This window comes from Bacteroides sp. CAG:189 (assembly GCF_000432295.1).
In the GTDB taxonomy this organism is placed as follows: Bacteria; Bacteroidota; Bacteroidia; order Bacteroidales; family Bacteroidaceae; genus Bacteroides; species Bacteroides salyersiae.
Map to the genome: position 1 here is coordinate 55,327 of NZ_HF991053.1, position 43,477 is coordinate 98,803.

A 43,477-nucleotide genomic window follows, 5' to 3' on the forward strand; every position below is an offset into this window, starting at 1 on the left:
GAACGGTTTCTCTTTATTGAAACTAACGGTTTCCACTGTATGGAACCAATCGTTTCATCCGTATGAAACGAATGGTTCCTCCGAAAGAAACTTTTCGTTTCAATAGGTGAAACTGTAGGTCACTTTACTTGTCATGGGTGTTAGGTGAATATATGTGAATGTGAAAAAGGCGTCCGAACAATCAATGATCGGGCGCCTTTTCTTTCATAATACCTTTAGACGGTGTTTTTATCCTACATTTTTTTCTTTAATCAGATATTCTGCAATCTGTACGGCATTCAGTGCGGCGCCTTTCTTTATTTGGTCGCCCACAATCCAGAAAGTCAGTCCGCAATCATTTGTCAAGTCTTTGCGGATGCGGCCTACGTATACAGGATCCTTACCGGCAAGGAACAGCGGCATCGGGTAATCTTTTTCGGCGGGATTGTCCTGAAGAACGAGACCGTCGCCTTTGGCAAAGGCTTCGCGGGCTTCTTCCACCGAGATAGGACGTTCGGTTTCCACCCAGATGCTTTCGGAGTGTGCTCTCAATGCCGGGACACGTACACAGGTAGCACTGACTTTGATGTCCGAGTGCATGATTTTACGGGTTTCATTGTACATTTTCATCTCTTCCTTGGTATATCCGTTTTCGGTGAATACATCAATTTGAGGAATCAGATTGAAAGCCAATTGATATGCAAACTTTTCTACCGTGACGGGTTCGTTTGCGAGTACCTGGCGGTATTGCTCGTAAAGTTCGTCCATTGCTGCTGCACCTGCCCCGCTGGCTGCCTGATAAGTAGATACATGCACGGTTTTTATATGTGAAAGTTGTTCGATGGCTTTCAATGCAACTACCATTTGGATAGTTGTACAGTTGGGGTTAGCGATGATACCGCGCGGGCGGTCCTTGGCATCGGCTGCATTCACTTCGGGCACCACCAAAGGTACGTCGTTGTCCATACGGAAAGCGCTGGAATTATCAATCATCACAGCACCATATTTGGTGATGGTTTCTGCAAATTCCTTAGATGTACCTGCACCAGCGGATGTGAAAGCAATATCTACCCCTTTAAAGTCATCGTTGTGTTGTAAGAGTTTGACCTCGATCTGTTTACCGCGGAAGGTATATTGGCTTCCGGCACTGCGTTTAGAGCCGAACAAAACTAACTCGTCCAACGGAAAATTTCTCTCATCGAGCACGCGCAGGAACTCTTGTCCTACGGCTCCGCTTACGCCAACAATAGCTACTTTCATCTTTTTCTTTTGTTTTAATTGAATATTGATTTTCTTTTCTATTCTTCCGAATAGTAAATAATTGGCTGCAAAATTATAACATTCTGGCATATAATTGATAACTTTTTTGTTATTTTGCAGAGAAAACGTAAAAACTTGGATATATGGAGTGGCTTGATTTTGATTTTAACCTACCTATAACAGATCCTACATGGATATTTCTCCTTGTACTTCTTATTATCTTGTTTGCTCCTATGGTGTTGGGACGGCTCCGCATTCCTCATATTATCGGTATGATTCTGGCTGGAGTGGTGATTGGAGAGCATGGGTTCAATATTTTGGCACGTGACAGTAGTTTTGAACTGTTTGGTAAAGTCGGACTCTACTATATCATGTTTCTTGCCGGGCTGGAAATGAACATGGGCGACTTCAAGAAAAACCGGGGGAAAGCTGTGGTGTTGGGATTATTGGCTTTTGTCATTCCTATGGCATTGGGGTTCATTACCAATATGACCGTATTGAAATATGGTTTTATCACGTCGGTTCTGCTGGCCAGTATGTACGCTTCTCATACGCTGGTTGCTTATCCCATCGTGATCCGGTATGGAGTGTCACGCCATCGCAGTGTCAGCATTGCAGTGGGAGGTACGGCGGTAACGGATACCCTGACCCTGCTGGTACTGGCTGTAATCGGCGGCCTGTTTAAGGGAGAGTCTTCGGAGATGTTCTGGCTGTGGCTGGTGGTGAAAGTCATTTTCTTAGGTTTCCTGATCATTTTCTTCTTTCCGCGTATTGGTCGTTGGTTCTTCCGTAAATATGACGACAACGTGATGCAGTTTATTTTCGTTCTTGCCATGGTATTTCTTGGAGCAGGATTGATGGAATTTGTCGGGATGGAAGGCATTTTGGGAGCGTTCCTTGCCGGATTGGTCTTGAACCGTCTCATACCGCATGTCTCACCGTTGATGAATCACCTTGAGTTTGTAGGGAATGCTTTGTTTATTCCTTATTTCTTGATCGGGGTGGGAATGTTGATCGATATTAAGATACTTTTCGGACACGGAGATGCGTTAAAGGTGGCTGTGGTGATGACTACGGTAGCTTTGGCCAGCAAGTGGATCGCTTCGTGGCTTACCCAAAAAATATACAAGATGAAAGCGATCGAACGTGAACTGATGTTCGGTCTAAGTAATGCCCAGGCGGCCGCAACTTTGGCAGCCGTATTGGTGGGGTATAATATTATTCTTCCCAGTGGAGAGCGATTGTTGAATGAAGATGTGCTGAACGGTACGATAGTCCTGATCTTGTTCACTTGTATCATCAGTTCGTTTGCAACGGAAAGAGCGGCGCGTAAATTGGCAATGAATGAAGCACAACTGGATGCGGAGGATAAGAAAAATATTCCGGAGAAGATTTTGATACCGGTGGCAAATCCGGAAACAATCGAAGAATTGATAAATCTGTCTCTGGTCATTCGTGATTCTAAACAAAGGAACAACCTGATGGCACTGAATGTTATCAATGATAACAGTAGTTCCGAGCAGTCGGAGTCGAGAGGGAAGAGGAATCTGGAACGCGCGGCCATGATAGCGGCGTCGGCAGATGTTTCTTTGACGCAGATTAGCAGGTATGATTTGAATATTGCTTCCGGTATTATTCATACTGCCAAGGAATATGAGGTGACAGATGTGATTATCGGATTGCACCGTAAGGTTAACATTGTAGATTCTTTTTTTGGAAATCTGGCAGACAGCTTATTGAAAGGTTTGCATCGGGAGGTAATGATAGCGAAATTCCTCATGCCGGTAAATACTTTGCGACGTATTATCATAGCTGTTCCCCCTAAAGCGGAGTATGAGGCCGGCTTTCAGAAATGGGTCGGTCACTTCTGCCGTATGGCAAGTATTTTAGGGTGCCGGGCACATTTTTTTGCGAACGAACAGACCTTGGGATATTTACAGCAGTTGGTAAAGAATAAATATGGGTTGACGATGACCGACTTTTCTCATTTGGATGATTGGGACGATTTGTTATTGCTCACAGGACAAGTGAACTACGATCATCTGCTGGTTATAATCAGCGCACGGCGTGGTTCAATCTCTTATGATACGGCTTTTGAGAAACTGCCGGCACAACTTGGAAAATATTTCTCCAATAATAGTCTTATTATTTTATACCCGGATCAGTTGGGTGAACCTCAGGAGGCACTCTCTTTTTCCAATCCGCGTGGAAGCAATGAGTCGCAGCATTATGAGAAAGTGGGTAAATGGTTCTATAAATGGTTAAAGAAGAGTTAATGATAAATTGGAAACAAAGAACGGAGCTTTTGTTGGGTGAAGATAAAATGGCTCGTTTACAATCTGCTCATGTACTTGTGGTCGGTTTGGGCGGAGTCGGCGCCTATGCTGCCGAAATGATTTGCCGTGCCGGTGTGGGACGGATGACCATTGTCGATGCAGATACGGTGCAAATTACCAATTTAAACCGGCAGTTGCCTGCGATGTATTCTACCTTGGGAATGTTTAAGGCTGATGTTTTGGAAGCGAGATTTAAGGATATCAATCCGGATCTGGAGTTGAAGGTATTACCTGTCTTTTTGAAGGATGAGAATATTCCGGATTTGCTGGACGCTGATGAATATGATTTTATTGTTGATGCAATAGATACTTTAAGTCCGAAATGTTATCTTATCTATCATGCTTTGCAAAGACGTATTAAAATAGTGTCGAGCATGGGAGCCGGTGCGAAGAGCGATATAACCCAAGTTCGTTTCGCCGATCTTTGGGATACATACCATTGCGGATTGAGTAAGGCCGTGCGCAAGCGTTTACAGAAGATGGGGGTAAAACGGAAAGTACCGGTAGTATTCAGTACGGAACAAGCCGATCCGAAAGCTGTATTATTGACTGATGATGAAATGAATAAGAAGTCTACTTGTGGTACAGTGAGCTATATGCCTGCTGTATTTGGCTGTTATTTAGCAGAATATGTTATAAAACGATTGTAGAATAATGTGCCAATGAATAATGTGCCAATGTGCCAATATGCCAATGTGCCAATTGGCTGCGCAATGGCAAACATGCCGCATGGTAATTGGCACATTGGCACATTATTCATTGGCACATTATTATTAATTACATTATTCTTATGATAAGATTAGAGGGAATCACAAAGAATTTCGGATCATTGCAAGTCTTGAAAGGTATTGATTTGGAAATAAATAAAGGGGAGGTTGTCAGCATTGTCGGGCCGAGTGGAGCTGGTAAAACTACCTTGTTGCAAATTATGGGTACGCTCGATGAACCGGATAACGGTAATGTCTATATAGATGGAACCAAAGTCAGTAAAATGAAAGAAAAAGAACTTTCTGCCTTTAGAAACAAGCACGTCGGTTTCGTTTTTCAATTTCATCAATTACTTCCGGAGTTTACTGCGTTGGAAAATGTAATGATTCCAGCTTTGATTGCCGGCACTTCATCCAAGGAAGCTACTGCTCGTGCATTGGAGATATTGAGCTTTATGGGACTTGCAGAGCGGGCTTCACATAAACCGAATGAACTCTCCGGTGGAGAAAAACAACGGGTGGCCGTGTCCCGTGCCCTTATCAATAATCCGGCAGTGATATTGGCGGATGAACCTTCCGGTAGTTTGGATACACATAATAAAGAGGAGTTGCACCAATTGTTTTTTAAACTTCGTGACCAGTTAGGGCAGACATTTGTTATTGTGACACACGATGAGAGTTTGGCTCGGATAACCGATCGGACAGTCCATATAATAGATGGAATAATTAATAACTGTTAATAAGTTGAACGAAATTCTGAAAAAAAGATACCAAACGGCTAATGTATAGTTCATTATTAACTAATTAGCCGTATCTTTATATCGCTTCTCTACAGAAGTCTGTGAAGATGGTACGTAGAGTGTTTGTTTTGTTTGTGTGTGATGCATTCTTATCTAGTGTGATAAGGATGCATCTTTTTTTATTCAAAACAGACATAAGGCGATATTCGTTCCAGATCTTTTTCGGAGAATTCTTCATAGAGCTTCAGCTGATCCAGATTTTGTATTTTTCCTTTCTTCCTGCGATACTCGACGATGGCTTTTGCCTGGTAAAAGTTGATATAAGGGTGGGCTTTCAGACGTTCTATCCCGGTTTTGTTGAGGTTCATCCGGAGAGTGCCTCCTTCCTCTACAGAGAACCAAGTGCATAGCTTGTCCACGGGCAAATGTATATCCTGTAACTGTTCTACTTTATAGAAGCCTCCCAACTGTTTTCTGTATCCTACGATCATACGGGCGATAGCACTGCCTATACCGGGTATCTTTTTAAATTCGATGGTATCGGATTGATTTAAATCGATTACGGTTCCTGTCGGGTATTTGTAATATTGCAGAGAATCCTGTGCTTTTTTGTGGGTTAATAACCGGATGGTATCCTTGACTCTATGTTTTTCTGCTGTGGATATAGAAATATAAGGTAAAAGAGTCTTATACTGTTTTTCTGTCAGTCCGTATATTTTGCGAAGATCTTCCGGCTTACGGAAATTCCCTCCTTTTGCCCGGTAACGGAGGATATTGCCGGCCATCCATGAAGGGAGTCCGAGACTTAGAAATGTACTGGAATCGGCAGTGTTGGGATCGAAAGAAGCCAATACGATTTTATGCTTTTGGGAAAAGTGATCAGCATTGTCACTTTTGGGGGAGTGCTCCCGTTTTTTTATGGATGTAATGAACGTTTCATATTCTTTTTCGGATTCCGGATTGTCTTTTATTTCGGTGTCCCTCGCCGGCATGAACCACGAGATGGTACAAACTAAAGTGATCAGTATGGTAAGTATTAAAATACCTTGCCGTTCGGTACGAGAAAAATAAAAGAAATCTTTCCACATGTTATTTAAGCAATCCCAGTTCGTTGATAAAGATACAGGAAATTGCTATAGGTGCAATATATTTCAATATAAAAATGATAAGTTTATAAACCGGTATTTTGAGCGAACCGTTATTGGTTATCTCGCTCCATACGATTTTCTTGTCGAGATACCATCCGGTGAATATGGAAACGCATAACCCGCCGAGAGGCAACATGATTTTGGCAGTGACAAAGTCGAATAAGTCGAACATACCCAATCCGAATACGGTGATGTTTTTAGTCACTCCGAGTGAGAGCGAGCAAAATATACCTAAGAAAATACATCCGCCTGTAACCAGTTGTGCTGCACGTTTTCTCGTGAATTTAAACTCTTCATGCAAATAAGCGGTAACTACCTCGTGCATGGAAATGGTCGATGTAAGTGCTGCTACGGCGAGCAATACATAAAACATCACTGAAAAGATATATGCTAATATCGGGATGCCGCTAAATGCCTGTTGGAACACATTGGGCAGAGTAATAAAGATGAGACTTGGCCCGGCATCAGGCTGTATGCCTACAGAAAAAGCTGCTGGGAAAATAATAAAGCCGGCCAGGATTGCCACCAGCGTATCGATGATTCCTACACTGAAAGCTGTTTTTGTCAGATTGGTCTCTTTGCTGAAATAGGAAGCATAAGTACAGAGACACCCCATGCCCAGACTAAGGGAGAAGAAAGCTTGCCCCATGGCGCTTAGGAATACATTCCCGTTTACTTTGCTGAAATCCGGTTTTAGCAGAAACTCGATCCCTTTGTTTGCACCCGGCAAAGAAACCGAACATACTACCAGAATAAGAATAATGATAAATAGTAGGGGCATCATTATTTTAGATGATTTTTCAATTCCTTTCTCGACGCCTTTCACTATGATGAAATGAGTTCCTAATAGAAATAGGGTCAACCACAGTATCGGTCGCCAAGGGCTACTTGAAAAAGCTTGGAAAGAAGAAATGAACTCATCGGGCGTTTTTCCTGCAAAACGATTGGTTACCGCTTCGATAATGTATTCAAGTGTCCAGCCGGCTACTACCGAATAGTAACTGAGAATAAGAAATCCCGCCAGTACACCCATCCGGCCCACCCAACGCCAATGAGTGCCCGGAGCTAACTTCTGATAAGCTCTTGCCGTATTGGCACGTGAATGCCGGCCGATAAGGAATTCGGATACCATGATAGGCATACCCAATAAAAGGATACATCCCAGATAAATAATGATAAAGGCGGCGCCGCCATGATTGCCGGTTTCATATGGAAATCTCCAGATGTTACCTAATCCTACGGCTGAGCCTGCAGAGGCAAGTATTACACCTAACTTACTACCAAAATTCGCCCTGTCATTTTTCGTCATAAAAGCTTTTTTATCTTACAATTCGATATGTTTTTTATCTAAAACATGCAAATATAGAAAATGTTCCTTATATTTGCCACTCATCTGTAATTTATTTAGATATGCTTTACTATATTAAGAAATATCCTGTTTCTATAATAATTATTCTGACGGTTATCTATTTATCGTTTTTTAAACCGCCTTCAACTGAACTGAGCAAGATACCGAACATTGATAAGATTGTTCATCTTTGTATGTATTTTGGAATGTCCGGTATGCTATGGCTCGAGTTTTTACGTACTCATAGAAAAGTACCGGCTCCGATGTGGCATGCATGGATAGGGGCGTTTTTCTGTCCGGTGCTGTTTAGCGGATGTGTAGAGCTATTGCAGGAGTATTGTACCACTTATCGTGGTGGAGATTGGCTGGATTTTGCTGCGAATGCTACAGGGGCGGTCTTGGCAAGTCTGGTGGCTTATTATGTAGTGCGCCCCCGTATACTGAAGCGGTAATCGATAAAGATTCAATAGTAGATTACAGATAATCTACTATTGAACTCAGTCTTATTCCATTGGAACCTTTTATCAGGATAGTATGGTCTTTGGGTGTGTTATTCTGTAGTGCTTGTATAAGTTCTTGGGTATTGGCATATGTTTGATAAGAATGGCGGGCTGCCGTAAACTGATTGCCGACCAATATTACTTTTTCAAATTCGCATTCTTTGATGAAATCTACTATTTTTTGATGTTCTGCTGCGCTTTCTGCACCTAACTCACGCATGTCTCCTAATATGAGCATTTTGTGTTTGACTTTCATCCGGTTGAAGTTCTCCAATGCGGCCATCATGCTTGTTGGATTTGCATTATAGGCATCGATAATCAGCGTATTATCGGCTGTCTTCTTAAGTTGCGAACGATTGTTTTGAGGGGTATAATTAGAAAGTGCTTCATTGATTTTATCCGCTTCTACTCCAAAGAATGTCCCGATGGTAATGGCGGCTAATGCATTGGGAAAGTTGTATTCTCCGATAAGCTGTGTTTGCACTTCATGTTTCTCACCGTCTTTTCCTGCTTTCCATTCAAAAGTGAGATAAGGAGAGTTTCCGGTCACACGGCCATTAATATAGAGGTTTTCTTCGCTTCCATAAAAAATCTTGTTAAGCCCGGAAGCTATATTCATGAGATAGGGATTATCGTGATGAATGAAGATAGTGGAATTTTCTTTTTTACGCAAGAAGTCATAAAGTTCTCCTTTCGTTTTTATAACCCCCTCAAATGAGCCGAATCCTTCCAGATGGGCTTTACCTACATTGGTAATGATACCGTAATCCGGTTCCGCAATATTAGATAAGAATTTAATTTCTCCCGGGTGGTTGGCACCCATTTCGATGACCGCCAGATCGTGTTCTGCCTTTAAGCGTAGCAAAGTGGTGGGAACCCCGATGTGGTTATTCAGGTTTCCCAAGGTATAAAGTACATGATAGGATTGTGACAATACTGCGGATATTAATTCTTTGGTGGTTGTTTTACCATTCGTTCCGGTAATTCCTATGATGCGTGTGCCCAATTGGCGACGGTGATAATTAGCAAGCTGTTGTAACGTTTCCAAACAGTTGTCCACCAGAATATAACGTTCGTCATCTTTTGGATTATGGCCTGTTTCGTCAATGACTGCATATGCACAGCCATCATTTAAGGCTTGTGCAGCGAAAGCATTGCCATTAAATGAGTCACCTTTGAGCGCAATGAATAAAGAACCTTTCGGACAGTTTCTACTGTCGGTGGTTACTGTACCACAGTTTAGAAATATTTGATAAAGGGTAGAAATTTCCATGTTTTTATAATTGAAAGACGCGGGCAAACTTACACAAATTCTGTGGAATAACCTCGTAAAAGGCGCAAATTAGCGCAGTAGAATTTGAATATTAAGAAGTTAGAGGCAAATTGCGGAAACTGGGCAAGATGCATGAAACCGCCTTAAAGCGGATTGCAGCGAAAGAATGGTTTTCAAATCATTACCCGATGGAAATGCGGATTTAACACTCTCCGTTCTGTTTGCGTCGTTCTGCGCAGGTTTACTTATCAAGGGGTAACTCGTTGATTTATAGTTTTGCAACCAAAAAGAAACGAGTATGGCAAGAAGCACATTCAAAGTGTTGTTCTATGTGAACGGCAGCAAGGAGAAGAACGGTATTGTCCCTATTATGGGATGAGTAACGATTAACGGGACGGTGGCGCAGTTCAGTTGCAAGCGGACTATCCGCAAAGAGCTATGGGACGCCAAAGGCAACAAGGCGAAAGGCAAGAGCGTGGAAGCGAGGGACACCAACCTTGCGCTCTACAACATCAAGGCTCAAATCATCAAGTACTACCAGCGCATATCCGACCGTGAGGCTTATGTCACGGCTGAAATGGTACGCAATGCCTATCAAGGCTTGGGTGGTGAGTATGAAACGCTACTCGGTGCTTTCGACAAGGAAAACGAGGTGTTCAAGAAACGTGTCGGGAAAGACAGGGTAAGGGCTACCTATATGGCAAGGGTACGGGCAAGAAACCATGTGGCGGCATTCATCAAGTCGCGCTATAAGCGGAACGATATGTCCATGCAGGAGCTGACCCCCGACTTCATCAAGGAGTTCGCTATCTTTCTTTCCAATGAAGCAGGATTACACAACGGTTCGATATGGGAAAACTGCATGTGGCTGAAAGGTGTGGTGATGCGGGCGCACTTCAACGGACACATACCGAGAAATCCGTTTGCCCAGTTCCACATAAGCCCTAACACAAAGGAACGTGAATACCTGACAGAAGATGAGTTGAAAACACTGATGGAATTTCAGTTCAAAGACCCCAAGAACTCCTACCTCCGTGATATTTTTGTTTTTGCCAGCTTTACTGCCTTGTCGTTCGTGGACATCAAGGAACTGAGCAACGACCAAATTGTGGAGGTAAACGGAGAGAAATGGATTATCTCCAAGCGACACAAGACGGGTGTGCCGTTCCAAGTAAAGCTGTTGAACATTCCCTTGCAGATAATCGAACGCTACAAGCCTTTCCAAGAAAACAACCTTATATTTCCTAACCTCAATTATTGGTCTGTCTGTAAACGGATGGGCAAGATGATAAAGGAATGTGGCATAACGAAGAAAATCAGTTTCCATTGCGCAAGACACGGGTTTGCAACTCTGGCTCTCTGCAAGGGTATGCCGATTGAAAGCGTGAGCCGCATTTTGGGGCATACGAACATAGAAACCACCCAAATCTATGCGAAGATAACCGTTCAGAAACTTGACAACGACCTTACAATGCTGGGCGACAAACTGAGCAAGTCTTTCGGAAACGTAAAAATGGCAGGACTATGAAGCGTGAAACGATTATAATGGATGAATACGGTAAAGTAACCGTACCGTCCGATACCGCCAACCTATGGATGAGCGAAGCGGAACTGTTGGAGTTGTTCGGGGTAATCGCCCCGACACTCCGTACCACTGTCAAAGCCGTATATAAAAGCGGAGTGTTGCAATCTTGCGAGGTGGAAAGATGTATTAAGCAGCCCAACGGTTACGGCGTGGACGTGTACGCTCTGCCAATGGTCGTGGCACTCGCTTTCCGTATCGGCACGCCTAATGCCGAAAGAGTACGCAATGCCCTGCTGGAGAGGTTGTGCTTACGAAAAGAAAAGCAACTCCTATGGACATTCATACGTGGTAGTGCTTATGAATGTTAGTGCGTATTGATGTATAGACTAACTGATGCACTTACGTCAGCCCGAAAACGGGAAAACCTTTTTCGGGCTGGCTATAGAATACCTTTGTATTCCATCTTATACATATCCAAGCCGTCCGCCCAATAATCTTTTTTAACCTCAAGCAGAACAAACCCCTGTTTTTCGTAAAACTTATAAACCAATTGCGATGTGCGTACTATTATTTTCTTTATGCTACTGATATTTCTAAGTTTTTCTATCCTATGGTTGAGCAATTTTGTCCCCAACGATTTTCCTTGATAAGCAGGATGAACAATATCCCAACTTATTTTTCCTGTCGTCATGTTATCCGCAAAATTTATTCCTCCACAACCTACAATCATTCCAGCAAATAGCAGGACATAGTAAAGCTCTACTTCTTCATCTAAATACCTGCCTAAATCTGCTTCTTCTTTCACGGCGAAATACTTCGGAATGTTTAATCTTATCAAATTCATTACGTCATTCCTGTCAGTCGGACAATATTCCCGAATTATAATATGGCTATCCATGTATGACTTTTTTGGGTTTATATGGAAGCAAAGGTATTTATTTTTCTCGGCAACAAAAACATAAGAACCTACATAATCTGCATTTTCTTATCCCTCCGTTTCGATTGCTTCGTTCTGCATAGATTTGCGTATCAGTGTTTTAATCTTTATGCCGTAGCTTTGCCCCGATGTTAAACCTGTTGCCGAGATTGTTTGTCGGCGGCATAAAACCCAGCAAAGCCTATGGCAGAAAAAGAAGAATTCATCCGTGTGGGGACTACCCTCTACAAGATTGTGAACCAGCCCCGAATGGACGGCGGTTGTGTGAAGAAACGTATTGCATGGAATGCCGAAACCTTGCGGCAGGACTACGGCAAGGACTACATGGCGACCGTGCCGAAGTATGACGGTTTCTGCACCGTACCTGCCCATGTGGACTATAAGCCCGTAATCGGCAAGTTCCTTAACCTGTACGAGCCGATAAGCCATGTTCCCGTGCAGGGTGATTTCCCCTGCATCCGTTCATTGGTGGAACATATCTTCGGCGAGCAATACGAGTTGGGAATGGACTACTTGCAGTTGCTCTACCTTTACCCTGTTCAGAAGTTACCCATCCTGCTTCTCGTGTCGGAAGAACGCAACACGGGCAAAAGCACGTTCCTGAACTTCCTGAAATCCATCTTCCAAAACAATGTGACATTCAACACCAACGAGGACTTCCGAAGCCAGTTCAATTCCGACTGGGCTGGCAAGCTGCTCATCATGGTGGACGAGGTGCTGCTCAACCGCCGTGAGGACAGCGAGCGGTTGAAGAACCTGAGCACCACGCTTTCCTACAAGGTGGAAGCCAAAGGCAAAGACCGTGACGAGATAGGCTTCTTCGCCAAGTTCGTGCTGTGCTCCAACAACGAACACCTGCCCGTTATCATCGATGCAGGCGAGACACGCTATTGGGTGCGGAAGATTGTGCCGTTACAGAATGACGATACCGACTTCCTGCATAAGTTGAAAGCCGAAATCCCCGCTTTCCTGCACTTCCTTGCACATCGGACGCTTTCCACCGAAAAGGAAAGCCGCATGTGGTTCAATCCGAAGTTGCTGCACACGGAAGCCTTGCGGAAGATAATCCGCAGCAACCGCAACCGTTTGGAGATAGAAATGGCGGAACTGTTGCTTGACATCATGGCAAGCATGGGTGTCGGGTCTGTCTCGTTCTGTCTGAATGATATTGTCCCGTTGCTCGTCTGCTCGCAAGTCAAGGCGGAGAAACCGCAAGTTCGGAAAGTGGTACAGGAAATATGGAAGCTGACACCTGCATCCAACTCGCTTTCCTATACTACCTACCAGTACGACTACAACCGTGAATGTCATTACTCGCCCGTCAGGAAGATTGGACGCTACTACACGGTAAGCAAAGCACAGTTGGAAACTCTATGATATTTTGATGAAATGATGAAAGTATATATAAACAACAAGAAAAACAGCAACTTACACCTTCATCAACCTTTCAACAAAAGGATATGGCTGATGAAAAGAGAAAGGACGCACCGCATCTTGCATCATTTCTCTTTTGGCGAGCGGTTTGATGAAACGATGATGAATGCCTATTGCGTTGGTAATAAATATATTGCATACACCAATCATCAATTCATCGGATTTTTATCCACTAATAAGCCTGCCGGAAAAGTAGCGGAGGTGAAAATCACTATCCGCAGGCCGGACGGTCGGATGTCCGACCTGCAAGGAAAAGCACATTGCATCGGAGCAAAGAAAGAGACCGCCGATAACCTACCGACACTTCCGCAGGCTTTTAAGGAACAGAAAAGCCATAGCTTATTAGGGCATTTTCTTCACGCAGTGCCATGCACCGCTAAAAATGCCCCAATAAGCCAACGGGGTTGCACCCCTCTGGACACCCCCGCTTGCCATGCGGCATGAGCGTAGCAGGCAGACAATGACAACCGATTTACAAACCTAAAAAACAGAACAAGCATGGGATATATAAGCATCCAAATCAACAAGGCGAAAGGCTCGGCGGACACGGGCGCATCCGACCACATCGAACGCAAGACCGTCCCCAAGAATGCCGACCCCACACGCACCCACCTCAACCGAGAACTGGTGGAGTTCCCCGACGGTGTGACCGACCGCACCGAAGCGATAAGCCACCGCATACGCACGGCAGGCATTAGGCGCAAGATAACCGCCGACCAAGTAAGGGCAATCCGCATCGTATTGTCGGGCACGCACGAAGACCTGATGCGAGTGCAGGAAGAAGGCAGGCTGGACGAGTGGTGCGCCGACAACCTGCAACGGCTGTACCGTACTTTCGGACGGGAGAACACCGCTTCGGCAGTCCTGCACATGGACGAACACACGCCGCACATCCACGCCACAGTCGTGCCTATAGTGACGGGCGAACGCAGAAAGGCAAGGAAGAAGCAGGCGGACGGCAAACGCCAATACCGCAAGAAAGCCGACACCGTGCGCCTGTGTGCCGATGACGTGCTGACCCGTGAGAAACTGGTTTCCTATCACGACAGCTATGCCGAAGCAATGGCGAAATACGGTTTGCAGCGTGGCGTTCGCGGTTCAGAAGCACGCCACGTCACCACCGCCCAATACTACCGTGACCTGAAACGCCGGACAGGGGAACTGGAAGCCAACGTGCAGCAACTGCAAACGGAACAGCGGCAGGCAGAACAACAGCTTGACGATGTGAGGAAAGAAATCAAGTCGGAGAAGCTGGAAGCCGCCAAGACAGAAGCCAAGACCGCTATCGTGGCAAAAGTGGGTTCTCTTTTTGGCAGCAATAAGCTGAAAGCGGAAAGGGAGGAATTGCAACAACACATATCAGCACTTGAAAATCAGAACGAAGAATTGGTACGGCATATAGAAACAATGGAGCGTAAACATAGGGAAGAACGCGCCAAGTTCAACGAGTATATGGACAAGATACAGCGGTACTTCCCTTATGTGGAGAAGCTATTACCACTGATAGACTTTTGCCGAAATACTTTGAATTTCTCTGAAAGGGTAGTCCAAGAGTTGTGCAAGTTGAAGAAAGTTAGTTTGAAAGGGGATTTCTATTCTCCAGAGTTCAACAGAAAGTTCCGTGACGAGAATGCGGCTTTTTCGTTTGGAGAGGACAAGAACAGAAAAGGACACTACCACATATATGTGAATGACATTCCGCTTGTGCAATGGTTCAGGCAGAAAGCGAATGAATGGAGAAACGGTTTGGGCATTTCCCCTACAAAACAGGATAAAGGGCTGAATATATAGGATGTGCTCAAAAAAACAGTACAAAGAAAATTATCCGCTGATAATGAATTATCATCAAAAACAAGTATTTTTGTATTAAACAAAAAACAATGTATGGATATAATCAATATAAGAATGAATACACCGACATTAAAGACAGAGCGTCTGATTTTAAGGAAATTCACGAAAAAAGATATTGAAGCTCTCTTTCTGATACTAAAGGATGAAGAAACAAACAAGTTTCTGCCTTGGTATCCTGTGAAAGACATTGGCGAAACCGAGCGTTTCTATGAGGAAAGGTATGCGGCAAAATACGGACAGCCGCAGGCATACGCCTACGCCATCTGCCTGAAAAGTGATGATTTCCCGATAGGCTATATAAAAGTCGATATGGAAGAACACCACGATTTCGGTTACGGACTTCGCAGGGAGTTTTGGCATAGGGGAATAGCGACCGAAGCAGGCGAAGCCGTTATCGAGCAAGTGCGAAAAGACGGTCTGCCCTACATCACGGCTACGCACGACAGGGACAATCCAAGAAGCGGAAATGTGATGCGCAAAGTCGGCATGGTGTATCGCTATTCCTATGAAGAACTATGGCAGCCCAAGAATTTCCCCGTGATATTCAGGATGTATCAGTTGAACCTAAACGGCGACAAGGACTTCGTGTACAGGAAATATTGGGATGAATCCGACAAGCATTTCATAGAAGAATTGTAACTCCAGATACAAGGTGTGTTGCTCCAGCAGGACAGACGATTGCTGTTTGTATGTTGATATGCCAATGAAAAGAAAGTGGACGGAAAGAAAGATATGATTTATTCTTCTTATCTGCTCTCTTTTTTATACATTTGCATCTGTAAGAGTTACTTGAACAAGTAAAGTAGAGCAAACCGCAGCAATACGGACAGTTGCTAAATCATTACCCAATAAAGAGGTAATCTTTCTAATCTTCTTTATTATAAGAGGTTATAAGTCATATACAGATTTACAGAAAAAACTTTGATTATGATATGAAGTTGATGAAGAAATAAAACAGATCGGGCTTTTTATCGTTGGATTATAATCCATATCACCAGGAATTTTATATTTAATACCATTCGATAAACTTGAAAATAATATTATTGCACGGGAAGAGTTAAAACGAAACGGCTTCCTGTTTTGTTTGTTTTGTCTATTACGAGATTTCCCCCTAACTTTTGGGCTAATAGCTTGCTGAGTGCGAGTCCGAGTCCGCACCCTTGTGAGAAATTGCTCACTTTAGTGAAGCGCTCGAATATTATTTCTTGTTTATCGGCAGGTATGCCTATGCCTGTATCCGTAACGCTGATGGAAATCTGATCTTTTGCTTCCGATAAAGAGTACGCAAGTGTGATCTTTCCTTTCTCTGTGAATTTGGCGGCGTTATGTAGTAAATTGAAGAGTATTTTGGATACGGCTTCTTTATTCGTATGGATAAAGAGTTCGCTGTTCCCCGGATGGAATTCAAGGCTGACATCCTTTGATATATAAGGTTGGATTTTGGAAAGAGCTTGTTCACAACAAATATGAATATTGGTGCTTTCAAGCTCCATGTCTTCGCTCGATTCTAAATCTGATAGTTCTAATACATCATCTATCAATTTTAATAGTTTGTCACTGTTTTTTTCTATCAGATTGGCAAACTCATGTGTTTCATCGTCCTTCTTGAACTGGCTGGAAATAACTTGGGAGAACCCTACGATAGAGTTGAGCGGAGTTCGTATTTCATGTGTCATGTTGCGGATGAACGAGGTTTTCATATTGCTGGCTTTTTCTGCCTTATCCCGTGCTTTGCGCAGATTGTTTTCTGATTCTGTCAACTCTTGGTTTTTGATAAGAAGCAACTTTTTGGAGTGTTTCAATTTTTTGTTCAAGTAGAATTCTCTATAGAACAGAATAAACACGATGAAAAGAGTACTCACCAATAGTAGGATGAAGCTGCGGTTGTGTTTTAATTCGGCTTCTTTCGCTTTTAGCTCCAGTTCTTTTTTTTCGATTTTAATCTTTTCAAAATTTAGAAGTGAAGAAAACTCAGTAATGGCCGCCTGCTCGTTTATATTATTTATTGAGTCTGCCAGATTGATATAGTCATACAGATAATCGGCTGCCAGATCCTTTTGTCTCATCCAATAATAGGTTTGCCCTTTTCTCATTTTAACTTCCAGACCCAGTTGTGTTTCTCCCATCTCGGCCGCAAGTTTTTCCTGTTCTTCTAAAGCTTGCAGTGCTTTTTGATACTGTTTGGTTTGTTTGTAATAACTTTCTCGGGAAACTATTAAATTCTTTTGCCTGTTGATTAGTGTTTTGTCATGCTTAAAGAGTTCTTCCGCTTCTTCAAGGGCTTTTTGAGCTTTTTCCAATTGGTTAACCCTTAAATAGTAGGCTACATACTGTAATTTTTGTTCGAATGCCTGGTTGTTGTTATGTACGAGCTTTTCCGCTTTTTTTATTATGTCGTTAGCTTTTTGCGGTTGTAGCATGTCATTGTACAACTTAGCTACCGACATGTATTTACTATGTAGATTATAGGCGTTCAAATGGTATGTTTCTATTATTTCGATAGCCTTTAGTTTGGCGTCGATTGCTTGCTGTCTGAGTCTTTTCAGAATGTATATATCACCGATACAATCATAACAATAGGCAATTCCTTCTTTATTATCTTCTTGCTGTGCTTCTCTCAGCATATTTTGAGCTTCATAAAGAGCTGTATTGAATTTTCCGTTTTTGATATAAAATAGAATTAATCGTTTTCCCCAGGCGAAATAATAATATTTGGATTGCTCTGTCTCTTGTGCGAATTTTTTTACGCGCTCTACCCATGCAATAATACTGTCTTCCTGTCCTTTGAAGTAATAATAATCGAGCTTTGTAGAGAGTGCAACGGCTTGCATCCTTGGGTCGGATTTGGTTTGGGCCATCGTAAACAAGGTATCGGACATGGGCAAAACGATCGGTGATTGGATATTTGCCTTACATTGCTGGTAGTATACATAAAGTGTACTATCTACGTTGTACTCTTTCATTTCCCTGTTCTGGGCGATTGTGGTAGTACTTAGCAGCAGTATAATGAATAGTACAGAAAATCTGCCTATTGTTATATATGGAAGATCTTTCATCTCAATAGTCTTTATTTAGTTGGGGGTGTGTGCAAATATACGTTTATTTCTTGCAATGATGCATGGTAACTTGCTTTTTTTCTCTACATTTGCAATAAATCTAACAGAAACAAAGAGATTAATGAACTCATTAGTACATAGATATTTGAATGTTAACGGGCAGTTGCTCGATCTCTCTGTCCCTCAAGTGATGGGAATTCTGAATGTTACTCCAGACTCTTTTTATGCCGGCAGCCGGATGCAGACTGAAGCGGATATTGCGCAGCGTGCGCAACAAATATTGAGCGAAGGTGCTTCTATAATCGATATTGGTGCTTACTCTTCCCGGCAGAATGCGGAGAATATCTCTTCGAAAGAGGAAATGCATCGTTTACGAATGGGCTTGGAGATTCTGAAACGAAATCATCCGGATGCCATCATTTCGGTAGATACTTTCCGGGCTGATGTGGCAGAGTGGTGTGTGAAAGAGTATGGCGTTGCCATTATTAATGATATTGCTGCCGGTGAAATGGATTCGGAAATGTTTGAAACCGTAGCCCGTCTGGGGGTACCCTACATCATGATGCATATGCAAGGCACACCACAGAGCATGCAGGCGGAGCCACATTACGATAATCTTCTGAAAGAGATATTTATGTATTTTGCAAAGAAAATACAGCAATTGCGTGATTTGGGAGTGAAAGACATTGTTCTTGACCCCGGTTTCGGATTTGGGAAAACATTGGAGCATAATTATGAACTGATGGCACATCTCGAGGAGTTTAAAGTGTTCGAACTGCCTTTATTGGTTGGGATATCCAGAAAGTCAATGATCTATCGTCTGTTTGGAAGTACTCCTCAGGAAGCGTTGAATGGGACTACCGTATTGGATACGATAGCCTTGATGAAAGGGGCTGATATTATCCGGGTGCATGATGTGCGCGAAGCTGTGGAGGCTGTAAAGATGGTAGAGAAAATAGTCGGTTATAAATTCTGAATGCGTTTATGGGAGAATATCAAATAATAGCTATGGCTGCGGGGATGTTTTTTGAATTCGGTATAAAAGATTTCATTGATATTCTGTTGGTTGCTTTCCTGCTGTATTACGTCTATAAGTTGATGAAGGCTTCCGGTTCTATCAAAGTTTTTACTGGTATTCTGGTTTTTATTTTGATATGGCTGGTGGTGACTCAGGTATTGGAAATGAAGCTTTTGGGTTCTATTTTCAATACATTGATGAATGTGGGTGTGTTGGCCTTGATTGTATTGTTTCAGGATGAAATACGGCGTTTCTTGTTTACATTGGGTTCACATCAGCATGTCAGCGCTCTGGCCCGTTTCTTCACCGGAAATAAGAAAGAATCTTTGGAACATGAAGATATTATGCCTGTGGTAATGGCATGTATCAGTATGGGAAAACAGAAGGTAGGTGCTTTGATTGTGATTGAACATAATGTGCCTTTGGATAATATTGTCCGCACTGGTGAATTGATAAATGCCAATGTAAACCAGCGCTTGATAGAGAATATCTTTTTTAAAAACAGCCCGTTGCATGATGGGGCAATGGTAATCAGTAAAAAGCGTATAAAAGCGGCAGGTTGTATATTGCCTGTTTCGCACAATTTGGATATTCCCAAGGAATTGGGACTGCGCCATCGGGCTGCGATGGGAATTTCTCAGGAGTCGGATGCACATGCCATTATTGTGTCTGAAGAAACCGGCGCTATTTCTGTGGCTTATCGCGGCCAATTTTATCTTCGCCTCAATGCCGAAGAATTGGAAAGCTTGTTGACTAAAAAATCTTGATTAATAAAAACATATGGACAGACGAAATTTCTTGAGAACAGGAGGAATGGCATTACTCGGCTCACTGGCAGCCGGTTCGGTGCTTGCCATGCCTTCGTCGGCAAAAGGAGCCATGGGGGGAGGCGATCAGAAAGCTGCTCTTTTATCGGCTATGAACCATTTTGGAGTGAGTGAAGAAAATATGAGAAAGGTATTGGCTGCCGCTCTTGAAAAGGGAGGAGACTATGCCGATCTTTTCTTTGAACATACCTTTACTAATGTTATCGGATTGAAAGACGGAGCGGTGAACAGCTGCAATTCGTATATCGATTTCGGTATGGGAGTTCGTGTTCTTGCCGGTGACCAGAGCGGATATGCTTATGTGGAAAATGTGACGCTCGATGATATGCTGAATGCCGCACGTACGGCGGCCCGGATTGCTTCCGGAAACAAAAAGGCGGGGCCGGTAGGCTTGAAGGCAAAGACTTTGAAGAAAAATTATTATTCCGTAACTACTTCTTGGGAAGAAGTCAGTTTGAAAGATAAGATGCCTTATTTGCAGAAACTGAATGATAAGATATTCTCATTGGATAAACGGGTGTCCAAAGTAATGGCGAACCAAAGTGATACGACCTCTCATATTCTTTTCTGTAATAGTGAAGGGGTGATGTATTATGATTATCGTCCGATGGTGACACTGGGTGCTGTTTGTATTATGGAAGAGAATGGTAGAATGGAAAATAGTTATGCCGCCCGTGCTTATCGCAAAGGTTTTGAATTCCTTTCGGATGATCTGGTAGAAATACTGGCACGTGAAGCGGTGGATAATACTGCCATTTTATTTAAGGCTATAAAACCTAAAGGGGGTGAGATGCCTGTGGTAATGGGGGCAGGCGGTTCCGGTATTTTGTTGCATGAGGCTATCGGGCATGCATTTGAAGCTGATTTTAATCGTAAAAATGTTTCTATTTTCTCTGATCAGTTGAATAAGAAAGTATGCAATGAGCACATCTCTGTAATTGATGACGGTACGATTCCGTTTAATCGCGGTTCTGTAAACTTCGATGACGAGGGAGTGGACGGGCAGAAAACCTATCTGGTGAAGAAAGGGGTTTTGACAAGCTATATGCACGACCGTATCAGTGCCAGGCATTATGGCATTGCACCTACCGGTAACGGACGTCGGGAAACATTCCGTAATGTACCTATTCCGCGTATGCGTGCTACGTATATGGAACCGGGAAATATGAAAGAAGAGGATATTATTGCTTCTGTGAAACAGGGAATCTTCGTCGATCAGTTTACAAACGGACAGGTGCAAATCGGTGCGGGTGACTTTACTTTCTTTGTAAAATCGGGATATCTGATTGAAAACGGAAAGCTGACACAACCTATTAAGGATATTAACATTATCGGTAACGGTCCGAAAGCATTGGCAGACATCACAATGGTGGCTGATAATGATAAGATTGATAATGGTACCTGGACTTGTGGCAAAGACGGACAGTCTTGTCCCGTAACCTGTGGAATGCCTTCGGCATTGGTTAGTAAACTGACCGTTGGAGGAGAAAACTAAAACATAAAAAGAAACAAAAGTTGTAAGTCGAAGCATCGGACAGAAGTTCTGTCTAACTTTCAACTTTCAACTCTCAACTTTCAACTCTTATGATATCAGACAACAATAAAAAACTGGCTCAATGGGCAATGGATTATGCCTTAAAGAACGGTTGCCAGGAAGCAAAAGTGAACCTTTATTCCGGTTCTAACACTTCTTTTGAACTGCGCGACGCCAAAATGGATCGTTTGCAGCAAGCCTCAGAGAACGGATTGACTATCTTCTTATATGTAGACGGACGCTATGGAACTTATTCTACCAATCGTCTGGACAAGAAAGAACTGGAAACATTTATAACGAACGGTATCGAATCTACGCGTTATTTAGCAAAAGACGAGGCTCGTGTATTGCCGGATGCTTCCCGCTATTATAAAGGGGGAAAACCGGATTTGAAACTTCTGGATCCTAAATTCTCTTCTATTCAGCCGGATGATAAGATTGCGTTGGCTAAAGCTGTTGCCGAGGAAGCACTGGGACGGGATGAACGTATTATTTCCGTCGGTTCTTCCTATAGTGATGGAGAGAATTTTGGTTACAGACTTACCAGCAATGGCTTTGAAGGGGAAACAAAGAGTAGTTGGTATTCCCTTTCTGCCGAAGTGGCAATAAAAGGAGAAGGAGAGGCACGTCCTTCTGCCGGTTGGTATGAGTCTTCGCTTTATTTTGATAAGCTGGTTAAGGGGGATATCGGGCGTAAAGCTTTGGAACGTGCTTTGCGTAAAGTGGGACAAAAGAAGGTTAAGTCCGGTAAGTATACGATGGTAGTAGACCCATTGAATGCCGGTCAATTGTTGGGTCCGTTGATAAGCGCGCTATATGGTTCTGCCCTGCAGCAGAGAAATTCTTTCTTGCTGAATAAACTGAATGAAAAAGTGGTTGCCGATAAAATGACCTTGATGGATGAACCTCATCTGGTACAGGCATCCGGTGCCCGTTATTTCGACAGTGAAGGAGTTGCGACTGAACGTCGGGCTGTTTTTAAGAATGGTATATTGAATACTTATTTCATCGATACTTATAATGCGAAGAAGATGGGAACAGCTTCTACGGTAAATTCTCCGTCTATTCTGGTATTGCAAACAGGCAAAAACGATTTGGACGGGTTAGTTGCAGAAGTGGATAAAGGCATTCTGATCACCGGTTTTAACGGTGGTAATTGCAACAGTTCTACGGGAGACTTCTCTTATGGTATCGAGGGTTTCCTCATTGAAAATGGAAAATTGACTCAACCGGTTTCCGAAATGAATGTGACCGGTAATATGCTGGCTCTCTGGTCTTCTTTGGTAGAAACGGGAAATGATCCCCGTCTTTCCTCTTCCTGGCGCATACCGTCATTGGTATTTGAGGGAGTGGATTTTAGCGGACTCTGATTAATCTTATATAGTTTTTTCTTTGGAATGCCACAACATCCTGTATGTCTGTTTTCCGGATTCTTGTTCGGAGTGGATATACAGGATGTTTTTGTATGACGTATTTTAATTGAGCATTAAACTCATATAAGGCTTCAATGGGAGGAGAATTTTTTCGCATAATTCTCCAATGGTCAATTGTGAGTGACTTCCCGGTAGGCGTTCTTTACTGAACATGCATTTTCCCTTGCAGAGATAGTAGTAACCGTTGTTTGTCGTCAATACTTTGTCTGTGAGCTCAATGTTCATTTCTATATTGGGATAGGAAGCCGCATAGATCTGGAGAAATGTTTTCGCGTCAACGATACGTGCCATGCCCAAAACGAACGGTTTGCCATTTACCGCGGGAGGAGTGAGGAGTGTGACTTTACCGTTTTTTTTGTCCTGTTGGATATGGTAGAGCAAAGCTTTTTCTATTTCTTTGTTTTCTGCGAACAATTCACTTATTTGTAATCTGTTTTCTTGTTGGTACACAATTGCTACTCCGCTTATCTTTTTTTCATAAATGGCTATATACATTTTCCCTCTACTTATTTCGAGATCGGCAAGAATAACTTTAAAGTCCGTTTGAGTGTGTTGGATACAGCAGGGGCGTTCTTTCATCTTTTGATTGAGGTATTGATATACCTCTTCCTGTTCATCGGTCAATCTCTTTACGGAGACACCGGTGGAAGAACGATCTTGATCTGGAATATCGTTTTCTGAATAGCAAAATACCGGTGCATATCCCATATGGGCATAATAATCGAATAACCAGGGTTCGGCCGGGATCAATGTACTTAAGATAACATTGTTGTGCAGCATCTTCGTTAAAGCCTGTGATAATAGTTCCTTCATTACACCCTTACCCCGGTAGTCGGGGTGGGTACAGGCGCCGGAGATATATGATGTCTGGATCTGTTTGCCACAAAAAGTCATAGGATAGGGAAGCATCTGAAGTGCGGAAATAACCTCATCACCGCTTTCTATGGCGATGTTTACTTCATTGTTGTAACGCAGCCGGAAATACATTTCTATGAACGCTTCGCTATCTTCAAAGCAAAGTTTCCATAATGCCTTTACTTTTTCCTTTATCATTTTCCTTTTATGTCTTTGGGTGTTTGATGTGTACTTGAATTTTTTTATGCAGGAGTCAAATGGATGTTTGTTCTACCATTTAATCATATTTTGTGGTTGCTCTTTCAGGCACGCCATGTACTTTTCGAGAATAGTTACGGGTTGATAAGATAACTTGGCTTTGCGTAATCCTTCAATTCCCAAATCTTCTTCTCGGTTGATGTAAATGTACTGTTCCGGGATGTGGTTGGCAAATTCATAATTAATCATCGCATAAGCGCCGTCGATATTTGTGTCGGCTTTTTCTACATGTACGCCGAAAGTCTCTTTGTTGATCGGCATGCCGAAAGTGAAAGCAACAATTGTACCGTCTACATGTAAAATTCCACCTGTCAGTCCTAATGCTTCGAAATTGTGCAATGCATAAATCAAGGCACGGCGCTCATTACCGGTTCCTTCCTGTTGGTCGCAGTTGTTTACTTTGCACCATTCGGCTTCCAGATCAAGGCATTCCTGAATGCGATCGGGGGTGATAGGGGTATATTCGTAATTACCGTATGTGTTACGGAATTTATTGATATGGTTTCGCTTTGCTTGAAATTTCTTCCCTTTCAGGGTGGCGAGATCCGTGCGGAGATAGATGTAGTCGGCATAGTCTCTGTCTGCTGTAAATGTGAATTGTCCGGGCATGATGTTTTCGAGTTCTTCCCTCATACACGAACAGACACCGAGCATGCAGAATGGTTGCCCTTCCTGCCGGGCATCTTCAATAAGCGCTTCCAACACTTTTTTTAAGTCTCCTTGTCCTACGGGCATCATATACGCCAGCTTTTCACCGGCCCAGAATTTAAAAACCAGCCAATCGTCGACGATCGCAAATTTGGTATGATACAGGAATCTCCAACTACAGAGGTTGGAGAAAGAAAGGTCGCAATTGCGGCGACAACTGTTCATTGTATATCCCGTGATGGTATCTTTATCTTGAAGTGTGATATCTTTGAAATCTATCATATAAAGTCGTTTTCTTTTTTAGTGTATAATTATATAACAAATATAAGTCATTTTTGTTATAACATACCCAATAATCGGAGAATAGTCGGTGTTAACAATGCGGTAAATATGCCGTTGAGAGTTAACCCCAAACTGGCATATGCTCCGTATTTGCTGCTGATATCCATAGCAGTGGAAGTTCCTACTGCATGAGCGGCCGTTCCCATGGAGAGACCTTGGGCTATCGGGCTGCCTACATGCATCAGTTTCATTGTCTTGAATCCGAGGATAGCACCGAGCAACCCTACGCAAACTACTACGGCGGCTGTCAGTGAGGGAATGCCTCCTAATGTTTTAGTTACTTCCATGGCAATAGGTGTGGTAACCGATTTAGGAGCTAATGACAGAATAACCTCTTGAGATGCTCCCATTAATTTGGCTATCAATACCACGGAAACAACACCGATAAAGCAACCGGCCAGTTGCGACAGCAAGATAGGTAGCAACTGCTTTTTGATTGTTTCCAATTGAAGGTATAACGGGACTCCTAACGCCACAACTGCCGGTTTCAACCAAAACTCGATCAGATGCCCGCCTTTATTATATGTTTCATAACTGATATGCGTCATTTTCAGAAAGACGATCAGGACGGCAATGGTCAATAAAATAGGATTTAGCAAAAGAAATCCGGTTTTCTTTTGCAGTAATTTGGCGAAGAAATAAATCCCGAAGGTAATCGCCAACAAGAAAAACTCATTTTCTAAATAACTCATTTGATTTTCCGTGCTAATTGATGAACCCATCCGGTAACGATAAGCACAAGGATGGTACTGATAAGGGTTGCAATCACTATCGGCCAGAATTGTGCCGCAATAATGTCAAAATAAAGCATAAGCGCCACTCCCGGCGGGATAAAGAAGAAACCGAGATTGGCAACCAGAAAGTCGGACATGCCTTGCACCCATTGCAATTTAATCCAACCTAATTTCAGAAAGAGGGTAAGCAGCAACATTCCTATGATGCTGGACGGGAGCTTGATCCCTGTAAGAAAAACAATCAATTCACCCAAAGCCAAACAGCCAAATAAAATGGCACACTGACGTATCATATTTTTTACCTATTGAATTTGAAAACGCGGCAAAGTTATGAAATTACTGATAGAGTTGTCACTGCTTTCCGTGAAGAATTTTCTTTTACCGCTCTTTTTGTGAAAAAAAACAGGAGAAAAAAGAAAAAGAAAGGGAAATATATTTATTTTTGCATAAATACAACGCATAATTCAAGTATGAACATTAATAATTAAAAAACAAGACGAATATGAAAAAGAGTTTATTAGTCAGCGTTTTTGCTGCTTTGGCTATGATGGTTTCAGTGAATTCATTTGCACAGGAAAAAGCAACCAAGGAAGATTACAAAGAAATTGCAAAACAGGAAAAAGTTTTGAATAAGGATTTACAGAAGAAAGCGATTAAGGAAGCACGGAAAGAGGCTAAAAAATTGACTAAGGAAGGCTTTAAAACTCCGGTCGGTAAGTTACCTTTGGACAAGCAGATTGAAAATGCATGGCAGAAGCAGGCGGAGATGACTCCGGACGGAACTCCGTTCTGGTATGTTGCCTCTTCAAGAGCAATCGGGGGGAATCAGTCTTCTGCAGTTTTACAGGCTACGAATGCTGCCAAAATAGATCTGGCCGGACAGATCCAGACTAAAGTATCTCAATTGATAGAAGCAAAAGTGGCAAACGATGATATGGGACAGGAGGAAGCTGCCAGTCTTTCGAGTGTGGTCGGTGCCAGCAAAAGTGTGATTTCTGCTACATTGGGTCGTGTAGTGCCATTGGTCGAAGTGTACAGAACATTGGACAACAAGAATGTGGAAGTGATGGTGACATTAGGATACAGTATGGAAGCGGCCAATAAGGCGGCTATCAGTGCCGTACGTGCAGAATTGGCGAAAAAATCGGAAGATTTGGCTAAGGAGCTGGATAAGCTCGGTTACTAAAGACAAATTATAAAATTAGAAAACTGAATGAAAATAATCAGGCTACTGGGGTTTATAACAGCTTTTTTGTTGTTGATACCTGTCGGAACTCTTTGTGCACAGAATACTGTAAAGGTGAAAGGTGTTCAGGGACGATGGCAGGTTAGTGATGAGATAACTCTGAAGCAAGCCGAAGAACGTGCTTTCATGGAAGCGAAGAAAGCTGCCTTGCAAAAAGCGGGCGTTATGGAGAGTGTCTGGTCGGTTTTTGGCCAGATCACTCAAAATGACGGGGCGGAATTCCATGAAGCATATTCACAGATGAGTGTGCTTGCTATCGGAGGAATGGTCAATGTGACCAATAAAAAAGTAGAAGAATTGTGGGATGTGGATAGCCGTAGCCTCTATAAAGTAGTAACGATCGATGCCACTGTACAAAAAGACGATAAACCGGATCGTTCGTATGCGCTTGAAGTGAAAGGCGTGGAGACTCTGTATAAAGAAGGGGATGTGTTTACATGCCGGTTGACTGTACATGGAACTGACTCTTATCTGAAGTTTTTCTGGTTTGACAGCACGGGTGGAGCGTTGCTTTATCCCAATGCGTACGAACCGAATAATCTGTTGAAAGCCGGGCATGAATATAAGGTTCCTTTTAGTAATGCGGTAGATTATCTTATGGAAAAACATTCGGGCAAAGGCAATGAAAAAATCAATATTATGATGGTTGCAACGAAAAGTAATGTCCCTTTTACGGAGGCGGTTACTTATCAGAGTGTATTGAAATGGGTTTATTCGATGCCTGCCAATCAGCGTTGTGCTTTTTATGAGATGGTATTGATAAAATGATAGACAGATGAACAAGATAAGGTGTTTTTTTCTTTTCGTATTTGGAGGGCTCCTCTCTGCTACTGTAATGGAAGCTCAGGAAGTGGATTTTGAGAAGGAATTCGATGATTTTCAGAAACAGCAGCAGAAAGAGTTTAACGACTTTAAGAATAAGGCCGATGCGGATTTTGAAACTTTTCTCAGAGAAACATGGGTTAAGTTTGAAGCGTTTGATCCTTTGAAAGCTCCGGTGCGTCCGGAACCGGAAAAACAACCTGTTTTTGATGGAAAACGGCCTCAGGCTCCCGTGGAGATTAAACCGGTTGATATTGGTAAACCTTCTTTGTCGGCTGTTACAGACAAACCGGTTCCGGGGATATATGTACCGGGACAGCCTTATCTGTCTGTGAAAATAGATGTTCCGGTGGTGCCTGTTACAGGGCGTCCGATACACCGTACTCCTGTCAATTATTATGGCTCTGCTTTTGAAATAGCGACCGATGCCATAGAAAACCTGGCATTGGCCGGCAATCGTGAAGCGGACGTCGCTGATGCATGGAGCCAGCTTTGCAAAGCAGACCATGAGCAGTTGATAAAGGATTGCATGACTTTGCGTGAAGAGAAAAAAATGAGCGACTGGGCTTATTTATTGTTTACCAAGAAAATAGGTGAGCAGCTTTACGGTGAGCAGCAAAAAGATGATATTGCTTTTTTGCAGATGTTTATTTTGAACAAATCGGGATATAAAGTCCGTCTTTCGAAGATCAATGAGAAGCTGAAATTGATGGTAGCACCGGCCGGTGTGTTGTATGGCATACCTTATATATTATTAGACGGTACGAAATATTATGTATTTGATGCCGAGAAGACAAACGGGCCGATGGGAGTTTATACCTATAAACAAGATTTTCCCAATGCGAAGAACTATGTTTCCCTTTCCATCGACGCTGTTCCGAAGTTCGATATGGCTGAGCACACAGAATCCGTATCTCCTGAATCCGGTTCGGTTAAAGTGGAAACAGTAGTGAACAAGAACCTGATGGAGTTTTATAAGAGTTATCCGCAATGCGACGTGTCGGTTTATTATCACACTCCGATGAGTGAAGAGTTGAAAGCGACTCTTTATCCTCCTTTGCAAGAAGCTATTAAGGGAAAATCTCAACAGGAGGCTGCCAATATTCTGATAGAATTTGTTCAGACCGGTTTTGAGTATCAGACTGATGGAGATCAGTTCGGTTATGAAAAGCCTTTCTTTCTGGATGAAAACTTCTTTTATCCGGCATGCGATTGTGAAGACCGTGCTATTTTGTATTCTACTTTGGTAAAAGATCTATTGGGACTGGATGCCGTTTTGCTCGACTACCCCAATCATATCGCTTCGGCTGTTCGATTCACGGAAGAGATACCGGGCGATTATGTCATATTGGATGATGGTGCCAAATATTTGATCTGCGATCCTACCTATATCGGTGCATCTATCGGGATGTGTATGGAGCAATTCAAGAAAGTCTCTCCACAAATCATTCGTTAGTGTTAAATATTATAATAATTGTAGATTCGGGGCGTAAAAACGCCCCGTTTTGCAATGTAGATATTACAAAATTGTGTACTTTTGCGGCGTGAATAACACCTTACTACCGAATTTATACATATTTTAAATATCTATGCTCAATTTAATTAACTCTATTGTTGCGCGTGCGAAAGCGGATCGCCAACGCATTGTTCTTCCGGAAGGAACCGAAGAACGTACTTTGAAAGCTGCCAATCAGATTTTGACAGATGAAGTTGCTGACCTTATTCTTTTGGGTAACCCTGATGAGATTCATGAGGCTGCTACAAAATGGGGACTGGGAAATATCGGTAAGGCTACCATTATTGACCCGGAGAATCATCCGAAACAAGAAGAGTATGCACAGTTATTGTGCGAGCTTCGCAAAAAGAAAGGCATGACTATCGAAGAGGCCCGTAAGCTGGTGCTTAACCCGTTGTATCTGGGTTGTCTCATCATTAAGAACGGGGATGCCGATGGACAGTTGGCCGGTGCCCGCAATACGACCGGTGATGTACTGCGTCCTGCGCTTCAGATTATCAAGACTATTCCGGGAATTACTACCGTGTCCGGTGCTATGTTGTTGTTGACACATGCTCCCGAATATGGTAAGAATGGTATTCTTGTGATGGGGGATGTTGCCGTGACTCCGGTTCCGGATGCTGCTCAGTTGGCTCAGATTGCGATCTGTACGGCTGGTACTGCTAAGGCTGTTGCCGGAATAGAGGAACCTAAAGTAGCATTGCTCAGCTTCTCAACGAAAGGGTCGGCTAAACACGAAGTGGTAGATAAAGTGGTTGAAGCATTGAAGATTGCCAAAGAAATGGCTCCTACATTGGCTATTGACGGTGAACTGCAGGCAGATGCAGCTTTGGTTCCGGAGGTTGGTGCGAGCAAAGCGCCGGGGTCAGCCATTGCAGGTGCGGCCAACGTATTGATTGTTCCGAGTCTTGAAGTCGGTAATATTTCTTATAAATTAGTGCAACGCTTGGGACACGCCGATGCTGTCGGTCCGATTCTGCAAGGTATTGCCCGTCCGGTAAACGACCTTTCACGTGGTTGTTCTATTGAAGATGTGTATAGAATGATTGCTATTACAGCCAATCAAGCTATCGCAGCCAAGAAAAACAAATAATTTAATAAAACGATAATCAGAAATGAAGATATTAGTATTGAACTGTGGAAGTTCGTCTATCAAATATAAACTGTTCGATATGGACAGTAAAGAAGTGATTGCCCAAGGCGGTATTGAAAAGATCGGTTTGAAAGGCTCTTTCTTGAAATTTACTTTGCCTAACGGAGAAAAGAAAATATTGGAAAAGGACATTCCGGAACATACTGTCGGAGTGGAATTTATCCTTCATACATTGACTGATCCGGAATACGGAGCTATCAAGTCATTGGATGAAATCAATGCTGTGGGTCATCGTATGGTACATGGAGGTGAACGTTTCAGCAAATCCGTATTGCTCGATAAGGAAGTATTGGAAGCGTTTACCGCTTGCAACGATCTGGCACCGTTGCATAACCCTGCAAACCTGAAGGGAGTGGATGCCATTTCGGCCATTCTCCCCAATATTCCACAGGTTGGAGTGTTTGATACGGCTTTCCATCAGACAATGCCTGACTATGCATATTTATATGCTGTTCCTTACGAACTGTATGAAAAATACGGTGTGCGCCGTTATGGTTTCCACGGAACTTCTCATCGTTATGTATCTCAACGCGTATGTGAGTACTTGGGTGTTAAACCCGAAGGGTTGAAGCTGATAACCTGCCACATTGGTAACGGCGGCTCTATCGCTGCTACCAAAGATGGTAAATGTATCGATACGACTATGGGACTTACTCCGTTGGAAGGATTGATGATGGGTACACGTAGCGGTGATATCGATGCCGGTGCCGTAACTTTCATCATGGACAAGGAAGGACTTAATACAACCGGTATTTCCAATCTGCTGAACAAGAAAAGCGGTGTTCTTGGAGTTTCCGGCGTATCGAGCGATATGCGTGAGTTGGAAGCTGCTGTGGCAGAGGGTAATCCGAAAGCAATTCTGGCAGAAAAGATGTATTTCTATCGTATCAAAAAATACATTGGTGCTTATGCTGCTGCTTTGGGTGGCGTAGATGTGATTCTCTTTACCGGTGGTGTCGGTGAGAACCAAGCAAGCTGTCGTGCAGGTGTATGCGAGGGGCTCGAATTTATGGGCGTGAAGCTGGATGCCGAAAAGAACAAAGTCCGCGGTGAAGAAGCTATCATTTCTGCTGCTGATTCAAAAGTAAAAGTAGTGGTTATTCCTACAGATGAGGAACTGTTGATCGCTTCTGACACAATGGATATTGTAGGAAAATAATTCCGAAAAAATGATTAATACGCAAGGCGGGGCTATCCTAATAAGGATAGTCCCGTTTTTTATTAAAATAATGATGTATCTTTGCCGGTAGATAAAACTAACGAATATGAGATATTCCGTCATCATACCTGTGTATAACCGTCCCGACGAGGTGGACGAATTGTTGCAAAGCCTCGTAAATCAGCATTTTAAAGATTTTGAAGTGATTGTAGTCGAGGACGGTTCTTCTGTTCCTTGTCTGGCTGTTACAGAAAAGTACAAGGCGGTGCTTGACTTGAAATATTATCAGAAATCTAATTCCGGGCCGGGGCAAAGCCGCAATTATGGAGCTGAGCGGAGTCAGGGGGATTTTCTGATCATATTGGATTCTGATTGCATCCTTCCGGAAAGCTATTTCGATGAAGTAGAGGCGGAATTGGAAACGGCTCCTGCCGATGCATTCGGTGGTCCCGACTGTGCGCATGATTCTTTTACAGACATTCAGAAAGCGATTAATTATTCCATGACCTCATTCTTTACGACCGGTGGCATTCGTGGTGGTAAAAAGAAAATGGATAAATTCTATCCGCGTAGTTTTAATATGGGGGTGAGACGGGAGGTATATCAGGCATTGGGAGGTTTTTCCAAGATGCGTTTTGGAGAGGATATCGATTTTAGTATCCGGATTTTTAAGGGAGGATACAAATGCCGTTTGTTTCCCGGTGCATGGGTGTATCATAAGCGGCGCACCGATTTGAAGAAGTTCTTTAAGCAAGTGCATAATTCCGGTATTGCCCGTATCAATCTTTATAAAAAATATCCGGAGTCATTAAAGCTGGTGCACCTGCTTCCTGCTGCTTTTACTTTAGGGGTGGCTTTGTTGCTCGTCGGTGGTTTGTTCTGTCCGTATAGCCTTCTTCCGATTCTGTTTTATGCTTTGTTGGTTTGCGTAGATTCCTCTTGTTGTAATCACAGTTTGCGTATAGGAGTTTACTCTATTGCTGCTTCTTTTATACAACTGATCGGTTATGGAACCGGTTTCTGGAGAGCTTGGTGGCAACGTTGCATTTTGAAGCGAGGTGAGTTCGAAGCTTTTCAAAAGAACTTTTATAAATGAAGGTACATATATACACATACCAATGAAAGATACACACAAACTGACTATTTGCCAATGGGCGGAAGAGGATCGTCCGAGAGAGAAAATGATGTTGAAAGGTTCGGGCGCCCTGAGCGATGCCGAGTTGTTGGCTATTCTGATCGGCTCCGGCAATACCGAAGAGAGCGCGGTAGAGCTGATGCGACGGATACTTGTCTCCTGTCATAATGATTTGAACGAACTGGCTCATTGGGGAGTCCGTGACTTTTCTTGTTTTAAAGGTTTCGGCCCGGCGAAAAGCATTGCCATTATGGCTGCTTTGGAATTGGGAAAGCGCCGTAAATTGCAGGAAGTGAAGGAGCGGGCTGTTATCAGTTGTTCTAAGGATATTTACGAACTGTTTCATCCGTTGATGTGCGATCTTGAACTGGAAGAGTTTTGGGTATTGCTGATGAATCAGGCGAATAAGGTGATAGACCGGATCCGGATCAGTACGGGCGGTATTTCCGGCACATTGGTAGATGTGCGTTCTGTACTGCGGGAAGCTTTGTTGCAGCGTGCTGCCCAGATGGCTGTTGTTCATAATCATCCGTCGGGCAACAATCATCCTAGCCGTGAAGATGAGGCATTGACACAGCGAATATTTAATGCTGCCGGGACTATGGATATTAAATTGGTAGACCACGTTATCGTTTGTGATGGCAAGTACTACAGTTTTGCAGATGAAGGGCTTGTATAAAAAGTATATGTATGGGGATAAATAGATTTCCTTCTTTTATATCCTAGACCTCTTGTACATTAGATCTTTGTCACTATTCAGGATTTGACTTGAGAAAACTAAAGGAATGTTCTTTTGCGAAAACATACTTTTCAAAATACATAAATGCTCTTAATCCTGTATATCTACTTTCAACCATCAATGAGAATTTTATATTTAAATGATCTCTAAAATCAATAATGGCTAATCCGTTTTTGTCTGCTATATCCGTTTGATCCGGTCTGATGATTTTATCGACTGAATAATATACACCATCTGCCTCATACTTCATAGCTGTGAAATCTTCCATTTGGCGATTGAAGTATATATATATTTTAGAACCTTCATCCGGATATGACTCTGACCATTTGGTATATTCCACTTTGATATTCATTTCATAGCTTTCTTCTATAATCTCTTTTTCATTATCCTTATTGCATGATGAAAAGATTGTTAGTAGAATTAGGATGTAACTTAATTGTTGTATTGCTGTTCTCATAATAACCTACTTTATAGTGAATAGATGTATATAAATATATAATGGTATTCCTTTGTTTTTTTGTAATCATATACTACCTTTCTTCTTTTAGTGGTGAAAGGTAAGCGTAAATATCTATTCCCCCAAAGTATGTGGAGGAAATAATACTTTGGGGAAATGATTTGAGTTAATACTGTGGTAAAGGAAGTATTCCTATTTTATAATATCCGGAGTTATATTTGGGATTCACTACAGGCCTGTAAATATTTTGCTCGCTTTCACTTTCAGAATCAATTATTTCCATTTCGTCTTTTATTATGACATCATCTCCAAAGTTAATTATAACATCTCCTAATTGGTCACTATTTAAGTATGTTGTTATTACAGTGGACGTTTTATATGTCGTAGATGCAGAAACTCCCATTTTAGCTCCCTTTTTTGTAATTTCTCCCAAGCTTGCATTGAATTCAAAATTTGTAGCAAATGTACTTGTTGTCTCTGATGTTTTCTGAGATGTCTGTTGATCATCTTTTTCTTCAATAGATATTTTAACAGAAGCAGAATAATTTTCTATATCCCAATCAAAAAGGGGAAGCGGAGTAGGTAAGTAGTATTTCTTTATCTTTTTAACTCCCATTACCTGTGCAGGCCTCCGGCCATTTTGTTGTATGTCTAGTTCAAATAAATGAAATGGATTAACGGATATTGCTTTGATAATTTCATTTGAGCTTAGTTGCTTATTACTAATATAAACCTTTACTAGAAACTCAAAATTTCCTCCATACCAAAATTCTCCTTGTGCTCTATGATATTCACTTCTTGTACCTCGGCCTGATCCTGGTCTTGGACCTGACGGTTTTTCTTTGTAATATTGAGGATCAGAGTCTTGGTCTGCTAACATTCTAAACATAGTATTGGGATCTCCTAATAATTCAAGAGAATAAATGCATTCGGAAACGTTTTTTTGAAATACACCCTCACCATCTTTAGTCGAAATATTATAATAAATATAATCCCTTTGCCAAACTCCGTTTTTATCAGAATACTTTTTTGCATCATAAATTTTTTTGAAGAGATCAGGAATAACAGTTGCAGATGTTCTGGTTTTAATCGTGGAAGAAGTAATATTATTAAATTCATCGAATTCAAAGACAAAATTCATTCCATTTTCAGCTTGTAGTACTGTTGACGAATTAGAGTTTCGAGTAGATGTATTCTCTACAATAACTCTTTCTGACGGCTTAATTGCTACAATGGCGAATACAGGAATCTCGTTTTCCTCAAAAGCGTTAACTATTCCTTCACTATTTACATATAATATTGAGTTTTCTTCATTTTTATATGCAACAAGAGGAATTTCTTGTTCAATATCCCATTTTTCTGCAGAAAAAGATTCTTCAGGGAGAGAAGGCACGAATATTGTCAAAGTGGGTATCTTTTGTGTCAGAGTAAAGAGATCATCTTTACTCATGTACTTTAATAAAAGTTCTTCTAATGTTTTATTATTTTCCATTTTTTTATCCTTAACTAACATGTATAAAACATCATAGTCATAATCAAACTGTTTTAGAGCTTCTCTTTTTATAAGTTTTCTCACATCTTTATTTTCAGCAAAAACCTTAGCTAAAGCTAATGAGAATTCACTTTTTAGATTGCTTTCTTGTTTGAGTTCAATATTATTGTCTTCGACTAATGATAGATTATCAATTGTATCAAATTTATCATTGTAACATGATACAATCATTAGTAATATTAACGGTGCTGTTAATTTTTTTAAGATGTTTGTCATAATTTACTTTTTTATTGAATAAATACTGTATGGATTAAATTTTTGTATTCAAGATGGTGTCTGAAAATAGATCATAAAGAGCTGTAGTGTGTTTTGGACTATTATTCATATATGTCAATTATCTTGTATTGTAAAGCTTCCATATAGTAGCATCGATTCCATATCAATCTCTATATCGTATTCTGCCGAAAGAAAGTTACTTATATCGATATAAATAGTTCCAGTAGTAGTCAATGTCTCTGTAACTTTTCCTGTGTTAGCATCTTTGATTGTTATAGTATAGAATGAGACATCTGATGAAGAAACATCTTGTTCTATAGTAATAAAAGATGCGTTTAAGAAGACTTGAAATGGTTGTTCAATAACAGAACGATGATCTTTTCTTAGATGATACTTTAACTCGATCTTTGTTCCCTTGTTTAAAGTTTCTGCTAATGTCACTTCTGAGATAGTCAGGGTGATGAAGAGTAATAATAAAAAATTGGTTTTCATAATTTTGTATTTTGGGATTAATTTTTTATAAAGGACTGGTTTTTAGATGAAAAAGCATTATGATTTAGGTAATAATTAGGTAATAATTATCCTAATTCACGAATGTTTTAAGACAATGTGAAGCGTTAAGTTATACTTAATTTGTAGTATATCAGCTATTTGTAGGTGCTAAAGATAAATGAGTATAGCTCTTTTGTCATTTTGTTTTTTAACCGATTTTTTCTTGACTTTAAGGCATTTGCATTGCTTCCTGTGCAAATAATAATGATTGAATTGGAATATCCTAATAGATAGAAGATGCAATATAATAAATCTTCTCTAGTCAATTCTGGACATTGCGCTTTCAGATATGACATTGTATCTGAGAAAATCTGATAAATGCAATCCCATAAAAGTCCGCGTTCTCCTGAGGTGAAAACTTTTTCCTCAATTCTTCTTTTTTGTTTTAGTTCTTGTATGGTTTTGTAATAGGAAGTTTTTTGAAATAATTGAATACTATAATAAAATTTCTCTTTTTGTAATTGTTTTAGAATATTTTGTTTGTTCTCTTTCTCTTGTATAGAGTTTGGTGAATGGTTCATGTCCATGCTGTTCAGTTCCTCCTGCATCTTCATTATCTCTCCTCTTTTTTTCATTAAAGATTTATGTAGGCCAATATATTCTTGTTTCCGATGCCTATCGATCATCAAGAAAATGAATAAAATTGAAATAATTATGAGAATAGAAAAGGAAATAGAGATTCTGGTTTGATGTTTCTGCTTTTCGGAGATTTCTCTTTTGTATCTTTCTATTGTATAGCTGTTTATTAACTTTGCGATTTCTTCTTTGTTCTTTTCTTCTCGAAGGGAATCATATAAGGTTGTGTATGTATCAATGTATTGTGTTGCTTCTTTATATTTTCCACATTTTTTTTCAAGTTCATATAATGAAAAGTGTCTGGAAGCTCGTAAAAAAGGATCTTCTTTAATACTGTTAAGTGATAGATAGTAACGAGCTGAATCATATTGCCCCAGTTGGATTAAGATATCGCCAAGTAAAATGTACTTGCTGGTTATTTCATTCTCTTTATCTTCATTATTATTATGAATAGATTTTAGAGCAGTGTGATAAGCTTCTGGGTATTTCTTCTGATTATAATAAACATGTGCAAGGTTACTGATTCCAATAGATATCCAGGATGAGTCACCAATTGCACGTGATTTTTCTATGATTTCATTGTAATAATAGGCTGCGCTATCCCATTGATGTTGATACATAAATACTTCTCCGATTCCTTGCAAAGAAAAAAGTATATTTTTTTCTTCATTGTGGTTGATGTTTGTTTTGTAAGAAATGCGATACATTTCCATTGCCTTGTCATAAAACCCTTGGCTTTGATAGCATTCTGCCAAATTTTCGTATATCATGGTAAGTCTTTCTGTATCATTTATCACTTGAGGATTTATATTCAATGCTTTCAAAAAAGCATCAGTTGCACCCACTATATCGCCTATGTCCTGATATACGCATCCCAAATAATAATAAGCTTTGGTCTCCTGTTCTTTATCGTCTTTATCTTTGTAATAGTCTACTGCTATCCGGATCAGAGAGTCGTTGGTGTGTGATATCCGATTTTTCTGCTCGGCCTGTGTGAAGAGGAGAGAATACAATGCTCTGTCGGCAGTTTTCATTTCTTGGGGGAACTGTATCAAATTGAGTAACGCCAATGCACTGTCCGGACGAACATTCATGATAGAATCTGCTTGTAATAGCAAGGCGGTGTACTTATCGTTTTGTTGGCATCCAGCCAAGACGATAAAAAGAAATAGTTTGCCGATGAGCTGGAATGTAATTTGTGTGTATTTCATCATCCTACAAATATAGCAATAATATCGAAGAACTTGTAGCTCTTTTGATTCAAGAAAAATTGATTTGCTTTCTTAATTAAGTATTATTCATTGTTTTGTCTGTATCATGAATCTATGATATATTTTAGGTCTTTTCAACTAATTATCAAATTAGTTGAAAAGACCGATCAAATTCTTCCAGGAAATAAAATAGCTAACTTAGTTTTCGTTGTAGCCGATTTGCCGGTTTTATTTTTTCCATAATGGAATATAGATTGAGAATTGCCATTGCGATAATCGATTGTCTTTGAAAAGGGGAACTTTATAATTTCGGGTCAATCCATATTTATAAGAAAATCCTAATTCCACGTATTTTAAGTCATAGCTCACTTTGGCGAGTAGAGGAATGTCAAAGAATTTTTTCTCCCATATATAAACGGTTGGCTGTACACCCAAACCGATGTTCAAGCCTTTGAAAATATTGTAATTGGCCATACCGGTTAAAGAGAATGATAATAAAACGTTAGAGCCAGAAGAACCTGTGTATTGAGTGTTTTCTTTAGGTAGAAAATTCATGGCATATTCATATTTGCTATATCCGCCGGATGCATCTATGTCATAGAAAAAACGTGATTTATTCGGCTGTAATCTGAAACGATAACCGAATTCAAGGGCTGCTTTTCCTTTTATATAAGAATTTTTTATATCTGTATCCATGTTATCAATGTGGGTGGGCGTGTTGTAGGCGATTTCACCTTTACCCGCTTTCACAATAATACCGGAACTCTTTAAAATCTGTGACCACATAGGACAAGATACGAACAGGAACAATAGTGCTGTTAATAAGTTTTTCTTCGTTATCATATTTTTGCTATATAAAATTAGAGTCTGTTTAAAAAGGACAATTTGATGATTTCAATATTGGGGATTATCTGCTGCAAAGAACACTGTTTTTTTATTATTACGATATTTATTAAGTAACAATTGTGTAATAATATCCGTTTAAATCTTTTGTCGTTGGTAACAAAATGGTAACAAATGGACGTTGATGGTATGTAAGGATATGAAAATCAAATTGTTGTAGTATTTGTTCTAATAGAGAGCTATGTACTGAAACTAATATTGTATGTGATGGAAAATGAGCAGGCTCTAAATTTGAGAAGCTTTTTTAGGCTACAATAACCCCCGCAATTATGCGGTAGAAACAGGAGTCTAAATAATGAAACTGTTTTTGATTCTTGTATAATTTTACAAAAGTGCATAAAAAGAGGGAACTGATAAACCTTTCTATGCAGAAAAGCATTATTTTTGTCTATGTAATCAATAAAGTTCACGATTATGACAAAGTTTGAAATAGAAGAGAAGATTGTAGATATGCTGAAAACTGTATATGATCCGGAAATTCCGGTCAATATATACGATTTGGGGCTTATTTATAAAATAGAAGTTGCTGATAACGGAGAGGTGGCTATCGATATGACGCTGACAGCTCCTAACTGTCCGGCTGCCGATTTCATCATGGAGGACGTTCGCCAGAAGGTAGAGTCCATAGACGGAGTGCCGTCGGCTGCCATTAATTTGGTTTTCGAGCCGGAATGGGACAAGGATATGATGAGTGAAGAGGCAAAACTGGAGTTGGGCTTTCTTTAATTAACAAATAATTGATAGTGTGGCAGTACAATGCCACACTGTCCGCTTCACTGTCAATAGTGAATTGTAAAACTTTCAATGGAATAAAAATGAAAAACATCTATTTCCTTTCCGATGCTCATTTGGGTTCCCGTGCTATTGAGCACGGTCGTACACAAGAACGGCGGTTGGTGAATTTCTTGGATAGCATCAAACATAAAGCCGGGGCTATTTATTTACTGGGAGATATGTTCGACTTCTGGTATGAGTTTAAATTGGTGGTTCCTAAAGGGTATACACGCTTTTTGGGAAAGCTCTCCGAGTTGACGGACATGGGAGTAGAAGTGCATTTCTTTATCGGCAATCATGATATCTGGTGTGGGGATTACCTGTCAAAAGAGTGTGGCGTAATTATTCATCGCAAACCTCTTACTACTGAAATCTATGGCAGGGAATTTTATTTGGCTCACGGTGACGGTTTGGGAGATCCGGACAAGAAATTCAAGTTTTTACGTTCGATGTTTCATAGCAAAACGCTGCAGACTTTGTTTTCAATGATTCATCCCCGATGGAGCATCGATTTAGGTTTGACATGGGCAAAGCATAGCCGCATGAAACGTGAAGACGGGAAAGAGCCTGATTATATGGGTGAAGATAAAGAATATCTGGTGCTCTATACCAAAGAATATCTGAAGAATCATCCGAATATAAATTACTTTATTTACGGACACCGCCATATAGAGCTTGATTTGATGTTGAGCACTACTGCACGGGTACTGATCTTGGGAGATTGGATCAATTACTTTTCATATGTCGTGTTTGACGGTGAGAATTTATTCCTGGAGAATTATATAGAAGGAGAAACACAGTTGTAGTAGGCCGTATACCCTTTTTCGATTATTACCCCAATGATAAAGGAATGTGATATATTCTTAATTAAGTCATCTTTTAGCTTATAGTTTAAATAAAAATAGGGACGTATTATTTGTATTTATAATATAAATTGCTATATTTGCTTTTGATAGTGAATTGCCATCTTATGCCCCCCTTATAGATCGGAAGCGATTTATCTGCTATTTATGGATTCTGCGATATGTTAATATAATGTCTAACTTTTAAACGGAGAACTATGAACGAGCAAGAATTTAATAATGCGTTGCTGAAAATCAGACGTATTTTGAGGGAAACCAGTGAAATTAGTGCAAAAGACTTGATTGTTAAACTGTCTTCCACTCACTTGAGAATCGACAGAGAGAATTTGGCCTTTATTTTGGGATGGTTGGCGAAAGAGAGAAATATCAACCTTGAATTCAGAGGAGACAACTTGGTAGTAACCAATCAAAGTAGCAAGTATGAATTTGCCTTCGGATAAGAAAACCGGTACCATGTGTTATGCTTGGGTGATGTATAAAAAATAAAAGTCCTCTGTTTGATGAGAGGACTTTTGTTGTTTTAATGTACTTTAGTATTTTGCCGCTTTGGCAATTCGTTGCGGGATTTCGATGTTGTCTATCTTTCCTCCGAAAAGCTGTGAACCTGCTCCAATGGCGAAAACCGGAACATATCCGGCCGAATGACTTCCACTGGCCCAACTGATCATAGCGATTTCATCCATTACCTCTTTGGCACGTGCAGCCATCGGCTCACTCTTCGAATACAGGCTTTCTTCGAAAACTACTTTATCTTTTACGAACGATTTCTCGTATTCATCGCGTAGTTTCTTCTCCTGCTCCCAAGAGATAGGAATTTCTTTCCAGAATCCCATATTGTCTGCCAATAAAGATTTCATGTCTTCCCACGAAACCTTATTGTTTTTAGCTTTTCTCAGTTCGCTGATCCGGGCAGAGAGGATATCGGCGGAGTTTTTCTGATGCTGAAGAACCTTCAGGTTCAGTGCGTACTTGCCTGTTCCCAATGCTATACCACCGGTCTCATGATCGGCAGTGACTACGATCAGCGTCTCTTTGGGATGTTTTTTGTAAAATTCATAGGCTACTTTTATGGCTTCGTCCATATCCGCTACTTCATTGAATACGGTAGCGGCATCGTTCGAATGGCAAGCCCAGTCTATCTTGCCGCCTTCTACCATTAGGAAGAAGCCTTTGTTTTTTTCTTTGGTAAGAAATTCGATTGCGCTCTCGGTAATCTGTGCCAAGGTCAGATCGTCTTTTTTGCGGTCGATGGCATATGGCAGGCAAGATGCATTGGCGCCTTCTTCCTGGATGAGAATCATTTTTTGAGCTTGCGGGGCTTTTGCCTTAAAATCGTTGTAACCACGGGCCAGAGTATAGCCGGCTTCTTCGAACATGGGGAAGATGCTTGGTGCTTCTTTTTTGTCTGCTGTGGTGGTGGGTTTTAGAAAGCCTGCTCCGGCATAGAAATCAAAATTAGCTTTGGGAAGATCAGTTGCGATCTCATAATACATGTTACGGTCGGGTTGGTGGGCATAAAACGCGGCGGGAGTGGCATGGTCTACACTTACGCTGGTGGCAACACCCACTTTCTTACCGGCTTTTTTAGCTTTTTCAGCGATTGTTTGCAGGGGTTCTTTCCGGTCGTCCATTCCAATGGCTCCATTGTAAGTCTTTACCCCAGTGGAGAGGGCGGTACCTGCTGCCGATGAATCTGTTACTGAATTGGTGGCCGAGAAAGTGCTTGCCATGGTGCCTACGGGGAACTGTGTGAAGAGTAACGGTTCCACTCCTATACGTCCGTTTTGTAATTCGGCACGATACATTTCTGTGCCATTCACTTGGTTTACTCCCATTCCATCACCGATGAAATAGAAGACATACTTCGCCTGTCCGTGTGCTACAACGGATATCAGTACAAAGCATAATACATACATTAATCGCTTCATTATATTAAGAGGTTTTTGATTTTGACAGGCAAATATACGGATTACACAGGGGATAAACGAAAAAAACGGTAAACAAATTGCAGGTCTATTGCAATCGGTTTACCGTTTTGTAATATGAATGAAATACTGTTGTTATGCTTTCACGCGTCCTACGTAAGAACCGTCACGAGTATCGATTTCGATGGTTTCGCCTTCGTTGATGAACAACGGAACACGTACGGTTGCACCGGATTCTACGGTTGCCGGCTTCAGTGTGTTGGTAGCTGTATCACCTTTCATTCCCGGTTCGGTATAAGTAACTTTCATCTGAACTTTGATAGGCATGTCGGCGTAGAGTACGGTTTCTGTAGAAGCATCGGAAACAACGTCGAGCACGGCTCCTTCAAGAAGGAAATCTACTCCGTTGATCAGGTCGTGAGCGATCGGGTGCTGGTCGAAAGTTTCCTGGTTCATGAAGATATAATCTTCACCTTCTTTATATAGGAACTGGTAAGGACGACGTTCTACACGTACATCTTCCAGCTTTTCACCGATATTGAAACGGCGTTCAAGAACATAACCGCTTACTACGTCTTTCAGCTTGGTGCGCATGAATGTGTTACCTTTACCTGGCTTTACATGAAGAAATTCGATACAGAAATAAAGCTTTCCGTCCATACGGATACAGGTTCCGTTCTTGATGTCTTGAGCATTAATCATACTTGATATCTTTTATTATTTAATGTTATTGAGTTATCTACTGGACTTTCCGGGTGCAAAAGTAATCTAAATCGGCAAAAAATACAAAATCTTTTGACTAAAAATGAGTTATCTCTTGGTTTATTTAAAAAAAGTGCCTATTTTTGCAGCCCGATTACGTAGAATAATAACAATAAAAACAAGATACAGTAATGAAAAGAACATTTCAACCCTCTAACAGAAAGAGAAAAAAC

At 41.3% G+C, this 43,477-nt stretch carries 40 protein-coding genes and 1 pseudogene; 24 read left to right on the forward strand and 17 right to left on the reverse strand.

The window, feature by feature from the left end:
• Nucleotides 1-228 precede the first annotated feature (228 nt).
• Complete coding sequence (locus tag QVP90_RS07195) at nt 229-1,239, reverse strand: aspartate-semialdehyde dehydrogenase (protein ID WP_025819137.1); 1,011 nt, start codon at nt 1,237-1,239, stop codon at nt 229-231.
• Nucleotides 1,240-1,382: 143 nt separating this feature from the next.
• Here QVP90_RS07195 and QVP90_RS07200 point away from each other — a divergent pair, with 143 nt between their 5' ends.
• From QVP90_RS07200 to QVP90_RS07210, 3 genes are all read left to right on the forward strand, one after another.
• Nucleotides 1,383-3,515, forward strand: a complete 2,133-nt coding sequence (locus tag QVP90_RS07200; RefSeq protein ID WP_007479049.1) for a cation:proton antiporter domain-containing protein — start codon at nt 1,383-1,385, stop codon at nt 3,513-3,515.
• Nucleotides 3,497-4,225 (forward strand): tRNA threonylcarbamoyladenosine dehydratase, encoded by a 729-nt coding sequence (locus tag QVP90_RS07205; RefSeq protein WP_007479048.1) that lies wholly within the window; start codon nt 3,497-3,499, stop codon nt 4,223-4,225. The genes QVP90_RS07200 and QVP90_RS07205 overlap by 19 nt, the downstream gene beginning before the upstream one ends.
• Nucleotides 4,226-4,365: 140 nt before the next feature.
• Nucleotides 4,366-5,022: an ABC transporter ATP-binding protein gene (locus QVP90_RS07210; protein ID WP_005926899.1), complete on the forward strand. Its 657-nt coding sequence runs from the start codon at nt 4,366-4,368 to the stop codon at nt 5,020-5,022.
• A gap of 179 nt (nt 5,023-5,201) precedes the next feature.
• On the opposite strand, the gene QVP90_RS07215 is transcribed toward QVP90_RS07210, so the two are convergent.
• Nucleotides 5,202-6,110 (reverse strand): ComEA family DNA-binding protein, encoded by a 909-nt coding sequence (locus QVP90_RS07215; protein WP_005926896.1) that lies wholly within the window; start codon nt 6,108-6,110, stop codon nt 5,202-5,204.
• Between the two features lies 1 nt (nt 6,111).
• Nucleotides 6,112-7,479, reverse strand: coding sequence for a sodium-dependent transporter (locus tag QVP90_RS07220; protein ID WP_007479047.1), 1,368 nt, complete (start codon nt 7,477-7,479; stop codon nt 6,112-6,114).
• A gap of 101 nt (nt 7,480-7,580) precedes the next feature.
• Between QVP90_RS07220 and QVP90_RS07225 the strand changes: the two genes are divergently transcribed.
• Nucleotides 7,581-7,970, forward strand: a complete 390-nt coding sequence (locus QVP90_RS07225) for a VanZ family protein (RefSeq protein WP_005926892.1) — start codon at nt 7,581-7,583, stop codon at nt 7,968-7,970.
• A 22-nt stretch (nt 7,971-7,992) separates the two neighbouring features.
• On the opposite strand, the gene QVP90_RS07230 is transcribed toward QVP90_RS07225, so the two are convergent.
• Nucleotides 7,993-9,291: a UDP-N-acetylmuramoyl-tripeptide--D-alanyl-D-alanine ligase gene (locus QVP90_RS07230; RefSeq protein ID WP_021936053.1), complete on the reverse strand. Its 1,299-nt coding sequence runs from the start codon at nt 9,289-9,291 to the stop codon at nt 7,993-7,995.
• 298 nt (nt 9,292-9,589) lie between these two features.
• Here QVP90_RS07230 and QVP90_RS07235 point away from each other — a divergent pair.
• Together QVP90_RS07235 and QVP90_RS07240 are read left to right on the forward strand one after the other, a co-directional pair.
• A pseudogene (locus QVP90_RS07235) lies at nt 9,590-10,819 on the forward strand (tyrosine-type recombinase/integrase).
• Nucleotides 10,816-11,184, forward strand: coding sequence for a hypothetical protein (locus tag QVP90_RS07240; RefSeq protein WP_007479045.1), 369 nt, complete (start codon nt 10,816-10,818; stop codon nt 11,182-11,184). The pseudogene QVP90_RS07235 and the gene QVP90_RS07240 overlap by 4 nt, the downstream one beginning before the upstream one ends.
• Before the next feature lie 71 nt (nt 11,185-11,255).
• Here the strand turns inward: QVP90_RS07240 and QVP90_RS07245 are convergent, their stop codons facing one another.
• On the reverse strand, nt 11,256-11,714 hold the full coding sequence (locus tag QVP90_RS07245; RefSeq protein WP_007479044.1) for a GNAT family N-acetyltransferase: 459 nt from the start codon (nt 11,712-11,714) through the stop codon (nt 11,256-11,258).
• A gap of 222 nt (nt 11,715-11,936) precedes the next feature.
• Between QVP90_RS07245 and QVP90_RS07250 the strand changes: the two genes are divergently transcribed.
• The 4 genes from QVP90_RS07250 to QVP90_RS07265 all read left to right on the forward strand — a co-directional run bounded on the left by QVP90_RS07250 (nt 11,937) and on the right by QVP90_RS07265 (nt 15,677).
• Nucleotides 11,937-13,130: a primase-helicase family protein gene (locus QVP90_RS07250; protein ID WP_007479043.1), complete on the forward strand. Its 1,194-nt coding sequence runs from the start codon at nt 11,937-11,939 to the stop codon at nt 13,128-13,130.
• Between the two features lie 90 nt (nt 13,131-13,220).
• The gene (locus QVP90_RS07255) at nt 13,221-13,631 is read left to right on the forward strand and encodes a hypothetical protein (RefSeq protein WP_007479042.1); all 411 of its coding nucleotides are present in this window, start codon (nt 13,221-13,223) and stop codon (nt 13,629-13,631) included.
• Nucleotides 13,632-13,685: 54 nt separating this feature from the next.
• Nucleotides 13,686-14,978, forward strand: a complete 1,293-nt coding sequence (gene mobV / locus QVP90_RS07260) for a MobV family relaxase (protein WP_021936055.1) — start codon at nt 13,686-13,688, stop codon at nt 14,976-14,978.
• Between the two features lie 114 nt (nt 14,979-15,092).
• Complete coding sequence (locus tag QVP90_RS07265; protein WP_044093821.1) at nt 15,093-15,677, forward strand: GNAT family N-acetyltransferase; 585 nt, start codon at nt 15,093-15,095, stop codon at nt 15,675-15,677.
• Nucleotides 15,678-16,078: 401 nt separating this feature from the next.
• Here the strand turns inward: QVP90_RS07265 and QVP90_RS07270 are convergent, their stop codons facing one another.
• Nucleotides 16,079-18,094, reverse strand: coding sequence for a sensor histidine kinase (locus QVP90_RS07270; RefSeq protein WP_021936056.1), 2,016 nt, complete (start codon nt 18,092-18,094; stop codon nt 16,079-16,081).
• A 121-nt stretch (nt 18,095-18,215) separates the two neighbouring features.
• On the opposite strand from QVP90_RS07270, the gene folP reads away from it, so the two are divergent.
• The 4 genes from folP (at nt 18,216) to QVP90_RS07290 (ending at nt 22,843) form a co-directional block, all read left to right on the forward strand.
• The gene (gene folP / locus QVP90_RS07275) at nt 18,216-19,070 is read left to right on the forward strand and encodes a dihydropteroate synthase (RefSeq protein ID WP_021936057.1); all 855 of its coding nucleotides are present in this window, start codon (nt 18,216-18,218) and stop codon (nt 19,068-19,070) included.
• A gap of 44 nt (nt 19,071-19,114) precedes the next feature.
• The gene (gene cdaA, locus QVP90_RS07280) at nt 19,115-19,879 is read left to right on the forward strand and encodes a diadenylate cyclase CdaA (protein ID WP_025819138.1); all 765 of its coding nucleotides are present in this window, start codon (nt 19,115-19,117) and stop codon (nt 19,877-19,879) included.
• A gap of 13 nt (nt 19,880-19,892) precedes the next feature.
• Nucleotides 19,893-21,434: a TldD/PmbA family protein gene (locus QVP90_RS07285; RefSeq protein ID WP_021936058.1), complete on the forward strand. Its 1,542-nt coding sequence runs from the start codon at nt 19,893-19,895 to the stop codon at nt 21,432-21,434.
• 89 nt (nt 21,435-21,523) lie between these two features.
• Nucleotides 21,524-22,843: a TldD/PmbA family protein gene (locus tag QVP90_RS07290; RefSeq protein ID WP_025819139.1), complete on the forward strand. Its 1,320-nt coding sequence runs from the start codon at nt 21,524-21,526 to the stop codon at nt 22,841-22,843.
• 105 nt (nt 22,844-22,948) lie between these two features.
• On the opposite strand, the gene QVP90_RS07295 is transcribed toward QVP90_RS07290, so the two are convergent.
• From QVP90_RS07295 to QVP90_RS07310, 4 genes are all read right to left on the reverse strand, one after another.
• Entirely contained in the window at nt 22,949-23,959 is a 1,011-nt protein-coding gene (locus tag QVP90_RS07295) for a GNAT family N-acetyltransferase (protein ID WP_005926855.1), read from the reverse strand.
• A 72-nt stretch (nt 23,960-24,031) separates the two neighbouring features.
• Complete coding sequence (locus tag QVP90_RS07300; protein ID WP_021936059.1) at nt 24,032-24,949, reverse strand: DUF2156 domain-containing protein; 918 nt, start codon at nt 24,947-24,949, stop codon at nt 24,032-24,034.
• A gap of 56 nt (nt 24,950-25,005) precedes the next feature.
• The gene (locus QVP90_RS07305; RefSeq protein ID WP_005926849.1) at nt 25,006-25,701 is read right to left on the reverse strand and encodes an LrgB family protein; all 696 of its coding nucleotides are present in this window, start codon (nt 25,699-25,701) and stop codon (nt 25,006-25,008) included.
• Nucleotides 25,698-26,036, reverse strand: coding sequence for a CidA/LrgA family protein (locus tag QVP90_RS07310; protein WP_005926846.1), 339 nt, complete (start codon nt 26,034-26,036; stop codon nt 25,698-25,700). The genes QVP90_RS07305 and QVP90_RS07310 overlap by 4 nt, the downstream gene beginning before the upstream one ends.
• 209 nt (nt 26,037-26,245) lie before the next feature.
• On the opposite strand from QVP90_RS07310, the gene QVP90_RS07315 reads away from it, so the two are divergent.
• The 7 genes from QVP90_RS07315 to radC all read left to right on the forward strand — a co-directional run bounded on the left by QVP90_RS07315 (nt 26,246) and on the right by radC (nt 33,453).
• Complete coding sequence (locus tag QVP90_RS07315; RefSeq protein WP_005926843.1) at nt 26,246-26,929, forward strand: hypothetical protein; 684 nt, start codon at nt 26,246-26,248, stop codon at nt 26,927-26,929.
• A gap of 27 nt (nt 26,930-26,956) precedes the next feature.
• Nucleotides 26,957-27,757, forward strand: a complete 801-nt coding sequence (locus QVP90_RS07320; RefSeq protein WP_005926841.1) for a DUF4384 domain-containing protein — start codon at nt 26,957-26,959, stop codon at nt 27,755-27,757.
• Between the two features lie 7 nt (nt 27,758-27,764).
• Nucleotides 27,765-29,267, forward strand: a complete 1,503-nt coding sequence (locus QVP90_RS07325) for a hypothetical protein (protein ID WP_005926839.1) — start codon at nt 27,765-27,767, stop codon at nt 29,265-29,267.
• 133 nt (nt 29,268-29,400) lie between these two features.
• Complete coding sequence (gene pta, locus QVP90_RS07330; RefSeq protein ID WP_005926837.1) at nt 29,401-30,420, forward strand: phosphate acetyltransferase; 1,020 nt, start codon at nt 29,401-29,403, stop codon at nt 30,418-30,420.
• A 22-nt stretch (nt 30,421-30,442) separates the two neighbouring features.
• Nucleotides 30,443-31,639 carry an acetate kinase gene (locus QVP90_RS07335; RefSeq protein WP_021936060.1) on the forward strand — a complete coding sequence of 399 codons (1,197 nt, stop codon included), beginning with the start codon at nt 30,443-30,445 and terminating at the stop codon, nt 31,637-31,639.
• Nucleotides 31,640-31,745: 106 nt separating this feature from the next.
• On the forward strand, nt 31,746-32,735 hold the full coding sequence (locus QVP90_RS07340) for a glycosyltransferase (RefSeq protein WP_021936061.1): 990 nt from the start codon (nt 31,746-31,748) through the stop codon (nt 32,733-32,735).
• Between the two features lie 22 nt (nt 32,736-32,757).
• Nucleotides 32,758-33,453: a RadC family protein gene (gene radC / locus QVP90_RS07345; RefSeq protein ID WP_021936062.1), complete on the forward strand. Its 696-nt coding sequence runs from the start codon at nt 32,758-32,760 to the stop codon at nt 33,451-33,453.
• Between the two features lie 73 nt (nt 33,454-33,526).
• Here radC and QVP90_RS07350 read toward each other — a convergent pair whose 3' ends face one another.
• The 5 genes from QVP90_RS07350 to QVP90_RS07370 form a co-directional block, all read right to left on the reverse strand.
• Nucleotides 33,527-33,970: a hypothetical protein gene (locus tag QVP90_RS07350; protein WP_007479030.1), complete on the reverse strand. Its 444-nt coding sequence runs from the start codon at nt 33,968-33,970 to the stop codon at nt 33,527-33,529.
• Between the two features lie 166 nt (nt 33,971-34,136).
• Entirely contained in the window at nt 34,137-35,738 is a 1,602-nt protein-coding gene (locus QVP90_RS07355) for a hypothetical protein (protein ID WP_021936063.1), read from the reverse strand.
• Between the two features lie 114 nt (nt 35,739-35,852).
• A complete protein-coding gene (locus tag QVP90_RS07360) occupies nt 35,853-36,230 on the reverse strand; it encodes a DUF3244 domain-containing protein (RefSeq protein ID WP_007479028.1) in 378 nt (125 codons plus the stop codon).
• Nucleotides 36,231-36,385: 155 nt separating this feature from the next.
• The gene (locus QVP90_RS07365) at nt 36,386-38,080 is read right to left on the reverse strand and encodes a tetratricopeptide repeat protein (RefSeq protein ID WP_007479027.1); all 1,695 of its coding nucleotides are present in this window, start codon (nt 38,078-38,080) and stop codon (nt 36,386-36,388) included.
• 225 nt (nt 38,081-38,305) lie between these two features.
• Complete coding sequence (locus QVP90_RS07370; RefSeq protein WP_021936064.1) at nt 38,306-38,920, reverse strand: hypothetical protein; 615 nt, start codon at nt 38,918-38,920, stop codon at nt 38,306-38,308.
• A gap of 474 nt (nt 38,921-39,394) precedes the next feature.
• On the opposite strand from QVP90_RS07370, the gene QVP90_RS07375 reads away from it, so the two are divergent.
• From QVP90_RS07375 to QVP90_RS07385, 3 genes are all read left to right on the forward strand, one after another.
• Nucleotides 39,395-39,706, forward strand: a complete 312-nt coding sequence (locus tag QVP90_RS07375) for a metal-sulfur cluster assembly factor (protein ID WP_005926825.1) — start codon at nt 39,395-39,397, stop codon at nt 39,704-39,706.
• Between the two features lie 89 nt (nt 39,707-39,795).
• On the forward strand, nt 39,796-40,560 hold the full coding sequence (locus tag QVP90_RS07380; protein WP_025819141.1) for a UDP-2,3-diacylglucosamine diphosphatase: 765 nt from the start codon (nt 39,796-39,798) through the stop codon (nt 40,558-40,560).
• A gap of 254 nt (nt 40,561-40,814) precedes the next feature.
• On the forward strand, nt 40,815-41,057 hold the full coding sequence (locus QVP90_RS07385; protein ID WP_005926819.1) for a winged helix-turn-helix domain-containing protein: 243 nt from the start codon (nt 40,815-40,817) through the stop codon (nt 41,055-41,057).
• A 90-nt stretch (nt 41,058-41,147) separates the two neighbouring features.
• On the opposite strand, the gene QVP90_RS07390 is transcribed toward QVP90_RS07385, so the two are convergent.
• Complete coding sequence (locus QVP90_RS07390; RefSeq protein ID WP_025819142.1) at nt 41,148-42,545, reverse strand: alkaline phosphatase; 1,398 nt, start codon at nt 42,543-42,545, stop codon at nt 41,148-41,150.
• A 132-nt stretch (nt 42,546-42,677) separates the two neighbouring features.
• Nucleotides 42,678-43,244, reverse strand: coding sequence for an elongation factor P (gene efp / locus QVP90_RS07395; protein ID WP_002558969.1), 567 nt, complete (start codon nt 43,242-43,244; stop codon nt 42,678-42,680).
• Nucleotides 43,245-43,477 lie beyond the last annotated feature (233 nt).

Bases quoted from the DNA above. Each gene is read 5' to 3' on its own strand.
- QVP90_RS07325 (WP_005926839.1), top strand. From the start codon at position 27,765: ATGAACAAGATAAGGTGTTTTTTTCTTTTCGTATTTGGAGGGCTCCTC.
- QVP90_RS07245 (WP_007479044.1), bottom strand. From the start codon at position 11,714: ATGGATAGCCATATTATAATTCGGGAATATTGTCCGACTGACAGGAAT.
- QVP90_RS07240 (WP_007479045.1), top strand. From the start codon at position 10,816: ATGAAGCGTGAAACGATTATAATGGATGAATACGGTAAAGTAACCGTA.
- QVP90_RS07255 (WP_007479042.1), top strand. From the start codon at position 13,221: ATGAAAAGAGAAAGGACGCACCGCATCTTGCATCATTTCTCTTTTGGC.
- efp (WP_002558969.1), bottom strand. From the start codon at position 43,244: ATGATTAATGCTCAAGACATCAAGAACGGAACCTGTATCCGTATGGAC.
- QVP90_RS07300 (WP_021936059.1), bottom strand. From the start codon at position 24,949: ATGATAGATTTCAAAGATATCACACTTCAAGATAAAGATACCATCACG.
- QVP90_RS07265 (WP_044093821.1), top strand. From the start codon at position 15,093: ATGAATACACCGACATTAAAGACAGAGCGTCTGATTTTAAGGAAATTC.
- QVP90_RS07305 (WP_005926849.1), bottom strand. From the start codon at position 25,701: ATGAGTTATTTAGAAAATGAGTTTTTCTTGTTGGCGATTACCTTCGGG.
- QVP90_RS07370 (WP_021936064.1), bottom strand. From the start codon at position 38,920: ATGATAACGAAGAAAAACTTATTAACAGCACTATTGTTCCTGTTCGTA.
- radC (WP_021936062.1), top strand. From the start codon at position 32,758: ATGAAAGATACACACAAACTGACTATTTGCCAATGGGCGGAAGAGGAT.
- QVP90_RS07355 (WP_021936063.1), bottom strand. From the start codon at position 35,738: ATGACAAACATCTTAAAAAAATTAACAGCACCGTTAATATTACTAATG.
- QVP90_RS07310 (WP_005926846.1), bottom strand. From the start codon at position 26,036: ATGATACGTCAGTGTGCCATTTTATTTGGCTGTTTGGCTTTGGGTGAA.
- QVP90_RS07210 (WP_005926899.1), top strand. From the start codon at position 4,366: ATGATAAGATTAGAGGGAATCACAAAGAATTTCGGATCATTGCAAGTC.
- cdaA (WP_025819138.1), top strand. From the start codon at position 19,115: ATGTTTTTTGAATTCGGTATAAAAGATTTCATTGATATTCTGTTGGTT.
- QVP90_RS07380 (WP_025819141.1), top strand. From the start codon at position 39,796: ATGAAAAACATCTATTTCCTTTCCGATGCTCATTTGGGTTCCCGTGCT.
- QVP90_RS07365 (WP_007479027.1), bottom strand. From the start codon at position 38,080: ATGATGAAATACACACAAATTACATTCCAGCTCATCGGCAAACTATTT.
- QVP90_RS07195 (WP_025819137.1), bottom strand. From the start codon at position 1,239: ATGAAAGTAGCTATTGTTGGCGTAAGCGGAGCCGTAGGACAAGAGTTC.
- QVP90_RS07315 (WP_005926843.1), top strand. From the start codon at position 26,246: ATGAAAAAGAGTTTATTAGTCAGCGTTTTTGCTGCTTTGGCTATGATG.
- QVP90_RS07225 (WP_005926892.1), top strand. From the start codon at position 7,581: ATGCTTTACTATATTAAGAAATATCCTGTTTCTATAATAATTATTCTG.
- QVP90_RS07220 (WP_007479047.1), bottom strand. From the start codon at position 7,479: ATGACGAAAAATGACAGGGCGAATTTTGGTAGTAAGTTAGGTGTAATA.
- QVP90_RS07375 (WP_005926825.1), top strand. From the start codon at position 39,395: ATGACAAAGTTTGAAATAGAAGAGAAGATTGTAGATATGCTGAAAACT.
- QVP90_RS07350 (WP_007479030.1), bottom strand. From the start codon at position 33,970: ATGAGAACAGCAATACAACAATTAAGTTACATCCTAATTCTACTAACA.
- mobV (WP_021936055.1), top strand. From the start codon at position 13,686: ATGGGATATATAAGCATCCAAATCAACAAGGCGAAAGGCTCGGCGGAC.
- QVP90_RS07200 (WP_007479049.1), top strand. From the start codon at position 1,383: ATGGAGTGGCTTGATTTTGATTTTAACCTACCTATAACAGATCCTACA.
- QVP90_RS07230 (WP_021936053.1), bottom strand. From the start codon at position 9,291: ATGGAAATTTCTACCCTTTATCAAATATTTCTAAACTGTGGTACAGTA.
- QVP90_RS07215 (WP_005926896.1), bottom strand. From the start codon at position 6,110: ATGTGGAAAGATTTCTTTTATTTTTCTCGTACCGAACGGCAAGGTATT.
- QVP90_RS07285 (WP_021936058.1), top strand. From the start codon at position 19,893: ATGGACAGACGAAATTTCTTGAGAACAGGAGGAATGGCATTACTCGGC.
- QVP90_RS07290 (WP_025819139.1), top strand. From the start codon at position 21,524: ATGATATCAGACAACAATAAAAAACTGGCTCAATGGGCAATGGATTAT.
- pta (WP_005926837.1), top strand. From the start codon at position 29,401: ATGCTCAATTTAATTAACTCTATTGTTGCGCGTGCGAAAGCGGATCGC.
- folP (WP_021936057.1), top strand. From the start codon at position 18,216: ATGAACTCATTAGTACATAGATATTTGAATGTTAACGGGCAGTTGCTC.
- QVP90_RS07295 (WP_005926855.1), bottom strand. From the start codon at position 23,959: ATGATAAAGGAAAAAGTAAAGGCATTATGGAAACTTTGCTTTGAAGAT.
- QVP90_RS07340 (WP_021936061.1), top strand. From the start codon at position 31,746: ATGAGATATTCCGTCATCATACCTGTGTATAACCGTCCCGACGAGGTG.
- QVP90_RS07270 (WP_021936056.1), bottom strand. From the start codon at position 18,094: ATGAAAGATCTTCCATATATAACAATAGGCAGATTTTCTGTACTATTC.
- QVP90_RS07335 (WP_021936060.1), top strand. From the start codon at position 30,443: ATGAAGATATTAGTATTGAACTGTGGAAGTTCGTCTATCAAATATAAA.
- QVP90_RS07205 (WP_007479048.1), top strand. From the start codon at position 3,497: ATGGTTAAAGAAGAGTTAATGATAAATTGGAAACAAAGAACGGAGCTT.
- QVP90_RS07250 (WP_007479043.1), top strand. From the start codon at position 11,937: ATGGCAGAAAAAGAAGAATTCATCCGTGTGGGGACTACCCTCTACAAG.
- QVP90_RS07390 (WP_025819142.1), bottom strand. From the start codon at position 42,545: ATGAAGCGATTAATGTATGTATTATGCTTTGTACTGATATCCGTTGTA.
- QVP90_RS07360 (WP_007479028.1), bottom strand. From the start codon at position 36,230: ATGAAAACCAATTTTTTATTATTACTCTTCATCACCCTGACTATCTCA.
- QVP90_RS07320 (WP_005926841.1), top strand. From the start codon at position 26,957: ATGAAAATAATCAGGCTACTGGGGTTTATAACAGCTTTTTTGTTGTTG.
- QVP90_RS07385 (WP_005926819.1), top strand. From the start codon at position 40,815: ATGAACGAGCAAGAATTTAATAATGCGTTGCTGAAAATCAGACGTATT.